Genomic DNA, 57,671 nt, shown 5'->3' on the forward strand with positions numbered 1-57,671 from the left:
CACAGGCCGGCCTCCAGGCGCAGGGAATCGCGGGCGCCAAGGCCAATGGCCTCCACTTCCGGTTCGGACAGCAGGGCGCGCGCCAAGGCTTCTGCGTTGGCCGCCGGCACGGAAATTTCGAAACCGTCTTCGCCGGTATATCCCGAGCGGCTGATGAAGCAATCCGCGCCCAGCAAGTTGACGCGGGCGAACTGCATGAACGTCATCTTCGCAACGGTAGGTGCCAGACGTGCCAGTACTGTTACGGCAGCAGGACCTTGAAGGGCCAGCAGGGCTCGTTCTTCGAACAAGGGTTCGATCGTGCACTGTTCGCCGATGTGCTTGCGCAGATGCGCCAGGTCCTGATCCTTGCAGGCGGCGTTGACCACCAGGAACAGTTCGTCGTTACCCAGATTGGCAACCATCAGGTCGTCGAGGATGCCGCCGGTCTCGTTGGTAAACATGGCGTAGCGCTGCATGCCCACCGGCAGGTCGATGATGTCCACCGGCACCAGGGTTTCCAGGGCCTTGGCGGCGTCAGCGCCTGTCAGGCGGATCTGGCCCATGTGCGAGACATCGAACAGCCCGGCCTGATCGCGAGTGTGCTGGTGTTCTTTCATCACGCCCAACGGGTATTGCACGGGCATGTCATAACCGGCGAACGGCACCATGCGCGCGCCGAGTTCGATGTGCAGGGCGTGCAAGGGGGTTTTCAACAGTTGTTCGGTGGACATATTCAGCTCCTGAAAAGTTGTGCAGATGAGCGCACATCAGCACTCGATAATGTTGACCGCCAAACCGCCGCGGGCGGTTTCCTTGTATTTGCTTTTCATATCGGCGCCGGTCTGGCGCATGGTGCGGATGACCTTGTCGAGGGAGACGAAGTGTTGCCCGTCACCGCGCATGGCCATGCGCACGGCATTGATGGCCTTGACCGAGCCCATGGCGTTGCGCTCGATGCAAGGCACCTGTACCAGCCCGCCAATCGGGTCGCAGGTCAGGCCGAGGTTGTGTTCCATGCCGATCTCGGCGGCGTTTTCCACTTGCTGCACGGTGCCGCCAAGGACTTCGCACAAAGCGCCCGCAGCCATCGAACACGCCACGCCGACTTCGCCCTGGCAGCCGACTTCGGCGCCAGAGATCGAGGCGTTTTCTTTGTACAGAATGCCGATGGCCGCGGCCGTCAGCAGGAAACGCACGACGCCGTCGTCATTCGAACCCGGGATAAATCGCATGTAGTAATGCAGCACGGCGGGAATGATCCCGGCGGCGCCATTGGTCGGCGCGGTCACAACGCGCCCGCCATTAGCGTTTTCTTCGTTGACCGCCAGCGCGTAGAGGTTGACCCAGTCGAGCACTGACAGTGGGTCGCGCAATGATGATTCGGGGTTCTTGCACAGTTGCCGGTGCAGCGCGGCGGCCCGTCGCTTGACCTTCAGGCCGCCGGGCAGGATGCCTTCATTGCGGCAACCGGCGGCGACGCAGTCCTGCATCACCTGCCAGATTTTCAGCAGGCCGGCGCGGGTTTCCGCTTCCGGCCGCCAGGCGCTTTCATTGGTCAGCATCACCTGGCTGATCGACAGCCCATATTTGACGCAATGACCGAGCAAGTCCTTGGCGCTTTTAAACGGGAATGTCAGGGGGGTGGTGTCTTCGACGATGCGGTCGGCGCCGGCAGCGTCCTCATCGACCACAAATCCGCCGCCGACCGAGTAGTACTCGCGGCTGCGGATTTGCAGCCCAGCGGCGTCGAATGCGCGGAAGATCATGCCGTTGGGGTGATAGGCCAACGGTTTGCGAATCATCGCCAGGTGTTCTTTCTCGTTGAACGCAATGCTGTGTTCACCGAGCAGGTTCAAACGACCGTTGCTGCGAATCTCTTGCAGGCGCGCTACGACGGTTTCGGTGTCGACGGTGTCCGGGTGTTCGCCTTCCAGGCCCAGCAGCACAGCCTTGTCGCTGCCGTGCCCCTTGCCGGTAGCGCCGAGAGAACCATACAGCTCGACTTTGATGCTGGCGGTGGCTTCAAGCAGGTTTTCGCGGCGCAAACCTTCGACGAAGCGCGCAGCAGCGCGCATCGGGCCGACGGTGTGGGAGCTGGAGGGGCCGATGCCAATCTTGAACAGGTCGAACACGCTTAACGACATGAGTTGTTCTCCGGTTTCTTGTTATAGGAATTCGCGGATTGTCAGGCTTGATGCAATCCTTGTGGGAGCTGGCTTGCCAGCGATGACGGTGTGTCAGGCAACAGAAATGTAGGCTGATCCATCCTCATCGCTGGCAAGCCAGCTCCCACAGGGTTTTGTGATGTTCCTGGATAAGGGGGCGAGCAGACCCGCCCCCTTATCCGTTTAAGCGTAGCTTTCGATCGACGGGCAGGCGCACACCAGGTTGCGATCGCCAAACACGTTGTCGACACGACCGACCGGCGGCCAGTACTTGCCTTCGATCAGCGAGGCAACCGGGTAAACGGCCTGCTCGCGGCTGTAAGGGTGGGACCACTCACCGACCAGCTCTGCCGCCGTGTGCGGAGCGTTTTTCAGTGGGTTGTCTTCCTTGTCCAGGGTGCCGTTTTCCACTGCGCGGATTTCTTCGCGGATGCGGATCATGGCGTCGCAGAAGCGGTCCAGCTCTTCCTTGGATTCGCTCTCGGTCGGCTCGATCATCAGCGTTCCAGCGACCGGGAACGACATGGTCGGGGCGTGGAAACCAAAGTCGATCAGGCGCTTGGCCACGTCATCGACGCTGATGCCGCTGCTGTCTTTGAGCGGACGCAGGTCGAGGATGCATTCGTGCGCGACCAGGCCGTTACTGCCGGTGTACAGCACTGGATAGTGCTCTTCGAGGCGACGGGAAATGTAGTTGGCATTGAGGATTGCCAGCTGCGAAGCGCGCTTGAGACCCGCGCCCCCCATCATACGAATGTACATCCAGGTGATCGGCAGAATGCTTGCGCTGCCGAACGGTGCTGCGCAGACCGCGCCTTCCTTGCGTTCCATCTGGGCGTGGCCCGGCAGGAATGGAGTCAGGTGCGATTTCACGCCAATCGGGCCGACACCCGGGCCGCCACCGCCGTGTGGAATGCAGAAGGTCTTGTGCAGGTTCAGGTGCGAGACGTCCCCGCCGAACTTGCCCGGGGCGCAGAGGCCGACCATTGCGTTCATGTTGGCGCCGTCGATGTACACCTGGCCGCCGTTGTCATGAATGATGCCGCAGATTTCGCGGATGCCTTCTTCGAACACACCGTGGGTCGACGGGTAGGTGATCATCAGCGCGGCGAGGTGTTCGCGGTGCTCGATGGCCTTGGCGCGCAGGTCTTCGATGTCAACGTTGCCACGGGCATCGCAAGCAGTCACGACAACGCGCATGCCAGCCATTTGGGCGGTGGCCGGGTTGGTGCCGTGGGCCGACGACGGGATCAGGCAGATGTCGCGACGGTCTTCGCCACGGCTCTGGTGATAGGCGCGAATAGCCAGCAGACCGGCGTATTCACCTTGGGAACCGGCGTTCGGTTGCAGCGAGATCGAGTCGTAACCGGTGGCGGCGCAGAGCATCGCTTCCAGTTCGTCGGTCAGTTGCTGGTAGCCGGCACTTTGCTCGGCTGGAGCGAACGGGTGCAGGGCGCCGAACTCGGCCCAGGTCACCGGGATCATTTCGCTGGCGGCGTTGAGTTTCATGGTGCACGAGCCCAGCGGGATCATGGTGCGGTCCAGTGCCAGGTCCTTGTCGGCGAGCTTGCGCAGGTAGCGCATCAGCTCGGTTTCCGAATGGTAGCGGTTGAACACCGGGTGGCTGAGGATCGGCGATTGACGCACCAGCGCGGCCGGGATAGTGCTGACCACCGAAGCGGCGAGAGCAGCGAAGTCCGGCAGTGCTTTACCCTCGGCGAAAATGCCCCACAGGGTTTCAACGTCGGCCTGGGTGGTGGTTTCGTCGAGGGACAGGCCCAGACGTTCGGCGTCGACCACGCGCAGGTTGATCTGCTGGGCGCGAGCCTGTTCGTGCAGTTTGGCGGTGTTGGCGCCAGTGGCTACGGTCAGAGTGTCGAAGAAGCTTTCCTGTTCAACGCCCAGGCCCAAAGCGTTCAAGCCCTTGGCCAGGATCGCGGTCAGGTGATGCACGCGATTGGCGATCTGCGTCAGGCCTTTTGGACCGTGGTACACGGCGTACATGCTGGCGATGTTGGCCAGCAGCACTTGTGCGGTGCAGATGTTGGACGTGGCTTTCTCGCGGCGGATGTGTTGTTCGCGGGTCTGCATCGCCAGGCGCAGGGCCGGCTTGCCGAAACGGTCCACGGATACGCCGACCAGACGGCCTGGCATATCACGCTTGAACGCATCTTTGGTGGAGAAGTAGGCCGCGTGCGGGCCACCGAAGCCCAGTGGTACGCCGAAGCGTTGGGCGCTACCGATGGCCACGTCGGCGCCGAATTCGCCTGGCGGGGTCAGCAGGGTCAGCGCCAACAGGTCAGCGGCTACGGCAACCAACGCGTGGGCGGCGTGGAAGCGTTCGGTCAGTTCGCTGTAGTCGAACACATCACCGTTGCTTGCCGGGTATTGCAGCAGGGCGCCGAAGAAAGCGCTGACGTCGGTCAGCTCACGCTCGTCGCCAACCACCACGTCGATGCCCAGTGGCTCGGCACGGGTGCGCAGTACGTCGAGGGTTTGCGGGTGGCAATGCGCGGAAGCGAAGAACTGGTGGCTGCCCTTGTTCTTGCTCAGGCGTTTGCAGAACGTCATGGCTTCGGCAGCGGCGGTGGCTTCGTCGAGCAGGGAAGCGTTGGCGATCGGCAGGCCGGTGAGGTCGCTGATCAGGGTCTGGAAGTTCAGCAACGCTTCGAGACGCCCCTGGGAAATTTCTGGCTGGTACGGGGTGTAAGCGGTGTACCAGGCCGGGTTTTCCAGCAGGTTGCGCAGGATCGGCGACGGCGTGTGGGTGCCGTAGTAGCCTTGGCCGATGTGAGTCTTGAAAAGCTGGTTCTTGCCGGCGATGGACTTGATCAGCGCCAGGGCATCGGCTTCGCTCAGACCGTCTTCCAGGCCGAGGACGCTGGTGCCCTTGATGCTGTCGGGAATAACGCTGGCGCTCAGGGCTTCCAGGCTGTCGAAGCCAAGGCTGTTGAGCATGGCTTGCTCGTCACCGGCACGAGGGCCGATGTGACGGGCGATGAATTCATTGGCGGTACTTACATTTACAACAGCAGGATTCACTTCAGTCATGTCTGTGCTCCTCAGGCTTCGGCTTGGGCTTTGATCAGGCGGTCGTAGGCGTCCTGATCCAGCAGTTGGGCGACTGCTTGAGCGTCGCTTGGCTGGAAACGGAAGAACCAGCCTTCGCCCAGCGGATCTTCGTTGACCAGCTCAGGGCTGCTGTCGAGCGCCGGATTCACTTCCAGCACTTCACCGTCCAATGGCATGTAGACACCGCTTGCAGCTTTTACCGATTCAACCGTGGCGGCTTCGGCGCCTTTTTCGTAGGACTGCAGCTCAGGCAGTTGTACGAAAACCACGTCGCCCAAGGCGTTTTGTGCGAAAGCGGTGATGCCGACCGTAACGCTGCCGTCAGCTTCGGTGCGCAGCCATTCGTGATCTTCAGTAAAACGCAATTCGCTCATGGAAACTCCTAAGGGGCCAGACTCGTCTGGTGGACGCGATTGAAAGCTGGGGCAATGCCCGGTTATGACGGACTACATAGCAAGAACGCGGCCAATGTTTATTTTTCTATTAAATTCAATGACTTATATTAATTTTTGGGTGGCTGGATTTCGATGGCTGTAGCGAAATCGCTACGCCGTATGTCGCTGATAAAAGGCGAGGTGGATCAAAGCCTTGCAGGGCCGTGATCGGGGAGGGGTGTAGCGATATCGTTCCGCTGTAGCGCTTTCAGTACAGGTGGGGGTCGTTTTTAGACGTGATTTTCCGATGCATGGACATTCACGACCTGTAGGAGCCGGCTTGCTGGCGATCGCGATTTTGCAGACGCCATCGTCAGCAAGCCGGCTCCTACAGGTCGGTGTTCATCAGACTTTTCAGGCCTTGCCGGGAATCCCGTACTTGCGCAACCGATGGGCAATCGCGGTGTGGGAGGTTTGCAGGCGGGTTGCGAGTTGGCGGGTCGAGGGGTAGCTGGCGTAAAGTTTTTCCAGCAGGGTTTTCTCGAATTCGTCCATGGCCTGTTCCAGGCTGTCGACCTCGTGGTCGCCCTGGCGAGCGACCGAGGTGCCGGCGATGTCGAGGTCGCCGATGTCCACCAGGCTACTCTCGCAAATCGCGGCGGCACGGAAAATCACGTTCTGCAGTTGCCGTACGTTGCCGGGCCAGCGGTTGCCCAGCAGTGCCGGATAAGTGCCCGGCGCCAGGCGGCAGACCGGGCGCTGGATCTGCGCGCAGGCCTGCTGCATGAAGTAGCGAGCTAGCAGCAGGATGTCCTGGCCGCGTTCGCGCAGGGGCGGGACTTCGACATTGAGGACGTTGAGGCGATAGAACAGGTCTTCGCGAAACAGGCCTTCGCTGACCATTTTCTCCAGGTCGCGGTGGGTCGCGCTGAGGATACGTACGTTGACCTTCACCTCACGATCACCGCCCACCCGGCGAAAGCTGCCGTCGTTGAGAAAGCGCAGCAACTTGGCCTGCAAGTACGGTGACATCTCACCGATTTCGTCGAGGAACACCGTGCCCTGGTTGGCCAGTTCCATCAGCCCCGGTTTGCCGCCCCGTTGCGCGCCGGTGAAGGCGCCGGGGGCATAACCGAACAACTCGCTTTCGGCGAGGTTCTCCGGCAATGCCGCACAGTTCAACGCGAGAAATGGTGCGCTGTGTCGGGCGCTGATGGCGTGGCAGGCTCTGGCCACCAGTTCTTTGCCGGTGCCGGTTTCGCCCTGGATCAGCAGCGGTGCATCAAGGGTCGCGACCCGCTGGGCGCGTGCCTTCAGGGTGCGGATCACCGGGGATTCACCGAGCAGCGCGTCAAATCCTTCGGCGTGATCGTGGTGCAGTGCGGACAGGCGTTCGCCGATGCGGTTGGGCTGATACAGGGTCAGCAGGGCGCCGGCATCGGTGATTGGCGTGGCGTCCAGCAGCAAAGTCTGGCCGTTGACCGTGATTTCCCGCAGCGGCAGGCGAAAGCCGTGTTCAAGCAGGGCATCAAGCAAGGCCGGGTCGGCAAACAGGTCGGCGACGCTTTCACCGGCCGGTTCGCGACCGTACAGGGCGATCAATGCCGGGTTGGCCAGCAGCACCTTGCCGTCACTGTCCAGCGCCAGTACCGGGTCGGTCATGGCCGCGAGCAATGCATCGAGCTGCAAGTGTCGGCGCTGGCCGGGCAATATGTCGACCACCGTCACCGCTTGCACGCCACGTACGCTGAACAATGCATCGCGCAACTCTTCGAGGACCTGCGGGCTCAGGGTCGGGGCGTCGATGTAGACGTTGGGTGGAACCATTTCCACCGCATCCAGGTTGAGATTGCGCCCGCCGAGCAGGGCCAGGACTTCCTGGGTAATGCCGACGCGGTCGATGAAGCTGACGTGGATACGCATGGGGCGGTTTCGGGTTCTGCAGTGCGGAGGGGGGCAAGTATGCCTTGGTGAAGGGGTAGAGGTGAAATCCGCAGTCAGGTACAGCACCTTTAGGAGCCGGCATGCTGGCGATTCGGACGGTGCGGTATGTCAGTAATACCGCGTTATCGTTCATCGCTGGCAAGCCAGCTCCTACAAGGGATAGGGGTTACTCGAATTTCTCGAGATCTATCGGGTCGCCCGATTTCATATTCAGTTGATCGCGGATGTCTTCGAACATCAGGTCGTAATGTTCATGTGACGAACCAATAGCGATTTTTTCTTTGGGAATGCCATATTTTTCGGCGATTTTCGTCACATTGCTCGCGAAGTTGTAGGCTTCTTCCTTGGGCAGGAAGAAGGGCTCCTTCAGTTCCTTGCCCTGAATGGTGCCATGCATGGTGAACTGAATGCCTTTTTCCCCTTTGGGGTTCTTGCTGACTTCATAGTCGAGGTGAATGTTGTAACTCACATCATCCTTGTTCAGCGCATGGCGCTCGATGTGCAAGTGACCAGGATCAAACGTTGCCATAAACACCTCTCCCTACAAGTAAGTAATGCCCGGTGTCGCCGTGCTGATGCGTGTGCCGGCGGTGCCCAGAATGATCGATTCAATGTCCGCCAGCGAGCCGATCACTGCGACTTTTCCAGTATGGCGTGCAAATTCGCAAGCTGCCTGCACCTTCGGTCCCATGGATCCGGCGGCGAAGCCGAGCTTTTCCAGTTCATCGGGGTGCGCCTGGGCGATGGCTTTCTGCGTCGGTTTGCCGAAGTCGATGAAGGCCGCGTTGACGTCGGTGGCGATCACCAGCAGATCGGCTTCAAGCTGTTCGGCCAGCAGCGCCGAGCACAAGTCCTTGTCGATGACGGCCTCGACGCCCTCCAGTTTGCCGGGGGACGTGTACATGGTTGGAATGCCGCCGCCACCGGCGCAGATCACGATGCTGTTTTTTTCCAGCAGCCACTTGATCGGACGGATTTCGAAGATGCGTTTCGGTCTTGGGCTGGCAACCACACGCCGATATTTGTCGCCGTCCGGGGCGATGGCCCAGCCTTTTTCGGCGGCCAGTGCCTCAGCCTCTGCTTTGGTATAGACCGGACCGATGGGTTTGGTTGGATTCTTGAACGCCGGGTCGTTGGCGTCGACTTCGACCTGGGTCAGCAAGGTAGCCAAGGGCACCTCGAAGTCCAGCAGGTTACCCAGTTCCTGTTCGATGATGTAGCCGATCATGCCTTCGGTCTCGGCACCGAGAACGTCCAGCGGATAGGGCGAAACCGAGGTGTAGGCCGCCGCCTGCAATGACAGCAGACCGACTTGCGGACCATTGCCGTGGGCGATGACCAGTTGGTTGCCGGGGTGGATCCTGGCGATCTGTTCGGTGGCGATCCGGATGTTGGCGCGCTGGTTGTCAGCGGTCATGGGTTCACCACGGCGGAGCAGGGCGTTGCCGCCCAGGGCTACGACGATACGCATGGTGCAGTCCTTCTAAACAGAGGAAAGGCAAACAACTCGATCCCCTGTAGGAGCAAGCTTGCTCGCGATAGGATCGCCGCGGTCGGTCAGAGATACCGAGGCGTGGCTATCGCAGGCAAGCCAGCTCCCACAGTGACCATGTCGTGTCAGTGGGAGCTGTATGGCTTACAGATCAGCCAGGGTCGACACCAGAATCGCCTTGATCGTGTGCATGCGGTTTTCCGCTTGCTCGAAGGCGATGCAGGCCGGCGACTCGAACACGTCATCGGTCACTTCGATGCCGTTGTTCAGGAACGGGTACTGCTCGGCAATCTGCTTGCCGATCTTGGTGTCGCAGTTGTGAAAGGCCGGCAGGCAGTGCATGAACTTGGTGCGCGGGTTGCCGGTGGCTTTCATCAACTCGGCGTTGACCTGATACGGCAGCAGTTGCTGGATGCGCTCAGCCCAGGCTTCGACCGGTTCACCCATCGACACCCAGACGTCGGTGTGGATGAAGTCCACGCCCTTGACCGCTTCTTTCGGGTCTTCGGTGAAGGTGATGCGCGCGCCGCTTTCTTCGCCATACTGTTTGCAGCGGGCCACCAGATCGTCCGCCGGCCACAGGGCTTTCGGCGCGCAGATGCGCACGTCCATGCCAAGCTTGGCGCCGATCAGCAGCAGCGAGTTACCCATGTTGTTGCGCGCATCGCCCAGGTAGGCGTAGCTGATCTCGTGGATCGGCTTGTCGGCGTGTTCGCGCATGGTCAGCACGTCGGCGATCATTTGGGTCGGGTGATATTCATCGGTCAGGCCGTTGAATACCGGGACGCCGGCAAACCTGGCCAGCTCTTCGACGATTTCCTGCTTGAAGCCACGGTACTCGATGGCGTCATACATGCGCCCGAGCACGCGGGCGGTGTCTTTCATGCTTTCCTTGTGACCGATCTGCGAAGAGTTTGGGTCAATGTAGGTGACGTTCGCGCCTTGGTCATAGGCCGCGACTTCGAAGGCGCAACGGGTGCGGGTCGAGGTCTTTTCGAAGATCAGGGCGATGTTGTTGCCCTTCAGGTGTTGCTGTTCGGTGCCGGTGTACTTGGCACGCTTGAGGTCGCGGGACAGGTCGAGCAGGTAGCGCAATTCGCGAGGGGTGTGGTGTTCCAGGCTCAGCAGATTGCGGTTGTGAATATTGAACGCCATTTTGGATCTCCTTGGGTTTGGGTAATCCCCTTGGCCGCGCGGGATACGCGTCGGCCAAGGTCAACAGGTTAGTAGTCGATCGGGTCGCGGATGATCGGGCAGGTCATGCAATGGCCGCCGCCCCGTCCACGGCCGAGTTCGCCGGCGCTGATGGTGATGACTTCCACGCCGGCCTTGCGCAGCAGGGTGTTGGTGTAGGTATTGCGGTCGTAACCGATGACCACGCCGGGTTCCAGGGCCACCACGTTGTTGCCGTCGTCCCATTGCTCGCGCTCGGCGGCGAAGCTGTTGCCGCCGGTTTCCACCACGCGCAGGGCCGTGAGGTTGAGGGCCTGGGCGACGGTATCGAGGAAGTTGGTTTGTTCACGGCGGATATCGATGCCGCCCGGTTTGCTGTCATCGGGACGCAGGGTGAAGGCGACAATCTGGTTTACCACTTCCGGAAAAATGGTCACCAGGTCGCGGTCGCAGAAGCTGAACACCGTGTCCAGGTGCATCGCCGCACGGGACTTCGGCAGGCCGGCGACGATCACTTTCTCGACGGCCTTGTTCTTGAACAGATTCACCGCCAGTTGGGCAATGGCCTGGCGCGACGAGCGCTCACCCATGCCGATCAGCACCACGCCGTTACCGATCGGCATTACATCACCGCCTTCGAGGGTGGAGTTGCCGTGCTCCAGGTCCGGATCGCCGTACCAGACTTGGAAATCGGCGCTGGTGAACTCGGGGTGGAATTTATAGATGGCAGTGGCCAGCAGGGTTTCCTGACGGCGCGCCGGCCAGTACATCGGGTTGAGCGTGACACCGCCGTAGATCCAGCAGGTGGTGTCGCGGGTGAACTGGGTGTTGGGCAGTGGCGGCAGAATGAAGCTGGAGTGGCCAACGAAATCGCGGAACATCTCGATGGCCTTGCCACCAAAACTGCTCGGCAAATCGTCGCCCGAAACGCCACCGATCAGGTACTCGGCAATCTTGCGCGGCTCCAGGCTGCGCAGCCACGAAGCGGTTTCGTTGATAAGACCCAGGCCCACCGAATTGGCGGTGATCTTGCGCTCCAGAATCCAGTCCAGGGCTTCGGGGATGGCGACGATGTCGGTCAGCAGGTTGTGCATTTCCAGCACGTCGATGTTGCGTTCGCGCATCTTGGTGACGAAGTCGAAGTGGTCACGCTTGGCTTGCGCCACCCACAACACGTCATCGAACAGCAGTTCGTCGCAGTTGTTCGGGGTCAGCCGCTGATGGGCCAGTCCTGGGGAGCAAACCATGACTTTGCGCAGTTTGCCGGCCTCGGAATGTACGCCGTACTTTTCCATGGACATTACAGTGATCCTCCAGATGACAAAAACGTGTGTTACAGAGTCAGGAAGCCGTCGTAGAGACCATAGGCTGCCACCAGGGCGCCCGCGACCACTGCGGCGAAAATCAGCTTCTCGACGTGAGTGAAAACCGGTTTGTTGATTTCAAACTTGGCCTTGGCGAACAGGATTACGCCGGGGGCGTAGAGCAGGGCCGAGAGCAGCAGGTATTTGATGCCGCCGGCGTAGATCAGCCAGACCGCGTAGATCAGGGCCACGGCGCTGATGAACAGGTCTTTCTTGCGTGCGGCCAGCGCACCTTCATAGGATTCGCCGCGCACCGCCAACAGGAGGGCGTAGGCCGCCGACCACAGGTAAGGCACCAGAATCATCGAGGTGGCGAGGTAGATCAGCGACAGGTAAGTACTGGCTGAAAACAGCGTGATCACCAGGAAAATCTGCACCATGGCGTTGGTCAGCCATAAGGCGTTGACCGGTACGTGGTTGGCGTTTTCCTTGCGCAGGAAAGCGGGCATGGTGTGGTCCTTGGCGGCGGCGAACATGATCTCCGCGCACAGCAACACCCACGACAGCAACGCACCGAGCAGCGAGATGATCAGGCCGACGCTGATCAGCACCGCGCCCCAGTGACCGACCACATGTTCCAGCACGGCAGCCATCGACGGGTTCTGCAACTCGGCCAGTTCCGGCTGCGTCATGATCCCCAGCGACAACACATTCACCAGCACCAGGAACAGCAGTACGGTGACGAAGCCGATGACCGTGGCTTTACCCACGTCGCTGCGTTTTTCCGCCCGGGCCGAGAAGATGCTCGCGCCTTCGATGCCGATGAACACCCACACGGTGACCAGCATCATCTTGCGCACCTGGTCCATCACGCTGCCAAGGTCCGGGTTCTTCAGGCCCCAGATGTCGGCGGTGAAGATGTCCAGTTTGAAGGCGAACAACGCGATCAGCATGAACAGCACCAGCGGCACGATCTTGGCGACCGTGGTCACCAGGTTGATGAACGCCGCTTCCTTGATCCCTCGCAACACGAGGAAGTGCACGGCCCAGAGCAGCACCGACGCACCGATCACCGCCGCCGGCGTATTGCCCTCGCCGAAAACCGGAAAGAAGTAGCCCAGGGTGCTGAACAGCAGCACGAAGTAGCCGACGTTGCCCAACCAGGCACTGATCCAGTACCCCCACGCCGACGAGAAGCCCATGTAGTCGCCGAACCCTGCCTTGGCGTAGGCATACACCCCGCCGTCGAGATCGGGCTTGCGGTTGGCCAGTGTCTGGAAAACAAAGGCGAGGGTGAGCATTCCGACCGCCGTAATCGCCCAGCCGATCAGAATGGCGCCGACATCGGCACTCGCCGCCATGTTTTGTGGCAGGGAAAAGATCCCGCCACCAATCATCGAGCCAACAACCAGCGCAACCAATGCGCCGAGTTTCAGTTTTCCGGGAGAGGCAGACATTGCGTGACACCAATGCAGTGGAAGAGCGGGCAGGCTAAGTCTGGTGGCAATTAAAATAACTGACTTGGATCAGTGCATGGGCATATTCAATAATTATCAGCAGAGTGCCATCATTCATATTCTGATTGTCTGTAATGCTTGATCCAGAGGCTTTCTGGCATTTAGTGGATAGTGTGGGTATTTGTTTCGAGTTATGACGCTAGTTGGCGTTCTAGAGTTCTAGAGTTCTAAAGTTTGTTGGTGATGTCGTTTGTGAAAAATGTGTTATTTAGAAAATATATAAATAAACGGATTGTCGTCGACGTTTATATAGCCGATTTGTGCAAGTAAGACGCCTTCGATTGGCGTTATTCAATAATCGTTATTACGCTTCACACGATCCCACGTCACCCTGATGCCTCCCGGAGACGCACAATGTCGCAAGCGCCGCAAAAACTTCGTCTGAACGCCCTGATCGCGCTGGTGGTGGGATCGATGATCGGCGGCGGGATCTTTTCTCTGCCGCAGAACATGGCGGTTCAGGCCGATGCCGGAGCAATCATGATCGGTTGGGCGATTACGGCGGTGGGCATGCTGACGCTGGCGTTCGTGTTCCAGACCCTGGCCAATCGCAAGCCCGAGCTGGAGTCCGGCGTGTACGCTTACGCCAAGGCCGGGTTCGGCGACTACATGGGTTTTTCCTCAGCCTGGGGCTACTGGATCAGTGCGTGGCTGGGCAACGTCGGCTATTTCGTCTTGCTGTTCAGTACCCTGGGCTATTTCTTTCCGGTGTTTGGTCAGGGCAACACACCCGTTGCCATCGGTTGCGCCTCGGTGCTGTTGTGGACCGTGCATTTTGTGGTGATGCGCGGCATCAAGGAGGCGGCGTTCATCAACCAGGTGACCACGGTGGCCAAAATCGTGCCGTTGATCATGTTTATCGTGATTGCCGCCGTGGCGTTCAAGGCTGACATCTTCACGCGGGATATCTGGGGGCATGGCAATCCGCAATTCGGCAGTGTGATGGATCAGGTGCGGCACATGATGCTGGTCACCGTGTTCGTGTTTATCGGCATCGAAGGCGCCAGTGTGTATTCGGCCCGCGCGGAGAAACGCTCGGACGTAGGCCGCGCGACGGTCATCGGGTTTCTCGGGGTGCTGGCGCTGTTGGTGTTGGTGAACGTGTTGTCGCTGGGGATCATGACCCAGCCCGAACTGGCGAAACTGCAGAACCCGTCGCTAGCCTCGGTGCTGGAACATATCGTCGGTCCGTGGGGTGCGGTGCTGATCAGCGTCGGCCTCGCGATCTCGTTGCTCGGTGCCTTGTTGTCCTGGGCGCTGTTGTGCGCCGAGATCCTTTTTGCCACGGCCAAAGACCAGACCATGCCGGCGTTTCTGACCAAGGAGAACGCCAACCATGTGCCGGTCAACGCGCTGTGGATGACCAATCTGATGATCCAGCTGTTTTTGCTGATCACGCTGTTTTCCGCTGGAACTTACACCAGCCTGATTTACCTCGCCTCATCAATGATTCTGGTGCCGTATTTGTGGTCGGCGGCGTATGCGGTGTTGTTGAGCGGGCGGGGCGAAACCTACGAGAACTCACCGGCCGAGCGTTCCAAGGATCTGCTGATAGGTGCCATCGCCCTGGGTTACGCGGTGTGGTTGCTGTACGCCGGTGGCCTGAAATATCTGCTGCTTTCGGCATTGCTGTATGCCCCTGGCGTGATCCTGTTTGCCAAAGCCCGGCATGAGCAGGGCAAGCCACTGTTCACGTTGGCGGAGAAGGGCGTTTTTACCTGCGTGATCAGCGGGGCCGGGCTGGCGGCGTATGGGTTGTACAGCGGGTTGCTGAGTCTATGAAGTTGTTGCTGGCGTACACGCCGCCTTATGACTGGGCGGCAATCTCGGGATTCCTGTCGGTGCGGGCGATTGCCGGCCTGGAGACGGTGGTCGATGGTGTCTACTCGCGCAGCATCGGCCTGAGCGGCGTGCACGGCATGTTTTCGATCCAGCCTGCAACGGCGGATTCACTTGAACTGACCCTGGATTTCCCCAACCCGGCCGCCACGCCTGAGATCGTCGCGCGGGTGCGCAGGATGTTCGATATGGATGCGGACTTGAAGGCAATCCATCGACGCCTGGCGGTTGATCCGCTAATGGCGCGATTGATCGCCGAGCGTCCGGGGTTGCGGGTGCCGGGTGCGTGGGATGGTTTGGAACTGGCGATCCGTGCGGTACTGGGGCAGCAGATTACGGTGGTGGCGGCGATCAAACTGGCTGGCAAATTGCTCGCGCAGTACGGCGTGCCGCTGCGTTCGTCGCTGCCGAGTGTGACTCATGTGTTCCCGACGGCCGAGGTGTTGGCCGGGGCGGATCTGGCCGCGTTGGGCATGCCGAAAAGTCGCGGCCGGACGTTGTCGGACGTGGCGCAGGCATTGCTCGATGATCCCCGATTGTTTGAGCCCGGGCGGGAAAGCGGCGTGGCGCGATTGCTGGCCCTGCACGGGATCGGGGACTGGACGTCGCAGTACATCGCCTTGCGCCAATTGCGGGACATGGATGGTTTTCCCAATGGCGATGTGGGGTTGATCAATGCGTTGGCGGCGCTGGAAGGTGGGCCGGTGACGGCTCGGCAACTGTTGTCGCGTGCCGAGGCGTGGCGGCCTTATCGAGGGTATGCGGCGCAGTTGTTGTGGACAGCGTTGAGTCGGGTGGACTGAGCTGATTCCGGATCTGTGGTGAACGGTCAGGCGCTTTCGCTGGCAAGCCAGCTCCTGCAAATAATCGCGGGACGTGTGCGGACAACTGTAGGAGCCGGCTTGCCGGCGAAGACAATTCGGGCATCACCACTGAGCGTGGTGAGAACCCAATTGCGTCGCCGGCAATGACCACTGCAACGGTGTTCCATTGATCTTCAGCGCAACCCGCAATCGATACGCCGGCCCCCATGGTGTCTGCTCGACCTCCATTCCCTGATCCTTTTGATCCTCCTCCCGCAATGGCTCATCGGACCCGGTCCCGGCCTCGATCAACAACTTTGCCGTTCGCGCCAAAGACAAACGCGCTGAACCACCATGGCCGCCACTCAAACGTTCAGCCAACAAGCGGATCACACTGGCCGCCATCAAATACCCGGTGGCGTGATCGAGGGCTTGCACCGGTAGTGGCGTCGGTTTGTCCGCCTGCTTCCAGCCCATACCCGCCTGCGCAATGCCACTGCTCATCTGCACCAGACTGTCGAAGCCGCGACGGTCTTGCCACGGGCCGCTCCAGCCGTAGGCATTGAGGCAGACGTCGATCAGGCCGGGGGTCAACTGCTGTCTGTAAGCCGCACCATACCCCAGGCGTTCCAGTGCATCGGCGCGGTAGCCATGGAGCAGAATGTCGGCGTCCATCAGCAAACCTTCGAACACGGCTCGATCCGTCTTGTCGTGAAGGTCGAGACGCGCACAGCGTTTGCCCAGGGTGACTTCGGGCACAACACCCGGCTCATCCCAGGTCGGTGGGTCGATGCGCAACACGTTGGCGCCGAGGCCGGCCAGAAACCGACTGGCGATGGGCCCTGCCAGCACTCGGGTCAAATCCAGCACCTTGATGCCAGCCAATGGTCGAGCAACCGAACCCTGCCACGGCTTGACGCGTTGGCTGTGGTTGCGGGTGAACTCAATCAACGGATCTGCGTTGACTGCGATGCCTTGCGGGTGTGCCTGCCATTGATCACGGCTGCGCATCTCGGCGGCACAGCCGCCGGCCTCGACAACAGCCTGCTCCAGATCGCTTTTGGCCCATTGCGCCACTTTGCCTGCCATCGTTGCACGGTCGGCGCAGGTGCCGAGCACGCGTTCAGCCGCGGCACGGTGATGGGGGGCGTTGGTGTGCAGGCGAATCCAGCCATCAAGTGCGGCGTAGTCACCGGCGACCGGATCCCACATCGGCGGAACACTCCAACCGGCTGGACGGATCGATGTCGAGAACCAGAAGGACGCCAAGCGCCGGTCGACTTCAAGGTCCGGCAAGCGTGCGGTTTGTTGGTGCAGCAATTCGCTGACCGCCTGACCGGCAGCGGCGATGCTGGCGCAGGCCAGTTCGGTGACGGCAAATGCCGAGGGCAGGGCGCCGCTGGAGGTGAACGGGATCGGGGTGTGGGGCAAGCCGAGTGCGGCTTGAATGGGCGTTAGCAGATCAGTCATCGAAGGCCCTCCGAAGCGAGAGCCAGATCTTAGATCAAAAACCTTCAGGCCAGATGAAATCCCCTGTAGGAGCGAGCTTGCTCGCGATAGCGGTGGATCAGGTGACATCTGCATTGCAGGTCAGTCAGCTATCGCGAGCAAGCTCGCTCCTACAAGGGGAATCTCGATTACACGCGGAACTGGTCCATCAATTTCATCTGCTGGGTAGTCAGGGCGTTGAGCTGGCTGCTGATCTGCGCCGACTCAGTGGCCTGGCCGGTCAGGGTTTCGGTGACGGTACGGATCGCCGAGACGTTACGGTTGACCTCTTCGGCCACAGCGCTTTGTTGCTCGGCGGCACTGGCGATTTGCAGGTTCATGTCGCTGATCACGGTCACGGCGTCGCTGATTTTGCCCAAGGCCTGCACCGCTTGCTGGATCTGCCCGGCGTTGCTGTGGGCCTGGGTCTGGCTCGAGTGCATGGTCGCGACAACACCGCGTGTGCCGCTCTGGATGCGCTCGATTACCAAGCGGATTTCCTCCACCGAGTCCTGGGTGCGCTTGGCCAGGTTGCGTACTTCATCGGCCACCACCGCAAAGCCGCGACCGCTTTCACCGGCGCGGGCGGCTTCAATCGCGGCGTTGAGCGCGAGCAGGTTGGTTTGCTCGGCGATGCTGCGGATCACTTCCAGCACCGAGCCGATCTGCTCGCTGTTCACCGCCAACGCTTCGACTTCGGTCACCGCCTTGCTGACTTCGTCGGCCAGTTGATTGATGTCGCGGGTGCTGCGCTCGATGATCTGCATGCCGTCGCGGGCCGACTGATCGGCACCTTTGGCGGCATTGGCCGCGTTCGAGGCGCTGTTGGCGACGTCGTGGGCGGTGGCACTCATTTCGTTGGACGCGGTGGCGACCTGGTCGATTTCGCGGAACTGCACCTGCATGCCTTCGCTGGTCTGGCGGGCGATCTCGGATGACTGATCGGCCGTGCCGCGGGCATCGGTGATGCTTTGCTTGATCTGCGCGATGGTCGGTTGCAGCTTGTCGAGGAAGCGGTTGAACCAGCTGACCAGTTCGCCCAGTTCATCCCTTTTGTTGTAGTGCAGGCGCTGAGTCAGGTCGCCGTCACCGCTGGCAATCGCCTTGAGCATTTGCGCCACGCTGTTGATCGGCCGGGTCACGCCCGAGGCGGTAAGCCACATCAGCAACAGGCCAACCACACCGGCAATCACCGCTACCAGCAGGGCTTTGATCGTACCGCTTTGCTGGGCGTTGTCGAGCACCGCTTGCAGCTTGACCGAGTCGGCCAGCAGCACTTGCCTTGGCAGGTCGATCACCACGGCCCAGGCCTTGGCATCGGCAATCGGGCTGACGGGGTACACCGCGCGGATCAGGTCGCCTTGCTGGAGCACTCTTGGCGCGCCACTGCCGAGCAATTGCAGGACGTCTTTGCCGTCCGCGCCGAGGGTATCGCCGATGCTCTTGCCGACCTTTGTCGCATCGACGCTGTAGGCGGCCATCACGCCCGTGCCGGAAACGATCAGCATGTGCCCGGCGCTGTTGAACAGCTCACGTTGAGAGTCGACTGCCGCCGCTTGCAATGCGTCCAGGGCGATGTCGACGCCGACCACGCCGATGGACTTGCCGTCTACCAGCAGCGGCACGGAAATGGTGGTCATCAACATTTCCTTGTTGCCGACGGTGTCGGCGTACGGGTCGAGCAAGCAAATGCGCTTGCTGTCCCGCGGGCAGGTGTACCAGACGTTGTACGGCGTACCGCTGAGGTTCAGGGTGGTTTTGGTCATGTCCTCTTCGACCATGATCGTGTTCAGCGTTTCACCACCGGCACGGCTGAAGTAGGTCGCGAAGCGACCGGACTCGTTGGACTGGCGCGCCGCGTCATCGACGAACTCGCTGTCTTTACCGTCCAGGCCGTTGGGTTCGAACGCCAGCCAGATCCCCAGGACTTTGCTGTTGCGCTCGAAGGCGGTCTTCAGACTGTGGTTCAACTCTTCACGCAGAGCGCCGGGTTCAAGTGAGCGCTTGGCGGCCAGGGTGCGCATGTCCATGATCTGATCGGCAAGGGCGGTCACCACCGTCAGGGTTTCACCGAACGTCTTCTGTACCCGCACCGCTTGCTCGGCCGCCTTGGCCTGAAGCAGGTCCTGCACGCTGGCGGTGAGCATTCTGCTGCTGGAATCGCTGACCAGATCATCGTTCTGATTGGTCTGGTAGATATTCATGCCGACTATCAAAGCGACTACACCTAGCAGGCACAGACCGGACAGCAGGACGATTTTCAGGCGGATGGACAGTGAGTCGAACATAGGGCGAGCTCGCGAATGGATGAAATGTTGGCTGTGAGCCCTTGCGGCTCGACACGCTAAATCCATTTAGCGCCATTCAATACACATCGGCGCGGCGAGGAGGTTGCATGAGGAGGCACCCGACGAACGGTATTGATTGAACGTTTGCGCGGAAGAATATCGCGAAGATCGGATGAAAAACGGGAGTAAATCGCGGGCAGGTTCAGGACGGTTGCGACGAGGATTCAGGGCGTGTCCAGATCCACAGGTTGCCCAGGGCCATCCCGGCAATCGCCAGGTAGATCGGCCAGCCTGGATCGAGCATCACCAGCATGAGACTTGCGCATAACAGCATGCTGACAGTGGCGCTGATTTTTGCCCGGCGAGCGATGATCTTGCCGTTGCGCCAATTGAAGAGGATGGGACCGAACAGTCGGTGGTTTTCCAGCCAGGCGCTCAAGCGCGGCGAACTGCGGGTGGCGGCCCAGGCGGCCAGCAGGATGAATTCAGTGGTGGGCAGGCCGGGGATGACGATGGCAATCAGGCCGATGCCCAGGCTGACGTAGGCCAGCAGGCCGAAGAGGAAGCGGGAGAGTTTGGAGGAGGCGGGCATGGGCTCAAGACAGCACGTGAGGCGGATCGAAATCTAACAGACTGGCGGCGTCCCCTGTAGGAGCGAGCTTGCTCGCGATGGCGGTCAAACATTCAACATTTGAATAGTCTGGCACTCCGCTTCGCGAGCAAGCTCGCTCCTACAGGGGATGGGTCAGGCTACTTCGGTAGCGTAAGCCTGTTCCAGCAACACAGTGAAGCGGTTGAACGCGTCGATGGCGCCTTTTTCCACGTCGGCTTCTTCCTGGGCAGAGAACGCCAGGCCGTCGAGGGTTTTGACGAAGCTCTTCCAGCCTTCAGCGCGACCACCGGCCGGTTCGCCCAGGTGACGGGCCCCGAAGGTTTCGCTCAGGCCCAGGCCCACGGCGCGCTTGATCAGGAACGCCGCGCCGAGCTTGGAACCTTCAGAGACGAAAATCCAGCCCAGGGCTTCGGCCTTGGTCGGGTTGCTCAACGCGCCGGCAACCGGCGTCGGAACTTCGGTGTCGAGGTCCGCCAGGTCAGCCTTGGCGGCGTCGGCGCGGCAGCGGGCCGGCAGGTCCGGGACAATGGCGGTCAGTTCGGCATCGTTGTACAGCGACACCAGTTCCGCCTGGAACAGGTACTGCGCCACCACGAAACGGGCGAAATTGGCCTGGGTTTCGAACGGTGCATGGGCTTTGACCAGAGCATCGAGCTTGGTATGCGGCTCGTGGGTGATCTGGTTCAAGCGTTGCGAACGCAGGTTGGGGCGTTGAGCAGTGTCCTGGGTATTCATGGCAAATCCTTGGAAAAGAAGAGGCGCTTGGTAACGAGACGAACAGAAAGGCACCTGACAGTAAAAATTCCTGCCGGGTGACTTCATGAAATCACCCGGCGAGGCGACCCGAATCAGATGTCCCAGATCAGGTTGACCGCGAAGTTGCGACCCGGCTGAGTCAGGCGATCAAGGTTGGCCGGTTGTGTTACCGAAGCTTCGCCGACGCTGTCGTAGCCGCGCACGTCATCCCACAGCCAGTATTTCTTGTCGGTCAGGTTGTAGACGCCGCCGCTGACGGTCACATCGTCGGTCACCTTGTAGAACGCGCTCAGGTCGAGAATGCCGAAGCCCGGTGTCTTGAACTGGGTGCTGGTGCCATCCGGGGTTTTGAAACTGGTGCTGTCGACGCGATCCTTCTTCTTCACCAGGGTCCAGTTGAGCACACCGCCATAGTTGTCCTGGTCATAACCCAGGCCGAACACGCCGGTCAGCGGATTGACACTGTTGAGCGGCTCGCCGCTGTCGTCGTTGCGGCCGTAGGCGTAGGCCACCGAGCCTTGGGTGTACAGGCCTTGTGGTGCACCGAAGGAGTCGAGGTTCAGACGGCCCTTGATCTCCGCTCCCTTGATGGTGGCGTGCTTGATGTTGTTGCTCTGGAACGTGGTCTCGCTGTAACCGGGCGTGATGGCGTTCTCGTCGATGAAGTCGCGGTACTTGTTGTAGAACACTGCCACATCAAACGAGCCCTGCTCGAAGTTGCCGCGCAGACCGGTCTCGTAGCTCTTGCTCTTTTCCGGCTCGAGGTCCGGATTGGGCGCGACCTGATAGCCGCCGGACAGGTTTTCGAAGCGACCGTACAAGGCCTTGGCGGTCGGGGTGCGGAAGCCTTCGGCGTATTGGCCGTACCAGGTGTAATGGTCGTTGAAGCTGTAGGTGGTGCCGAATTTCGGCGACAGGCGATGCCAGGTTTTGGTCTCGTCGCTCACCTCACCATTGCGGCTCTGGTCGGCGGTCGCGAGGAACTCGTCGGTGATGTGTGGCTTGAGTTCGGTGTAGTCATAGCGAGCACCGGGCAGGAACGTCCAGTTGCCCCAGCTGATCTGATCCTGGGCGAACAGGGCGTAGCTGTTGATGGTTGGGTCCGGAAAGTCACTGGCCGGTGTGAGGGTGTCGGCGGCGCTCGGGGCACCGATGACACGACAGGCGCCGGCCACGGTCAGACAGGTGCCGGAACCGGTGCGCAGGCCAGTGACTTTGTCCTGCTTGATGGTGGTGCCATAGGTGACGAAGTGCTCGGTGTCGGCGACGGCAAACGACTTGTCAGCCTGGGCGTCGAATACCCATTGGCGATCCTTGTAGGTGGTGTCGCGGTTACGCAGCACAGTGCGCGACGGCGCATAGATTTCCTCGGTGCTCTGGTCGGTCTTGGCGATCTGGTAGTTCAACGACCACTTGATGTTGTCAGCCAGTGCGCTGTCCAGGCCGAAGCTGTGCTCGATGCCAAAACGTTCGCGGGTGATCGTATCGTTGCCGGTGCGGGACTTGTAGAAACCGAAACCGCGTCCGGCGTTGAACGGGCCGCCCACCGCGCTCAATTGATTGGTGTCGCGGTCGTCCTTGTAATGCTCGTAGGTCAAGCCCAGGCGAGCGTCGTCGGCATAGTTCCAGCCCAGTTTGGCCAGCACGTTGGTGGTGCGCACATCTTCCGGGTTGGCCTCGGTGCGGTTCAGGCCAGTACCGCCGGTTTCGCCGTAGGATTCTGTTTCATGACCATTGCGCTGGCTGAGGTGCAACAGGCCATCGAACTCGCCAGTGCGGCCGGCGACGGTGCCGGATGTCAGCCAGCTGTCATCGGCAGAGCTGTAGCCGGTCTTCAGGCGTGCGCCGACATCCTTGCCGGGTTTGATGATGTCATCCGGGTCCAGCGTGTAGTAGCTGACAGCACCGCCAATCGCGTTGCTGCCGTACAGCACCGAGGCCGGACCGCGGAGGATTTCCACGCGCTTGACGATTTCCGGGTCGACGTAGTTGCGGTTGGTCTGGGCGTACGGGCCGTTGAAGAAGCCGTCGGGTACTTGCACACCGTCGATCTGGGTCAGGACGCGGTCGCCATCGATGCCGCGAATGTTGTAGCCGCTGATGCCGGAACGCTGACCAGCGCCACCGACCGAAACACCGGGCTCGTAGCGCACCAGTTCCTTGATCGTATTGACGTTGTTGCGGTCCAGATCTTCGCGCGTGTAGACCGAGACCGTGCTCGGCACGCTGTTGACGTCCTGTTCGTTACGGGTGGCGCTGATGGTCACCTGATCAAGATTGAGCGCGCTGTTGGTGGTGCGTTTTTCCAGGACGATGCTGTTGTTGCCCAGTTTGCGATAGCTCAGGTTGGTTCCCACCAACAGGCGATCCAGCGCTTTCTCCGGCGGCAACGACCCGCGCACACCCGGCGAGGACACACCTTGTGCCAGCTCCGACGACACGCCGACCTGCCAGCCGGTCACAGCGGTAAAGGCATTGAGCGCCGATACCAACGACTGCTGGGGAATGGCGAACGCGTAATCGCCCATTTTGCGGCTTGACTGTTCGGCGGCGGTGGCGGCCATCAGCGGTGCAGCGCCGGCCATCAGGATGGCCGCAGTCAGCAACGACAGCACGCGGGAAGGTGAAGAGGCTGGGCGGGTAAGGCGAGAGGACATCGATAGCGCTCCGTGTCGCACGAATCTTTATAGGTGCTGATCGGCATGGTGAGATGCGAATCAATTGCATTGGCTATAACGAGACGTACGGGATTTGGCTATCGAGTAAAAATAATTCTCATTCAGTTGAGGATGACCAGTGCCGGGAATTCCTGGAGCCGTGCCGAGGTGATGTGGGCCAGGGAGCGAACCACGTCCAGCGGTTGATCAAGGCGATAGTTGCCGGTTACGGCGACATCGGCCAGTTGCTCGTTGTTGTTGATGATCCAGCCCGGGTAATACCGACGAAGCTCGGCCAGCACCTGGTTCAACGGGCAGTTTTCAAACACCAGCCGGCCCTGGACCCACGCCAGGTCAGTGGCGGCATCGAGTTTGGCCGTCCGGTCGAAGCCGTTGGGGCCGATGCGGATACTTTCCCCGGCGGACAAACGCACCCGCGCGTCATCACGGGTGGCGCGCAAGTCGACATTGCCGCGCTGCACCCGCACCTGTGCCACACCGTCGAGGTAACGCACGGCAAACGCCGTGTCGCGGACACTGGCCTTGACCGGGCCGGCGTCGATTTCCAGCGGTTGGCCGAGATTGGCCTGCACTTCGAAAAACGCCTCGCCCTGATACAGGCGGGCCACGCGCTGTTGGTCGTTGATGGTGCTGGAAAACGCCGAGTTGGTATTGAGCAGGACTTTCGAGCCGTCCTCCAGTTGCAGGCGCTGGCGCTCGCCAACAACGGTCAGGTGATCAGCTTGCAGGCGCATCGGCAGGTTGCTGAAGCTGAGCAGTCCGAGGATCAGCACGGCGGCAGTGGCCAGCGGTTTCCAGTGCGGACGCAAGCGCGTGAGGACGGTGACTTTCGGCGCACGCGCCGCCAGGCTTTGCGCACACTGCGCCACTTGCGGGCCGTCCCAGATCGCCTGGGCCTTGGCGAACGCCTGGGCATTTAGCGGGTCGGCATCGAGCCATGCGTGGAACTGACGGGTCTGCTCCTCGTCAGGACAACCGAGCACGATGAGCCAGTCCAGGGCCTGGTCCATTGCAGTGGCGGCGTCCTGTGCCGGTGAAGGCGCAGGGGAGCGGTGGTTGTCCGTCACGGTGTTTCCTCGGCGTGTCAGTGCACGGCTGTTTTTTTTAGTGAAGCGTAAAAAGTGGGCCAAGGGTATCAAAGCCCGGTAATCAGTGCAGTCGGAGAGGGTGTGAGCGGCAGCCTCAATCCGCATTCAAGCGGTCAGCGACACCGATGCAGATCGACATGATCAGTTTGAGTTCTTTTTGCACGGTGCTGAGGGACACGCCCAATTCGTCAGCGATTTCCTGATAGCTGTGCCCGTGCAGGCGGCTGAGGATGAAAATCCGCTGCTGCCGGCTGCTGAGTTCTCCGAGACTCACGTTCAGGCGCTCCAGCAGTTGTTCGGCATGGGCAGCGTCTTCGGCGCTGCTGGTAGGGGCGGCGACGCTGTGCATAACCTCTTCAGGGACGTCGTCGACCATCGTGCGCGAATGAATGCGCCGCGCACGCAAATGGTCCAGCGCCAGGTTGCGGGCCGTCTGGAACACGAAGGGTTCGAGATGATCGATGGTCCGCTCACTGAGCGCCCGGGTCACCCGCAGGTAGGTTTCCTGCAGGAGGTCTTCGGCGGTGCTGTGATTGTTGACCATTCGCTCCAGCGTACGCAGCAGAGAGACCCGCTGGGTGATGAAGACGTCGTTGAAACGCGATTGACTCACGGGAGGACCTGATCCATTTCGAGCGAATGATAATGCTTATCATCTACTCGAATGGTCAAGTACTGATTTGTGAAGGTTTACACGCGGGCTTGCAAATAAGTCGCGTAATCCGGAATTCGATGGGTGTGCGACTGCTTCATCATCGGGCTGCTGAGCAGATAATCGGCGCTGCATTCATTGCAGGCCACCGGGATGTTCCAGACCGCAGCAACCCGCAACAACGCCTTGATGTCCGGGTCGTGTGGTTGCGGTTCGAAGGGGTCCCAGAAAAACACCAGCATGTCGACCCGTTGCTCGGCGATTTGCGCGCCGAGTTGTTGGTCACCGCCCAATGGGCCGCTGATCATGCTTTGCACTGGCAGGTCGAGACGTTGTTGCAACAACAACCCTGTGGTTCCGGTGGCGACCAGCTCGTGTTGCGCCAGTGTGTCTTTGTGCCGTGCGGCCCAGTCGAGCAAAAACACCTTGCAGTGGTCGTGGGCGACCAAGGCGATACGCTTGCGCGCAGCCAGGGTCTTTTGCGTAAAGCTGATGCCGATCATGGATGGTTCCACAGGCGATTTGCGAGGGTGATTCTGAGGACGCTATCGCCAGCAAGCCGGCTCCTACAAGGTTGAGTCGTATACGATTGTTGTAGGAGCCGGCTTGCTGGCGATAGCAATTTTGCAGACGCAGAATTATTCCGCGTTGCACAGCGCCAGGCAGTTATCGAGCATGCGGTTGGAGAAGCCCCATTCGTTGTCGTACCAGGCCAGCACCTTGAGCAGCTTGCCGCTGGACTTGGTGTGGTTGGCGTCGAAGATCGATGACAGCGGGTTATGGTTGAAGTCGCTGGAGACCAGCGGCAGGGTGTTGTAGCCGAGGATTTTCGAATGCTGGCTGGCTTCTTTCATCAGCGCGTTGACTTCCTCGGCCGACGCTTCGCGCTTGAGCTGCACAGTCAGATCCACCAGCGACACATTGATCACCGGAACGCGCACCGCCATGCCAGTGAGCTTGCCCGCCAGTTCCGGCAGCACCAGGCCGACGGCTTCGGCAGCACCGGTCTTGCTCGGGATCATGTTCTGGGTGGCCGAACGGGCACGGTACGGATCGGTGTGGTAAACGTCAGTCAGATTCTGGTCGTTGGTGTAGGCGTGGATCGTGGTCATCAGACCGCTTTCGATGCCCAGCTCGCGGTGCAGCACCTGGGCTACCGGGGCCAGGCAGTTGGTGGTGCACGAAGCGTTGGAAATAATCTGGTGCGACTGGCGCAGAATGTCGTGGTTCACGCCGTACACCACCGTGGCGTCGGCGCCTTTGGCGGGCGCCGAGATGATCACTTTGCGTGCGCCGGCCGTAATATGCGCCGCGGCCTTGGCGCGGTCGGTGAACAGGCCGGTACATTCGAACACGACATCAATTTTTTCCGCGGCCCAGGGCAAGTCGGCCGGGTTGCGAATCGCGCTGACGGCAATGCGGTCGCCGTTGACCGTCAGGCTTTCCTCGTCGTGCTGTACATCGGCGTCGAACGTGCCATGAACAGTGTCGAATTTGAGTAAGTGTGCGTTCATTGCGCTGTCGCCCAAGTCGTTGATGGCGACAATCTGCAAATCCTGACGGTAGCCCTGGGTATAGAGTGCGCGCAGAACGTTACGGCCGATGCGGCCAAAGCCATTGATTGCGATTCGAAGAGTCATTTGTCTGCGCTACCGTCGTTTTGTTGTTGGAATTACAAGATTATTCGCAAAAAAATAGAAAACAAGCCTTTTTAATGGCAATATTTTGTTCAATCTACAACGAGTGACCTGAATCAACTGGTCCGACCGATCAAGAAAACCGTCTGTCATTCCATCGACACCGGCCTTTGATCAGCATAGACAATCAGGTCGCCACATCCGTTAGCCTGGAGTTCTACACATGCATCCCCGCGTCCTTGAGGTCACCGAACGGCTTATCGCCCGCAGCCGCGCCACGCGTGAGGCTTACCTTGCATTGATTCGCGGTGCGGCCAGCGACGGTCCGATGCGCGGCAAACTGCAATGCGCCAACTTCGCCCACGGCGTGGCCGGGTGCGGCAGCGACGACAAGAACAGCCTGCGGATGATGAACTCCGCGAACATTGCGATTGTTTCGTCATATAACGACATGCTCTCGGCGCACCAGCCGTACGAAGTCTTCCCTGAACAGATCAAAAAAGCCCTGCGTGAAATCGGCTCCGTCGGCCAGTTCGCCGGTGGCACGCCAGCCATGTGCGATGGCGTGACTCAAGGCGAGCCGGGCATGGAACTGAGCCTGCCGAGCCGTGAAGTGATCGCGTTGTCCACAGCGGTGGCGCTGTCCCACAACATGTTTGACGGGGCGCTGATGCTCGGCATCTGCGACAAGATCGTGCCGGGCCTGATGATGGGCGCGTTGCGTTTCGGTCACCTGCCGATGATCTTTGTGCCAGGCGGTCCGATGGTTTCGGGCATTTCCAACAAGCAGAAAGCTGACGTGCGCCAGCGCTACGCCGAAGGCAAGGCCAGCCGCGAAGAGTTGCTGGAATCGGAAATGAACTCCTATCACAGCCCCGGCACCTGCACCTTCTATGGCACCGCCAACACCAACCAGTTGCTGATGGAAGTCATGGGCCTGCATTTGCCGGGCGCCTCTTTCGTCAACCCGAACACACCGTTGCGCGATGCCCTGACCCGCGAAGCGGCGCATCAGGTCACGCGCCTGACCAAGCAAAATGGCGACTACATGCCAATCGGCGAAATCGTCGACGAGCGTTCGCTGGTCAACTCCATCGTGGCCCTGCATGCCACTGGCGGCTCGACCAACCACACCCTGCACATGCCGGCGATTGCCATGGCGGCGGGCATTCAGCTGACCTGGCAGGACATGGCCGACCTCTCCGAAGTCGTGCCGACCCTGAGCCACGTCTACCCGAACGGCAAGGCTGATATCAACCACTTCCAGGCGGCGGGCGGCATGTCGTTCCTGATTCGCGAATTGTTGGATGCCGGGCTGCTCCACGAAAACGTCAACACCGTGCTCGGCCATGGCCTGAGCCGTTACACCATGGAACCGTTCCTCGATAACGGCGAACTGGTCTGGCGTGAAGGCGTGACCGAAAGCCTCGATGAAAGCATCCTGCGTCCGGTTGCTCGTGCGTTCTCGCCTGAGGGCGGCCTGCGGGTGATGGAAGGTAACCTCGGTCGCGGTGTCATGAAAGTTTCGGCCGTGGCCCTGGAAAACCAGATCGTCGAAGCACCGGCCATGGTGTTCCAGGATCAGCAGGATCTGGCTGATGCGTTCAAGGCAGGTTTGCTGGAGAAGGATTTTGTCGCAGTGATGCGCTTCCAGGGCCCGCGCTCGAATGGCATGCCGGAATTGCACAAAATGACGCCTTTCCTCGGTGTGTTGCAGGATCGCGGCTTCAAGGTCGCACTGGTGACTGACGGGCGCATGTCCGGCGCCTCGGGCAAAATCCCGGCGGCGATTCACGTCAGCCCCGAAGCTTATGTCGGTGGCGCTTTGGCGCGGGTGCAAGAGGGCGATATCATCCGCGTCGATGGCGTCAAAGGCACCCTGGAGCTTAAGGTGGACGCCGAAGAATTCGCAGCGCGCACGCCGGCCAAGGGCCTGTTGGGTAACAACATCGGCACCGGTCGCGAGCTGTTTGGTTTCATGCGCATGGCCTTCAGCTCGGCGGAGCAGGGCGCCAGCGCCTTCACTTCTGCCCTGGAGACGCTTAATTGAAACTGGCTTTGGTCGGTGACATCGGTGGGACCAACGCACGTTTCGCGTTGTGGAAAAACCAGCAGCTGGAATCGGTCCAGGTGCTGGCAACGGCCGATTTTTCCAGCCCGGAAGAGGCAATCAGCCTCTATCTGAATGGGCTGGGCCTTGCGCCGGGTTCAATCGGTTCGGTCTGCCTGTCGGTGGCCGGCCCCGTGAGCGGCGACGAATTCAAGTTCACCAACAATCACTGGCGTCTGAGCCGCAAGGGGTTCTGCCAGACCTTGCAGGTCGATCAGCTGTTGCTGGTCAACGACTTCTCGGCCATGGCGTTGGGCATGACCCGTTTGCAGCCCGGCGAATTCCGCATGGTCTGCGAAGGCACGCCGGAGCCGTTGCGCCCGGCGGTGGTGATCGGACCGGGCACTGGCTTGGGCGTTGGCACCTTGCTCGATCTCGGCGAAGGGCGTTTTGCCGCGCTGCCGGGTGAGGGTGGTCATGTTGATCTGCCCTTGAGCAGCCCGCGTGAAACCCAGCTATGGCAGCACATCTCCAATGAAATCGGACACGTCAGTGCTGAAACCGCACTGAGCGGCGGCGGCTTGCCACGTGTTTATCGGGCGATCTGTGCGGTGGATGGGCACACGCCCGTGCTCGACACACCGCAAGCCATTACCGCTGCCGGGTTGGCGGGTGACCCTATTGCTGTGGAAGTGCTTGAGCAGTTCTGCTGCTGGCTCGGTCGCGTGGCCGGCAACAACGTACTGACCAGCGGTGGACGCGGTGGTGTGTACATTGTTGGCGGAGTGATTCCGCGGTTTGCCGATTTCTTCCTCGAAAGCGGTTTCGCCCGCTGCTTCGCCGACAAGGGTTGTATGAGCGATTACTTCAAGGGGATTCCGGTGTGGCTGGTGACAGCGCCGTACTCGGGTCTTGTTGGTGCCGGTGTAGCGCTCGAACAGGCTTGAGATCGAGTTGCCTTCATCGCTGGCAAGCCAGCTCCTACAGGTTTGTGGTGTTCTTGCGTTTGGTACGAACTCTGTAGGAGCTGGCTTGCCAGCGATGGGGCCAGGACAGGCAACAACTATTCAAGGTGCTTAAGGCATAATCCGCCCAATTCAAAAAACAAGGACGCCGCCCCGTGAGCTCAGTCAACAAGTCGATTTTGTTGGTCGATGACGATCAAGAGATACGCGAGTTGCTGGACACCTACCTGACCCGCGCCGGTTTCCAGGTGCGCACCACGCCCGATGGCGCCGGCTTTCGCCAGGCCCTGAACGAGGCGCCGAGCGATCTGGTGATCCTTGATGTGATGCTGCCCGACGAAGACGGCTTCAGCTTGTGTCGCTGGATTCGTCAACATCCCCGTCGGGCGCAAGTGCCAATCATCATGCTCACCGCCAGTTCCGATGAAGCCGACCGGGTGATCGGTCTTGAGCTTGGGGCCGACGACTACCTCGGCAAACCGTTCAGCCCGCGTGAGTTGCAGGCGCGGATCAAGGCGTTGCTGCGTCGCGCGCAGTTCGGTCAGGAACGCAGCGGCGGTGAAGTGCTGGCCTTCGATGACTGGCGCCTGGACATGGTCAGCCATCGGCTGTTCCACACCGATGGTGAAGAGGTGATTCTCTCCGGCGCCGATTTCGCCCTGCTCAAACTCTTTCTCGATCACCCGCAGCAAATCCTCGACCGCGACACCATCGGCAACGCCACCCGTGGGCGGGACCTGATGCCGCTCGACCGCATCGTCGACATGGCGGTCAGCCGTTTGCGCCAACGTCTGCGCGACACCGAGAAACCACCTCGGCTGATCCGCACCGTACGCGGCAGTGGCTACCAACTGGCAGCCAGTGTGGTTGCCAGCAATGGTCACTGAGTCCTTGCGCAAGCTTGCGGCGAGGGTGCCGGTGCCACGTTCGCTGCTGGGGCGAATGTTGCTGCTGACGCTGCTTGCGGTGCTGTTCGCGCAGGCGTTATCGAGCGTGATCTGGGTCTCGCAACTGCGCGCCACGCAACTGGAAGGCCTGGTCACCAGTGCCCGCAGCCTGGCCCATTCGATGACCGCCAGCGTCAGTTATTTCCGATCGTTACCGGTGGCTTATCGGCCTTTGGTGCTCGATCAGTTGCGCAGCATGGGCGGCACCCGGTTCGTGGTGACGCTGAACGACAAGCCCCTGGGCATGGAAGTGTTGCCCGTGACCCCGCGAAAAGCGGCGGTCATCAAAGCGGTGGATGAAGTGCTGCGTGCGTCCCTGGGGCATGACACGGATATTTCGGTCACCTTCGTCAGCCCCGAAGACCTGCGAATCTTCAACGGCGGTCTCAAACTCGATGAGCTGCCACGTTCGTGGGCGCACTATGCATTGACCCTGGAGCCGGTGAACCCGCCGGTGCTGGTCACGCAGATCCAGATGGCCCCGGGTGAGTGGTTGTACATCGCGTCGCTGTTGCCCGAGCCCTACACCAGCCTTGAAGAGCAAGGCCTGCCTGCGCAGCAGGTGTGGTTCATCGTACTCACCAGCGGTTTCCTGTTGTTGTTCATTGGCCTGTTGGTGCATTGGCAGAGTCGACCACTCAAGCGTCTGGCGCGGGCTGCACGAGATTTGTCACTGGGTGCCGACGTCGAACCGGTGGCCGAAGGCGGTGGCAGTGAAGTGGTCGAAGTCGGTCGCGCCTTCAACACCATGCGTGAACGCATCAGCCGCTACCTGACCGAGCGCAGCCAGTTATTCAGCGCGATTTCTCACGATCTGCGAACGCCGATCACCCGGCTGCGATTGCGTGTCGAATTGCTTGAAGACGAACAACTGCAAACCAAGTTCGGCCGCGATCTGGATGAGCTGGAGTTGTTGGTCAAAGGCGCGCTGCAATGCGTGAAAGACACTGACATCCATGAAAACATCGAGCCGGTGGATCTCAATCACGTACTCGACTGTCTGGTGGAACCGTACCTGGCGCCGAACGGCAACGGCCGCGTGACCCAGCAGGGACGTGCACTGGCCGCGTATCCCGGCAAGCCGCTGGCGCTCAAGCGTTGCATCGGCAACCTGATCGACAATGCGCTGAAGTACGGGCAGAACGCGCATCTGCATATCGATGATGATGACAGCGCCTTTGTGCTGCATGTCGACGACGAAGGACCGGGGGTTCCGGAGCAGCGGCTGGAGCAGGTGTTCGAGCCGCACTTCCGCCTGGCCGGGCAGCAGCAGGGTTATGGGTTGGGGCTGGGGATTGCGCGCAACATTGCCCATAGCCATGGTGGTGAGGTCACTTTGCAGAATTTGCGTGAAGGTGGGCTGCGGGTGACGTTGCAGCTGCCGCGCTCGGCGGATTAAAAGTCAAAAGATCGCAGCCTTCGGCAGCTCCTACGCCGACAAATGTAGGAGCTGCCGAAGGCTGCGATCTTTTGATCTTGCTTTGTCACCGAACGGTGACAAACCATGCCCCCTTCGTTACAAGCCCGCCACCGCCCGTTGTTTAGACTGCCCCTCAGTCATAACAACAAAAAAGGCACCCCATGGACTCCTCTCAACCCGCCTTCAGCAGTTGGCTGAACGCACCCGCCCATCAGCAATGGCTCGCCGCTGAAGGCCTGCGACTACTGGCATTTGCCAAGGCTTCAAAGCTGCCTGAAGGTTTCGGAAATCTCGACGAGCGCGGTCATCTGCCCCCCGACGCCCAAGCCGAAACCATGAACACCGCACGCATGACCCACAGCTTTGCCATGGCTCACATTCAAGGGCTGCCGGGTTTTGCCGAACTGGTCGATCACGGTATCCATGCCTTGCGCGGACCACTGCGCGATGCCGTGCACGGTGGCTGGTTCGCGAGCGCCGAGCATCGCGATGGCAACACCGGCAAGAACGCCTATCTGCACGCTTTCGTCGCGCTGGCCGCCAGTTCTGCGGTGGTCGCGCAACGCCCCGGCGCGCAGGCCTTGCTCGATGATGCGCTTGACATAATCGACACGTATTTCTGGAGCGAGGAGGAGGGCGCCATGCGCGAATCCTTCAACCGCGACTGGAGTTGCGAAGAAGCCTATCGCGGCGCCAACAGCAACATGCACGCCACCGAAGCCTTCCTCGCCCTGGCCGATGTCACCGACGACAACCGCTGGTTGGGTCGCGCCCAACGCATCGTCGAGCGGGTGATCCACAATCACGCCGCCGCCAACGACTACCTGGTGATCGAGCATTTTGACCGCGATTGGCAGCCGCTGCGCGAGTACAACCACGACAACCCGGCTGACGGTTTCCGTCCTTATGGCACCACACCAGGCCATGGTTTCGAATGGGCACGGCTGGTGCTGCACCTCGAAGCGGCACGGGTACGAGCCGGCATGCTCACGCCGGGCTGGCTGGTCACCGACGCGCAAAAACTCTTCGAGCACAATTGCCTCCATGGTTGGGATGTCGACGGCGCGCCGGGCATTGTCTACACCCTCGATTGGGACAATCGCGCGGTGGTTCGCCATCGTCTGCACTGGACTCATTGCGAAGCCAGCGCCGCCGCCAGCGCCTTGCTCAAGCGAACCGGCGACGCGCAGTACGAACATTGGTACCGGCTATTCTGGGAATTCTGTGACAGTCATTTCATCGACCGTTGCGAGGGCAGTTGGCACCATGAACTCGATCCCTTGAACCGCCCGAGCGCCGACATCTGGGCCGGAAAACCGGACCTTTACCACGCCTGGCAAGCCGTGCTGATTCCGCGCCTGCCCCTGGCGCCGAGTATGGCCAGCGCGCTGGCGCAGTCGTCCCAGAGCGCTTCTATGTAACCATGCGGTGACATTCGCGCATCCCTTCGTTACCTGCGAGGGGATATCCCCTGTTTAAAATCCTATGCAGCGCAAGCACCAGACTTGCAACGCATAACAACAAGAAAGGTACTCCTAGATGAATGCGATTTCTCGCCTCGCTACTGTCATTTCTCTCGCTTCCCTGTCTGCGCTCCCTCTCAGTGTCCTGGCTGCCGAACCCAAAGGTTCCGTGGAAGTTGTGCATTGGTGGACCTCCGGTGGCGAGAAAGCAGCGGTTGATGTCCTCAAGGCCCAAGTCGAAAAAGACGGCTTCACCTGGAAGGATGGCGCAGTCGCCGGTGGTGGCGGTTCCACGGCCATGACCGTGCTCAAGAGCCGCGCCGTGGCCGGTAACCCGCCGGGCGTTGCACAAATCAAAGGGCCGGACATCCAGGAGTGGGGCAGCACTGGCCTGCTCAGCACCGATGCGTTGAAAGACGTTTCCAAAGCGGAAAACTGGGACGGCCTGCTGTCGAAGAAAGTCTCCGACACCGTGAAGTACGAAGGTGATTACGTGGCCGTGCCGGTGAACATTCACCGCGTCAACTGGCTGTGGATCAACCCGCAAGTGTTCAAGAAAGCCGGGATCGAAAAAGCCCCGACCACCCTCGAAGAATTCTATGCCGCCGGCGACAAGCTCAAAGCCGCCGGCTTCATCGCGCTCGCCCACGGCGGTCAGCCTTGGCAGGACAGCACCGTGTTTGAAGACATCGTGTTGTCGGTCATGGGTGCTGACGGCTACAAGAAAGCCCTGGTCGATCTGGACCAGAAAACCCTGTCCGGCCCGCAAATGACCCAGTCGTTCACCGAGCTGAAAAAAATCACCGGCTACATGGACCCGAACCGCGCCGGTCGTGACTGGAACATCGCCGCTGCCGACGTCATCAGCGGCAAGGCCGGCATGCAGATGATGGGCGACTGGGCGAAAAGCGAGTGGACCGCCGCGAAAAAAGTCCCGGGCAAGGACTACCAGTGCGTGCCGTTCCCAGGCACCGAAAAAGCCTTCACTTACAACATCGACTCCCTGGCGGTGTTCAAGCTCAAGGCTGATCGCAAGGGCGACATCGCTGCCCAGCAGGACCTGGCCAAGGTCGCATTGGGCACCGACTTCCAGAAAGTCTTCAGCATGAACAAGGGCTCGATCCCGGTACGTAACGACATGCTGAAGGAAATGGACAAGCTCGGCTTCGACGAGTGCGCCCAGAAGTCGGCGAACGACTTCATCGCGGACGACAAGTCCGGTGGTCTGCAACCGAGCATGGCGCACAACATGGCCACTTCGCTGGCGGTGCAGGGCGCGATTTTCGACGTGGTCACCAACTTCATGAACGACAAGGACGCAGACCCGGCCAAGGCCAGCGCCCAACTGGCGTCGGCTGTCAAAGCTGCCCAGTAAAACCACGGCCGCCGCAGGCCAGGCCTGCGGCATCTATCGATGATCTGCCAATTGTAGGAGCCGGCTTGCTGGCGATAGCGGTGTACCTGACACACCGTGTCGCCCGTGTCGCCCGTGTCGCCAGCAAGCCGGCTCCTACAGGTTTGATCTTCATTTCTAACACTGGATTATCCCGATGAGCTCTGTGGCGGTTTTCAGCAAAGCCTCACCGTTCGATGCGCTGCAACGCTGGCTACCCAAGTTGGTACTGGCGCCGAGCATGCTGATCGTGTTGGTTGGTTTCTACGGTTACATCATCTGGACGTTCATTCTGTCCTTCACCAATTCCAGCTTCATGCCGAGCTACAAGTGGGTCGGCCTGCAGCAATACATGCGCCTGATGGACAACGACCGCTGGTGGGTCGCGAGCAAGAATCTCGCGCTGTTCGGCGGCATGTTCATCGGCATCAGTTTGGTGCTGGGCGTCTTCCTCGCGGTGCTGCTCGACCAGCGCATTCGCAAGGAAGGCTTCATCCGCACCGTCTACCTGTACCCGATGGCGCTGTCGATGATCGTCACCGGTACGGCGTGGAAGTGGCTGCTCAACCCTGGCCTGGGTCTGGACAAGATGCTGCGTGACTGGGGCTGGGAAGGCTTCCGTCTCGACTGGCTGGTGGATCAGGATCGCGTTGTCTACTGTCTGGTGATTGCTGCCGTGTGGCAAGCCTCCGGGTTTGTCATGGCGATGTTCCTTGCCGGTCTGCGCGGTGTCGATCAGTCGATCATTCGTGCCGCGCAGGTCGATGGCGCGAGCTTGCCGACCATCTACCTGAAGATCGTGTTACCGAGCCTGCGCCCGGTGTTCTTCAGTGCCTTCATGATCCTGGCGCACATTGCGATCAAGAGCTTCGACCTGGTCGCGGCGATGACCGCAGGCGGTCCCGGCTACTCGTCCGATCTGCCGGCGATGTTCATGTATTCCTTCACCTTCAGCCGTGGCCAAATGGGCATCGGTTCGGCCAGCGCCATGCTCATGCTCGGTGCCGTGCTGACCATCCTCGTGCCGTATCTGTACTCCGAGCTGCGAGGCAAACGCCATGACTGATCAATTCGCAAAGCGTGGTGTCAGCTTCAGCCGCATCGCCATTTACGCCACGTTGCTGCTGGCCGCTGCGGTGTACCTGATCCCGCTGATCGTGATGCTGCTGACCAGCTTCAAATCCCCGGAAGACATCCGCACCGGCAACCTGCTGAGCTGGCCGACCGTGATTGACGGCATCGGCTGGATCAAGGCCTGGGACGTGGTCGGCGGCTACTTCTGGAACTCGGTGAAAATCACCGTACCGGCGGTGCTGATTTCAACCTTCGTCGGCGCCATGAACGGCTACGTATTGTCGATGTGGCGCTTCCGTGGTTCGCAACTGTTCTTCGGTTTGCTGCTGTTCGGTTGCTTCCTGCCGTTCCAGACCGTGCTGCTGCCGGCCTCGTTCACCCTCGGCAAGTTCGGCCTGGCCAACACCACCACCGGCCTGGTGCTGGTGCACGTGGTCTACGGGCTGGCGTTCACCACGCTGTTCTTCCGCAACTACTACGTGAGCATTCCGGATGCGCTGGTCAAGGCCGCAAGGCTAGATGGCGCGGGCTTCTTCACGATCTTCTGGAAAATCCTGCTGCCGATGTCGATCCCGATCGTGATGGTCTGCCTGATCTGGCAGTTCACCCAGATCTGGAATGACTTCCTGTTCGGCGTGGTCTTCGCCAGTGGCGACGCCCAGCCGATTACCGTGGCCCTGAACAACCTGGTCAACACCAGCACCGGGGCCAAGGAATACAACGTTGATATGGCCGCCGCGATGATCGCCGGGCTGCCGACACTGCTGGTCTACATATTCGCTGGCAAGTATTTCCTGCGTGGGCTGACGTCCGGCGCGGTCAAGGGGTAGAACATGGCAACTCTCGAATTACGCAACGTCAACAAGACCTACGGCGCCGGTTTGCCGGACACCCTCAAAAACATCGAACTGAAGATCAATGACGGGGAATTCCTGATCCTGGTCGGCCCGTCGGGCTGCGGTAAATCGACGTTGATGAATTGCATTGCCGGCCTGGAAACCATCAGCGGCGGCGCGATTCTGGTGGACGACGCCGACATCAGCGGCATGAGCCCGAAAGATCGCGACATCGCCATGGTGTTCCAGTCCTACGCGCTGTACCCGACCATGAGCGTGCGCGACAACATCGCCTTCGGCCTGAAGATTCGCAAAATGCCGACCGCGGACATCGACGAAGAAGTCGCTCGGGTTTCCAAACTGTTGCAGATCGAACACCTGCTCAGCCGCAAGCCGGGCCAACTCTCCGGTGGACAGCAACAGCGTGTGGCGATGGGCCGTGCCCTGGCGCGTCGGCCAAAGATTTATCTGTTCGACGAACCGCTGTCCAACCTCGACGCCAAGCTGCGGGTCGAGATGCGCACCGAAATGAAACTGATGCACCAGCGCCTGAAAACCACCACGGTCTACGTGACCCACGACCAGATCGAAGCCATGACCCTGGGCGACAAAGTGGCGGTGATGAAGGACGGGATCATCCAGCAGTTCGGCACGCCGAAAGACATCTACAACAACCCGGCGAACCTGTTCGTGGCGAGCTTCATCGGCTCGCCGCCGATGAACTTCATCCCCCTGCGTTTGCAGCGCAAGGACGGTCGTCTGCTGGCGTTGCTCGACAGCGGCCAGGCCCGTTGCGAGTTGCCGCTGGGCATGCAGGACGCCGGTCTCGAAGACCGCGAAGTGATACTCGGCATGCGCCCGGAGCAGATCGTGCTGGCAAACGGTGAAGCCAATGGTTTGCCGACTATTCGCGCCGAAGTCCAGGTCACCGAACCGACCGGTCCCGACACGCTGGTGTTCGTCAACCTCAACGGCACCAAGGTTTGCTGTCGTCTGGCGCCCGATGTGGCGCCGCAGGTGGGCGAGACCCTGACGTTGCAATTCGATCCGGCAAAAGTGCTGCTGTTCGATGCCAAAACGGGTGAGCGTCTGGGGGTTGCTGGCGTAGCGAAAACCGAATTGCACGCTGACAACGTCGCCCAATTCAAAGGCCGCTGAAGAACAAAACTGTAGGAGCGAGCCTGCTCGCGATGGACGTCAACGATGACACTGGAAACCTGACACCCCACGGTGTTCTCAGGTTTCTCGCGAGCGGGCTCGCTTCTACAGGGGGGACATGTGGCGGATGGATTGTTATCCGTCGCAACTGATGTAACCGCGTTAAAGAAGAAAAGTTAATAACAATAAAACGAGGAAGTAGGGATGAAGATGAAGAACAAGGCCCGGTTGATCTGCCAAGTGTCAGCAGCGGCAGCACTGGTTCTGGCCGGCAATGCCATGGCCGATGAAGCGTTCAGCTCCGATTCCAAGTGGATGACGGGCGACTGGGGTGGCGAGCGCACCAAACTGATCGAGCAAGGCATCGACATCAAAATGGATTACGTCGGTGAAGTCGGCGGCAACCTCCATGGCGGTTTCAACGATGACAAGACCGCACGCTACGCTGACCAGTTTGGCCTGGGCGCGGCGTTGGACCTGGAAAAACTGTTCGGCTGGGACAACACCCAGGCCAAGATCCAGCTCACCAATCGTAACGGCGAGAACATCTCCAACGACCGCATCGGCGACCCGCGTGCCGGCACCTTGAGTTCGTCCCAGGAAGTCTACGGCCGTGGTCATATGGTCCGTTTGACCCAGTTGTGGATCCAGCACCAGTTCTTCGACAACAAGCTGGACGTCAAGGCCGGTTACTTCGGTGAGGGTGAAGACTTCAACACCTTCCCGTGCGAGTTCCAGAACCTGGCGTTCTGCGGTTCCCAGGTGGGTAACTGGGCCACCAACATCTGGTACAACTGGCCGGTCAGCCAGGCGGCGATTCGCGTGAAGTACAACATCAACGACGAGCTCTACGCTCAGATCGGTGCGTACAACCAGAACCCGTCGCAACTGGAACACGGTAATGGCTTCAAGCTCAGCGGTAGCGGCACCGAAGGCACCGTCCTGCCGGTTGAGCTGGTCTGGTCGCCGAAGGTCAACACCTTGCCGGGCGAATACCGTGTCGGTTACTACAAAAGCACGGCCAGCGCCGATGACGTCCGCGAAGACGACAATGGCGATGATGCCGCCACCAGCGGTAATGCGTATCGCAGCCACAGCAGCAAGCACGGTTACTGGTTCGTTGCGCAGCAGCAACTCACCAGCCATAACGGCGACGCCAGCCGCGGTCTGAACATTGCCGCCAACGCCACGTTCCACGACAAGGACACCAACATCGTCGATAACTACCAGTCGCTGATGTTTGTGTACAAGGGCCCGTTCGATGCACGTCCAAAAGATGACGTCGGTATCGGTTTTGCCCGTATCCATGTCAACGAAGACGTGAAGAAAAATGCCGAGCTGACCAACGCTGCCAACGGTGTCAGCGACTACAACGATCCGTTGTTCTCGCCGCTGCGCGAGACCGAATACAACTACGAGCTCAACTACGGTTTCCACGTGACCAACTGGCTGACCGTGCGTCCCAATCTGCAATACGTCACTCACCCTGGTGGTGTGCATGAAGTCGACGATGCTCTGGTCGCTGGCCTGAAAATTCAGTCGGTGTTCTGACGCGTCTGCGATAAGCTCCTCCTCTATGTGCGCATATTTGCGGACAGCCAAGGCTGTCCGCTTTTTTTTGAGGGGCGCGCCCCCCGCTGACAGTTGATTTCAGGACCGTGGCACATGCTTGAGCATCCGCTACAACGCTTCTTCAAATCCTTGCGCGAACGACCGGTGTTCGCGTGGGAGCGCTATCAGATGCGCGATGTGCTGGTGATCGATCATCCGCGCTGTCAGGCGGTGTTCAGTCGGCAGGGGGCGCAGTTGCTGCACTTCCAGCCTCAAGGTCAGAAACCGTGGCTGTGGTGTGCGGCGAAGTGGCCGCAGGTCGGTGCGATTCGCGGCGGTGTGCCCGTGTGTTGGCCGTGGTATGGCCGACATCCGAGCGAGAACGCCTGGCCGTCCCATGGCTGGGCACGGTTGCTCGACTGGAAACTGCTCGACAGCAGCCATGACGACGATGGCGTGCGTTTGCACTGGCAATTGAAGTTGTGTGACTGGCAGGTGGACCTGCACGCGCACCTGGGCGAGCGCATGGACTTGCGCCTGAGCACCGAGCATCAGGACGACATGCCATGCCAATTGAGTCAGGCGTTGCACGCTTACTGGCGTATTGGTGACGTTGGTGAGGTAGCGCTGTCTGGGCTCGAAGGCGCCCAGGGCTACGACCATCTGAGTCGGCAGGTTTGTCAGCAGGAGGGTGAGCTACGCGTCAATGGTGGGTGTCAGCGAGTGTTTCAGCATGACGGCGAATTGCAGCTCAACGATCACGCTTGGGATCGGGCGTTGTGCATCGATACCGGCGATACGGCAGACACTGTGGTCTGGCATCCGGGGTCGCGACCGCTGCTCGGCGTGACCTGGAACGAGATATCCGAATTCGTTTGCGTTGAGGCGGCAAGCGGCGGCACTGACAGCCTGTGTCTGCAGCCGGGGGAGCGGGCGCATTTGAGTTTGCAGGCGTGGGTGGGGGTGTAAAGAAAGATCAAAAGATCGCAGCCTACGGCAGCTCCTGCAAAGGCGCGTGTACACCTGTAGGAGCTGTCGAGTGAAACGAGGCGGCGATCTTTTAATTAATTGAACTCATCCCCAACCGGATACCGGCTGGCATTCAAGCTCTCTTTGATCTTGCGCAGATGTGGCTGGAAATCCACCCCGCGACGTAAGGTCATGCCGGTCGCCAGTACATCGAGGACCGTCAACTGGATGATCCGCGAAGTCATCGGCATGTAGATGTCGGTGTCTTCCGGCAGCGGAATGTTCAGGCTCAGGGTGCTGGCCTTTGCCAGTGGCGAGTTCTCGGCTGTCAGGCCCAATACCGACGCGCCGTTCTCCCGAGCGATGCGAGCCACTTCGACCAGTTCGCGGGTGCGGCCGGTGTAGGAAATGATCACGAACAGTTCGCCTGTGTGTGCCACCGAAGCAATCATGCGCTGCATCAGCACGTCGGCATGGGCGGTGACGGCGAGGTTGAAACGGAAAAACTTGTGCTGTGCATCCAGCGCCACCGGGGCCGAAGCGCCTAGGCCGAAAAAGTGGATCTGTCGCGCCTGGATCAGAAGGTCGACGGCGCGGCTGATCAGGTTCGGGTCCAGGGCCTGCAAGGCACTGTCCAGGGACGCAATGGCGCTGCCGAAAATCTTCTTGGTGTACGCCTCCGGATTGTCGTCAGCTTCAACCGCTCGGCTGACATAGGCGGCTCCGCTGGCCAGGCTCTGGGCCAACTGAAGCTTTAGCTCGGGGTAGCCGCTGACACCGAACGAGCGACAGAAACGATTGACCGTCGGCTCGCTGACCGAAGCGGCCTGGGCGAGGGCGGCAATGCTGAAACGAGTGGCCTGCTGCGGGTTGAGCAGGATCACCTCGGCGACTTTGCGTTCGGCCTTGTTCAGCTCTTCAAGGCGATTCTGGATCTGCTCCAGTAAATTTCGCACGCGGTCCATATGATTTTCCTTGATTCACCGGCGCCGATAAGCGCGCGGCTAATGCAAAAAGGGCCTTTGGTGAGGCCCGTAACGGTGGCCTATCCTACTGATGGCTCCGACCGACCACCACTCGGAATCTGTATTTTGCGAAAATGTTGTGGTTATTACTACATTTTCCCTTGAGTGATGCCTTGAAAAAAGGTATTTGTAGCTTAACTTGATAAAAGAACAAACATCATGCCTTCGATTACGGTTGAACCGTGCACCTTTGCCTTGTTCGGCGCCCTGGGCGATCTCGCCCTGCGCAAGCTGTTTCCTGCCCTCTATCAACTCGATGGGGCGGGTCTCTTGCACGAGGACACGCGAATCATCGCCCTGGCCCGTGAGGCGGGCAGCGAGCAGGAGCACCTGGCGTTCATCGCTGGCGAGTTGCGCCGCTATGTGGCTGCCAAAGAGCTGGATGAAGCCGTTGTCGAGCGCTTTCTCGCACGCCTGAGTTATTTGCATGTCGACTTCCTCAATGCGGATGACTATGTCGCCCTGGCAGAGGCGGCAGGCAGGGCGCAACGGGTCATCGCGTATTTCGCCACGCCCGCAGCGGTCTACGGCGCAATCTGCGAGAACCTGGCAAAAGTCGGCCTGGTGGAAAACACCCGCGTAGTGCTGGAAAAACCGATCGGTTCCGATCTGGAGTCCTCGCGCAAGGTCAACGACGCCGTGGCGCAGTTCTTCCCGGAGAATCGCACCTATCGCATCGACCATTATCTGGGTAAGGAAACTGTCCAGAATCTGATCGCGTTGCGTTTCGCCAACAGCCTGTTCGAAACCCAGTGGAATCAGAACTACATCTCCCACGTGGAAATCACCGTGGCCGAGAAGGTCGGCATCGAAGGCCGCTGGGGTTACTTCGACAAGGCCGGCCAGCTGCGGGACATGATCCAGAATCACCTGCTGCAACTGCTCTGCCTGATCGCCATGGACCCGCCGGCCGACCTGTCCGCCGACAGCATCCGCGACGAGAAAGTCAAAGTGCTCAAGGCCCTGGCGCCGATCAGCCCGGAAGGGCTGACCACACAGGTGGTGCGCGGCCAGTACATCGCTGGTTACAGCGAAGGAAAACCGGTACCGGGCTACCTGGATGAACCGAATTCCAACACCCAAAGCGACACCGAAACCTTCGTCGCCTTGCGTGCCGACATCCGCAACTGGCGCTGGGCAGGCGTGCCGTTTTACCTGCGGACCGGCAAGCGCATGCCGCAGAAGCTGTCGCAGATCGTCATCCACTTCAAGGAACCGTCGCACTACATCTTCGCCCCCGAGCAGCGCCTGCAAATCAGCAACAAGCTGATTATCCGCCTGCAACCGGACGAAGGCATTTCCTTGCGCGTTATGACCAAAGAACAAGGCCTGGACAAGGGCATGCAGCTGCGCAGCGGTCCGTTGCAGCTGAATTTTTCCGACACCTGGAGCAGCGCACGGATTCCCGATGCCTACGAACGGTTGTTGCTGGAAGTGATGCACGGCAATCAGAACCTGTTTGTCCGTAAAGATGAAATCGAAGCCGCGTGGAAGTGGTGTGACCAGTTGATCGCCGGGTGGAAAAAATCCGGCGATGCGCCCAAGCCGTACGCGGCCGGGTCCTGGGGGCCGATGAGTTCCATTGCTCTGATCACGCGGGATGGGAGGTCATGGTATGGCGATATCTGATTTGAAACTGCCGCAGGGCGTCAGCGCCCATGCGTTCAAGAGCGCGGTGCTGCTGGCCGAAGGTTTGGCGCTGAACGTGGCCAAGCAACTGAGCGATGCCATTGAGGACCAAGGCACTGCCACCCTGGTGGTGTCCGGTGGTCGCAGCCCGGTGGCGTTTTTCCAGCACCTGGCCAAGCAGAAGCTGGACTGGTCGAACGTGGTGATCAGCCTGGCTGATGAGCGCTGGGTGCCGGTTGAACATGCCGACAGCAATGCCGGCTTGATCAAGCGCTACCTATTGCAAGGCCCGGCGGCCAAGGCTCAGTTTTTGAGTCTGTACAGCGCTAGCGCCAACCTGGAACAGGCGGCCGATCAGGCTGACCGTTTGCTCTCCGAGTTGCCGGTGATCGACGTACTGGTGCTGGGCATGGGCGATGACGGTCACACCGCTTCGCTATTTCCCAATAGCCCGAATCTTGCCGAGGCATTGCAGGCCGATGGCATACGTCGCTGCTGGCCGATGCTGGCGCCGACCGTGCCGCATCAGCGCCTGACCATGAGTCGCGCGCTGCTGGCTTCGGCCAAACACAAAGTTCTATCGATTTGCGGTCAGTCCAAGCTGACCACCCTGAACATCGCACTGGCCGGTGACGATGTCGCCGCAATGCCGATTCGCGCGTTTTTGCAACCCACGTTAGAGATTTACTGGTGCCCATGAGCCAAGGAACAGCCGCTATGACAAACCCATCCCCGACCGTTTCCATGGCGGATAAAGTTGCCCTGATCGACAGCCTCTGCGCCAAGGCGCGGATCCTGCCGGTGATCACTATTGCCCGCGAGCAGGACGTTCTGCCGCTGGCCGATGCCCTCGCGGCCGGTGGCCTGACCGCCCTGGAAGTGACCCTGCGCTCGCAGTTCGGCCTCAAGGCCATCCAGATCCTGCGCGAACAGCGCCCGGAGCTGATGACCGGTGCCGGCACCGTGCTCGACCGCACCATGCTGGCCGCGGCTGAAGCGGCAGGCTCGCAGTTCATCGTCACGCCAGGCATCACGCGCGACTTGCTGGAAGCCAGCGTTGCCAGCCCGATTCCGCTGTTGCCGGGGATCAGCAATGCCTCGGGCATCATGGAAGGCTACGGTCTCGGCTATCGCCGCTTCAAGCTGTTTCCGGCTGAAGTCAGCGGCGGTGTCGCGGCCATCAAGGCGCTGGGCGGCCCGTTCGGCGAAGTGAAATTCTGCCCGACCGGCGGCGTCGGTCCTGCCAACATCAAGAGCTACATGGCGTTGAAGAACGTCATGTGCGTGGGCGGTAGCTGGATGCTTGATCCGCAGTGGATCAAGAACGGCGACTGGGCCCGCATTCAGGAATGCACCGCCGAGGCTTTGGCGTTGCTGGACTGATTCGTCACCCTACACTTCGTTGTGTGTTCTACGGCTTTACGGTGCGCTTGGTCGGTGCACCGTTTTTTTTTGCCTGAAGAACAACGTGCAGGAGCTGCCGCATGAAATCATCGACATCATGCGATACATAGTTACCGCATGCCCAAAATCGACCGATGCTAGCCTGCGTTCATCTTATGGAAGAGAGAACGTCATGGACGCCAACACCCCAGTTACTTCTTTTTTTTTGTTGTCCCCGGAACAAATTGCCGGCCCCTATTTCCGCAACTCGAAACTGATTCGTCGAAACATCAGCGAAGGTGCCGACGGCATTCCACTCGTGCTGCGACTGTCGATCATCGATGCCATGACCGGTGAACCGGTCCCGGATGCGCTGGTGGACATCTGGCACTGCAATGCGCGGGGCGCCTATTCGGGTTGGAGCAAGATCAATCCGGATGTTGAGGTTGACTCCGGTGACATCGGCGCGATTGCGCGGACCGACGACGATACCTACCTGCGTGGCGCGCAGTTCAGCGACAAATCGGGCATCGTCCGCTTCACCACTATCTATCCGGGTTTCTATGCCGGACGTGCCGTGCATATTCACCTCGCCGTGCGCATTGCCGCAGGCAACAATTATCTGGAGGAAAGGCATGTCGCCTGGGTCGGACAGCTTTACCTGCCTGAGGTCGCCTCGCGTTCAGCACTGTGTGCCCGTCAATACGATGGGCGTGCTTCAACTCGTCTGACCAACGCTGAAGACTTCTACTATTCGACCATGGGCGGCGATGCCTCGATCCTGAACGTACACACGTTGGGGCGGGATTCGAATGAAGACGGCTTTTTCGGGCAGATGACCATCGGCATCGACACCTTCTCGGTGTCGACACAGATCAAACCAGAAGACTTCGACAAATACACCGTCTGACGTCAACGCAGTTGGGTCAGTGCGCTGCTCAGTGCATCCATGTCGTCAGCGGTGCTGATGAGTCCAGGCGTGATGCGGATGCAGGGACCACACGCCGCACCGCTGCGCGTTACAGTGAACAGGTTGAACTCCTTTAACAGGCGCTCGACCATCACTTGCTGGTCGGCATGGCGGGTAAAGCGCATCGAGGTGATGCCACAGTACAGCCGCGGATCATCCGGGGTCATGACTTCGATGCCCGGCAACTGGCGTACCGCGCCAACCCAACGGTTGCGCAAGTAATTGAGGCGTGCGCCTTTGGCGGCGGCACCGCCCATGGCCCAATGTTCTTCGAGCACCAGCGGCAAGGTCAGCAGCGCAGGGATATTAGGCGTGCTGTAGGAGGTGCGGGCACGGATGTCGGTGACTGGAAAATGCATTTCGCCCATGTCCGGGTCGATATCGGCCAGACGTTCGGGGGCGATGTAGAGAAAGCCCAGCGTCAGCGGTGCGCCGATCCACTTGTGCAGGTTGAAACCGGCGAAAGCGATGCCCAGTTCGGTCAGATCAAACTCGATCTGACCGAGGGCGTGGGCGCCGTCGAGGATCACATCGATCCCGTGTTCCTTGGCTGCGGCTGCAATCGCCTGCACCGGCATCACCAGGCCAGTGCGATGAGTGACGTGCGTCAGGGCCATCAATTTGAGCCGCGGATGACGTGCGAAGGCGTCACGGTAGGTGACCAGCAAACTGTCGTAGCTTGCCGGATGCGAATGTTCGATTTCGATCACTTCAACGCCGCGATTGCGTGCCAGCCAGCGTATCGCGCCTTTGACCGTGTCGTATTCCAGGTCGCTGACCAGCACCTGATCACCGGGCTGAAGGAGGTTGTAGTTGCGGATCAGCGACTGCAAACCCTCCGATGCATTGCGGGTGAGGGCAATGCTGTCAGCGCAGACGCCAATCAGTCTGGACAACGGTGCGCGGATTTTCAGGCTGTCACCTTGTTCGAAGCGCTGGCGCACATAGACCGAGTTGCTGCGGTTGATGAACTCGATGTTGCGCTGATATTCCTCGACCACCGTGCGCGACATGCGCCCGAAGTAACCGTTTTCAAGGTTGATCGGGCCGGGTTCGACCTCGTATCGGTCGGCGAAGGTTTGCCAGAACGCTTCATCACGGGCACGCAGGGTGTTGTCAGGCATGGAGTTACTCAATCTGGGGGCGGATAAGCCAGTCAGTGACGTGGGGCAGGTTTGCCGTGCTTGGCGCGCAGCGGTTCGAGCAAGTCTGACAAACCGTTGTGATCGATTTCCTGCATCAGGGCCAACAGACCGCCGAGTTCGCCATGGGGGAAACCTTCCCGGGCGAACCAGTTCAGGTAGGGGCCGGGCAGGTCGGCAATGATTCGACCCTTGTACTTGCCGAAGGGCATTTTGCGTGTGATCAGCAGTTCAAGCTTTTCGGGGTTCATCGATCAGTCGTCTGGAGTCAGTCAGGAAGGAAAATACAGGCATTCTGCATGCAGGCCAATTGACAGATCATGCAAAAAAAACGGATACAGATTTCTATGTTGTTGCTAAGTATCTGATAAATAACGATTTAATTAACGGTTCCGGAGTGGCATGCAGGGTGCACTACTTATTGCATCTTTCATCAACCGCAAGGAATTGAAAAATGACCGACATTAATAAAGAATCCATTTCTGTACTCAACGACCTTATTGAAACCTGCAAGGACGGACAGGAAGGGTTCAAGACTTGCGCTGAAGACATCAAACACCCTGAACTCAAAACCCTCTTTGTTCAACGTTCCGCTGATTGTGGTAGCGCAGCGGCTGAGTTGCAGAGCGCGGTTCGTTCGATGGGTGGCGACCCGGAAACTTCCACCAGTGTCAGCGGCGACCTTCATCGTCGTTGGGTCGATGTGAAGTCAATGTTCACCGGCAAGGACGAGGAGGCTGTTCTGAACGAAGCAGAGCGTGGTGAAGACCATGCAATGAAGGCGTATCGGGACGCCATGGAAAAAATCAACAAACACAACCTGGTCGGTATTCGTGATCTGGTTGAGCGTCAATACCACGGTGTGCAGCGTAACCACGATCAAGTAAAAGCCCTGCGTAACCAGGCCCGTGCCCGCTCGTAACACCTATTAAAAACGCCAGTAAAACTGGCGTTTTTTTGGATCAAAAGATCGCAGCCTGCGGCGGCTCCTACACGCGAAATTCCGTAGGAGCTGCCGCAGGCTGCGATCTTTTTAGCGATCAACCAATGCTGATGGCCGGCAGCTCGGTCAATGTCACGCTCTGTTGTTTGCGGGGTGCCAGAATCTCCGCCTCGCCATCCACCACCAACTCATCGCGCTGGTTGAATACGCGGGTGGCAATGCGCACGCGGAATTTCGGCAGTTTTTCGAGGATTTCCAGACGCACGGTCAGGGTGTCGCCAATTTTCACCGGCTTCTGAAAGCTCATTTGCTGACCGATGTAAATGGTCCCGGGCCCAGGCAATTCACAGGCAACTGCCGCACTGATCAGCGCACCGCTGAACATGCCGTGAGCGATGCGCTCCTTGAACATGGTGCTGGCGGCGTATTCGGCATCCAGGTGCACAGGGTTGTGATCGCCCGACATCGCGGCGAACAGCTGAATGTCTCGCTCTTCGACCGTCTTGCTGAAGCTGGCCGTCTGGCCGACTTCCAGTGATTCGTATGGCGTGTTGGTAACCTGGGTCATCTGTCTCAATTCCTGTGACGAATAAGAAAATTCACAAAAGCTATTCCGATCTGGGTGGCCGAGGGCTGCTCAAGGCCTGTGCGATCCAGTTCAAAACATCGGCGATGACTTCATCGCGATTGCTTTCGTTGAACAGTTCGTGCCGTGCCTGTGGGTAAATCGTCAGTTGCACGTGTTGGTTGCCGGCCGCGCGCAAGGCGCTGGCCAGATCATTCAGACGCTTGCCTTCACTCACCGGATCACATTCACCGCCAATTACCAGCAGCGGGAGGCCCGGATCGATCTGCGCGAGATTGGACGCTTTGCTGATTTGCTGCAACCCACCCAGCAAGTCGATCCACAGTTGATTGGTGCAGCGAAAGCCGCACAGTGGATCGTTGGCGTACAAGTCGACTTGCGCCGGATCGCGGCTGAGCCAGTCGAACCGGGTGCGCACCGGTTTGAATTTGTTGTTGAACGAACCGAATGACAACCATTCGATCAACGCACTGCGTCCCTTCGGTCCTTGGCGCAGGCGCTCGAGGCGAGCGATTTGCCGGGCCGCGCGATAGAGCGCCACAGGCTGGAAGTTCGAACCGCTGAGAACCGCCCCGTGCAGGCTGGCGCTATGGTGCAGCAGATAAGCCTGGGCGATGTAACTGCCCATGCTGTGACCGAGCAGCATGATCGCCACGCCGGGATGCTGCAGGCCGATGTGCTGGTTAAGGCTGGCGAGGTCACTGACAACCTTGCACCAACCATCGTTGTCGGCGAAGTGGCCAAGAGTCCCGTTTTCGGCAGTTCTGCCATGTCCACGCAAGTCCGGTGCACAGACGCCATAGCCCTGTTCACAGAGTTTTTCCGCCAGGTCGGCATATCGGCCACTGTGTTCGGCCATGCCGTGGGCCAGCAGAATCACTGCCTTCAGGCCGCCCGCAGGCAGCCACTGATTGATGAAAAGGCGGCTGTGGTCACTCGTGGTCAGCCAGAAAGTGTCATGAATCATGGCGGTTCCTTTGCATGAGGCTGTTCGGTTGGAAACAGCTCGTTGCAGTTTATAGCGCATCCTTGGTTGGGCGTCTGATCAGCCTGCGCCACGGCTGAAAGATTCATACGGTCAATGACGACTGCGGGCATATTTGCCTGCTACGCCATAACTGCTAGTGTCCGTGAAGTTCCGCTTTTCGAAGTTTTTGTTTTTGAAATGACAGAAAAGTGGCCCGGATAGGCGCAGGCAAAGAGGACAACAACAATGCAATCTGATTTCTGGAATGACAAACGCCCGGCCGGCGTGCCACTTGATATCGATGTAGGGGCTTACAAGTCGGTGCTTGAGGTGTTCGAGCGTTCCTGCAAGAAATTTGCTGACAGACCCGCGTTCAGCAACATGGGCGTGACCCTGACCTACGCCGAACTCGAACGCCAGAGCGCTGCCTTCGCCGGCTTCCTGCAAGCCCACACCGACCTGGTGCCGGGTGACCGCATCGCGGTGCAGATGCCCAACGTCCTGCATTACCCGATTGCCGTGTTCGGTGCATTGCGCGCCGGGCTTATCGTAGTCAACACCAACCCGTTGTACACCGCGCGGGAAATGCGTCATCAGTTCAAGGACTCCGGTGCCCGCGCGCTGGTGTACCTGAACATGTTCGGCCAGAAAGTCCAGGAAGTACTCCCCGACACCGATATCCAGTACCTGATCGAAGCGAAAATGGGTGACCTGATGCCAACCGCCAAGGGCTGGCTGGTCAACACAATGGTCAGCAAGGTCAAGAAAATGGTCCCGGACTACAACTTGCCTCAGGCCATCTCCTTCAAGAGTGCGTTGCTTCAGGGCCGGGGCGTGGGTATCAAACCGCTGAGCGTCGGCCTTGACGATATCGCCGTGCTGCAATACACCGGCGGTACCACCGGCCTGGCCAAGGGTGCGATGCTGACCCACGGCAACCTGGTGGCGAATATGCAACAGGCACGGGCCTGTCTGGGGCAGTTCGGCAGTGACGGGCAACCGTTGTTGCGCGAAGGCCAGGAGGTCATGATCGCGCCGCTTCCGCTGTACCACATCTATGCATTCACCGCGAACTGCATGTGCATGATGGTGACGGGCAACCACAACGTGCTGATCACCAATCCACGGGACATCGGCGGTTTCATCAAGGAGCTTAAGAACTGGCGGTTCTCGGCATTGCTGGGGCTCAACACCCTGTTCGTTGCACTGATGGATCATCCGGACTTCAAGACCCTGGATTTCTCGACGCTCAAGCTCACCAACTCCGGCGGCACCGCGCTGGTCAAGGCAACCGCTGAGCGTTGGGAGCAGTTGACCGGTTGCCGCATTACCGAAGGCTACGGCCTGACCGAAACCTCGCCCGTGGCCTGCACCAATCCCTACGGCAAACAGTCGCGGATCGGCACCGTCGGCCTGCCGGTGCCGGGTACAACCTTGAAGGTGATCAGTGATGAGGGCGTCGAACAGCCCTTGGGTGAGCGCGGCGAACTGTGTATCAAGGGCCCGCAGATCATGAAGGGCTATTGGCAGAAACCCGAGGCCACCGCTGAAGTTCTGGATGCCGAGGGCTGGTTCAAGTCCGGGGACATCGCGGTGATCGATCCGGACGGTTTTGTGCGCATCGTAGATCGCAAGAAAGACATGATCATCGTCTCTGGTTTCAACGTGTACCCGAACGAAATCGAAGATGTGGTGATGGCTCACCCGAGAGTCGCGAACTGTGCCGTCATCGGCGTGCCAGACGAACGGTCGGGGGAGGCGGTGAAGTTGTTTGTGGTGGCCCGTGAAGCGGGTGTCAGCCTTGAGGAACTGAAGGCCTACTGCAAGGAAAACTTCACGGCATACAAAGTACCCAAGCACATTGTGCTGCGTGAGTCGTTGCCGATGACGCCTGTGGGCAAGATCCTGCGCCGGGAGTTGCGTGATATCGCTTGATGGGTGAATGGCCGCGCGTCGCGCGGATCGCGGGCAAGCCACGCTCCCACAGGTATCTACGTAGATCCTGGGGGAGCGCGCTTGCCCGCGATGCTTTTGGTCGGACGCTAAAGCCCCGGTATTCGTGGCTTTCAGGGCTTTATAGGTTTTTTGCTCTAAAATGACTGCTTGCTATTCTTTGGTCACAATTGTGACTGTAGAGGCCGCTTTTGGCTCTAGGCGACCCTTGGCAAAGCTGCTACTCTCGGCGCGCTTTGTGACTTCTCGGCCTTCTGTCAGCCAGATTCACCAATGACCAAACACCAATAATAATCGCATCAAATGCGGTGCTGAATTCGCGTTGCTGAGGAGTGGGCTTCCATGAACGAAGACTTTTGGAAGGATAAGTACCCAGCTGGGGTTGCTGCCGACATCAATCCAGACGAGTACCCGAATATTCAGGCAGTGTTGAAGCAATCCTGCCAACGCTTCGCCAACAAACCGGCTTTCAGCAACCTGGGCAAGACAATCACCTACGGTGAGCTGTACGAACTATCCGGTGCCTTTGCCGCTTATCTGCAACAGCATACCGATTTGCAGCCGGGCGATCGAATCGCCGTGCAACTGCCCAATGTGTTGCAATATCCGGTTGCCGTCTTCGGTGCCATCCGCGCCGGCATGATCGTGGTCAATACCAACCCGCTGTATACCGCGCGGGAAATGGAACATCAGTTCAACGACTCTGGTGCCAAGGCCCTGGTCTGCCTGGCCAACATGGCGCACCTGGCCGAAATCGTCGTGCCGAAGACCGGTGTCAAACACGTCATCGTCACCGAAGTTGCCGACCTGCTGCCGCCACTCAAGCGCCTGCTGGTCAACAGCGTTATCAAATACGTTAAAAAGATGGTGCCGGCGTATCACTTGCCTAAGGCCGTCAAGTTCAACGACGTACTGAGCAAAGGCATGGGCCAGCCAGTGGCGGAAGCCAGCCCCGCCAGCAGTGATGTCGCGGTGCTGCAATACACCGGCGGTACGACCGGCGTGGCCAAGGGCGCAATGCTGACCCATCGCAACCTCGTCGCCAACATGTTGCAATGCAAGGCACTGATGGGCTCCAACCTCAATGAGGGTTGCGAGATCCTGATCACGCCGCTGCCGCTGTACCACATCTATGCATTTACCTTTCATTGCATGGCGATGATGCTGATCGGCAACCACAACATCCTGATCAGCAACCCGCGCGACCTGCCGGCGATGGTCAAGGAGCTGTCGAAGTGGAAGTTCAGCGGCTTCGTCGGACTGAACACCTTGTTCGTGGCCCTGTGCAACAACGAAGGTTTCCGCAAGCTGGATTTCTCGGCGCTGAAAGTCACGTTGTCGGGCGGTATGGCCTTGCAACTGGCTGCGGCCGAACGCTGGAAAGCGGTGACCGGCTGCGCCATCTGCGAAGGCTACGGCATGACCGAAACCAGCCCGGTGGCAACGGTCAACCCGATCCAGAACATCCAGATCGGCACCATCGGCATTCCGGTGCCGTCGACCCTGTGCAAAGTTATCGACGATTCCGGTGTTGAACAGCCAATGGGCGAGATCGGCGAACTGTGCGTGAAGGGCCCGCAAGTCATGAAAGGTTACTGGCAGCGCCAGGATGCCACCGACGAAATGCTCGACAGCGAAGGCTGGCTGAAAACCGGTGATATCGCGCTGATCCAGGCGGACGGTTACCTGCGCATTGTTGATCGCAAGAAAGACATGATCCTGGTCTCGGGCTTCAACGTGTACCCGAACGAGCTCGAAGACGTACTGGCCGTGTTGCCGGGCGTGCTGCAGTGCGCAGCCATTGGCGTGCCGGATGAAAAGTCGGGCGAGGCGATCAAGATTTTCATCGTTGCCAAGCCGGGTGTGACCCTGACCAAGGAACAGGTGATGGAGCACATGCGCGCCAATGTCACCGGCTACAAGGTCCCGCGCGCCGTGGAATTTCGCGATGCGTTGCCGACCACCAACGTCGGCAAGATCCTGCGTCGTGAATTGCGCGATGAAGAGCTGAAAAAGATCAACGCGAAGAAAACCACCGCGTAACCAAAAAAAGCCCCGCAGATGCGGGGCTTTTTTATGGGCTTTTGCAATTCAAAAGATCGCAGCCTGCGGCAGCTCCTACGGGTGTACGCCTCCCCTGTAGGAGCTGCCGCAGGCTGCGATCTTTTCGGTGTTATTGGCGAAACGGCGCGAAATTGACGTTAGTCCCTGTCGGCCGCATGTCCTGCAGGTACGAGTCCTTGTCCGCACTCAGTTCCAGGCTCAGGGCGGCCTTGCGCTTGCCTTCGTTACGTATCACCAGGCCTTCAAGCTTCTCACGCAGGAACACTGTCGGCACTTTCAGGTGCAGCAGTTCGTCGGTGTCCGGCGTGTGCATCAGCAGGTGAATCCACTCGTACTGACCAATGGCCAGGCGCGCTACCGGGATGTCGAACCACCAGATATTGCGGTTGCGGTTCAATTCGGTGAAGTGGCAGTTGTTGACGCCAAGCACAGCACCGCCAAGTTCCTGGTTTCTGCGGGCAATGGCCTGCTTTTTATCGAGTTTCATAACATTCCTACGGGATTGGATCTTCAGCGCCATGGCCTGAATGTGTTGCGCATTCTCGGGGGTTGCCGGGCAAACATAAAGCGCAACCTGCATCGAGCGATAAAATGACACTGTGAAAATAAATGAAACTCCGTGCAAACGCTCCCGGTCAACCTTGTGTAACCACTTTTCCATCCAGATGTTCACAGGAGAAATACCATGAGCAGTACAGGCGATAAAGTGAAAGGCATGGCCAACGAAGCCGCGGGCAACGTCAAGCAAGGTATTGGCAAGGCGACCGGTAACGACAAAATGCGCGCCGAAGGCGTGGTGCAGGAGAAGAAAGGCGAAGCCCAACAAGCCGTAGGCAAAGCCAAGGACGCGGTCAAGAAAGGTGTCGACGAAGCCTGATTCGGCTTCGACGACGGTTAGGAACGGCCATCCGCGGATGGCCGTTTTCGTGTCAGGCTGAACTTGATTGCGGAAATTGTTTCAAAGCCGCCAAGTGCGCTACTTTGATGCAACAAAAGGGCCCCTGAGTCGCCACGACTTGACCTCTGAATCTGTTTGCGGCGAATGGAGACGCTAATGATTTTCCCGGACATGAAAGGCATGCCCCTGCACCGTGTGATGGTGCGCACGGTCACCGAATTCGTCGACGACGAAATGTCGACCTATGCCTCGGCGCTCGCCTATCAAATGCTGTTTTCGCTGTTTCCGTTCATTTTGTTTCTGATTGCGTTGATCGGTTTCCTGCACCTGCCTGATTTTTTTTCGTGGCTGCGCCTGCAATCGGAACTTGTGCTGCCACCCCAGGCCCTCGAGCAGGTCAACCCGGTGATCGACCAGCTTCAGCAATCCAAGGGCGGTTTGCTGTCGGTAGGTATCGTAATCGCTCTGTATACCGCCTCGGCGGGTGTGCGATTGATGATGAGCGCAATGAATGCGGCCTACGACGTAGTGGAAGGTCGTCCGCTGTGGAAACGCTTTCCGTTGTCGATTATCTATACCGTCGGGATAGCCGGCATGCTGCTGATCGCTGCTGCACTGATGGTGCTCGGGCCGCAGGTGATGAGCTGGATCGCCTCGCAAGTCGGCCTCGAGTATTTCATCGTCACGCTCTGGACCATCGCTCGCTGGCCGGTGATCGTGATTCTGTTGATGGTCGCAGTGGCCTTGATCTACTACGTGATGCCCGACGTCAAACAGGAGTTTCGCTTCATCACGCCCGGCTCCGTGCTGGCAGTGGTGGTATGGATCATCGCCTCGTTGGGCTTTGGCTTCTACGTCAAGGAGTTCGCCAACTACAACGCCATGTATGGCAGTATCGGCGCGATCATCGTGCTGTTGCTGTACTTCTATATTTCCGCCGCCGTGTTGTTGCTCGGCGCGGAAATGAATGCGGTGATCGAGCACATGTCGCGAGAGGGCAAGGACCCTGGCGAAAAGGTTCCCGGCGAACACGGTCCGGGCCATGAGGAAAAACACCATGTGTCGGGGCTGGGCCGGGATCACTCGCTCAAGCCGACCACTGACGAAGCCCAATCATGATTCGTGACATTCTCAAAATGGGCGATGAGCGCCTGCTGCGCATTGCCCCGCCCGTACCCGCCGAAATGTTCGACAGCCCTGAGCTGTGGCAACTCATCGACGACATGTTCCAGACCATGGAAAGTGTTGGCGGTGTGGGCCTGGCTGCGCCGCAGATTGGTGTCGATCTGCAATTGGTGATCTTCGGATTCGAGCACAGCGAGCGTTATCCGGACGCCGAAGCCGTTCCGCAGACGATTCTGATCAACCCGTTGATCACGCCGCTCGACCCGACGCTTGAGGAAGGCTTTGAAGGTTGTTTGTCAGTGCCGGGACTGCGCGGTGCGGTGCAGCGTTACCAGCATGTTCGTTACGAAGGGGTCGATCCGAAGGGCGAAACCATCGTGCGCGTTGCTTCAGGGTTCCATGCGCGGGTGGTGCAGCATGAGTGCGATCATCTGATCGGGCGCCTGTACCCATCGCGTATTACCGACTTCAGCAAGTTCGGGTTTACCGAAGTAATGTTCCCGGATCTTGATCCCAGCGCGGACGACTGACCATCGGTACAAAACCCTGTGGGAGCCTGCTCGCGATGACGTCGTGTCAATCAACATCAATGAATCTGACATATGGCTATCGCGAGCAGGCTCGCTCCCACAATTGTTTACGGCGCCAGCCCCATCGCAATCATCGGCTTGCTGCGCGCATAGCGAGTCAAGCGTTCAACCATTGCATAAGGCATCTGCGGGTCGAACGTAAAACCGCGACGCTCATAAAACCCCCGCAAATCCGGATGACAGAACAACCATACCGGGTGTTCGCAATCCTTTACTGCGGCCTCGATCAACCCTGCCGCAATCCCTTGTTCGCGACAGCCCGGATCGACAAACAGTCCTGTCAGCCAGTGGCCGCCCGATACTGGACGCAAACACAGCGCGGCAACGATTTCATTGCGCCGGGCCACCCACAACTGAGCATCACGGACCGCTTTCATCGACGATTGGTGGGCGCGGTAAAACTTGTTCATCAACGGCCATAACGGCTCGTCGAGTTGACTGTATTGAGTGCTGGGCATGTCTTCGACTGTCGGCGTACAAAGCGGGCGATTATAAAAGAACACGCGAGCGGGGATAGGTGTATACCTGATCTCACATCCCAATGTGTGGAGTACGCATCATGTCCAAAGGTATGGATTCAAAGAAATCGGCGAAAAAGAAACCGGCGAAAACCGCCATTGAAAAACGCGCAGACAAGAAAGCCAAAAAAGTGGGCGTGTTCGGTCACTGATCCCGCGTTGAATGCTCGCTCCCATGCAATGTGGGGGCGATGCTCTTGCAGGTTTTTTTGCTGCAAACCTGCATAAAATCTCCCGGTCCGAATCCCTGATGCACCGTCCGTCGGCGTCACCCTCCTTTTTATCCAGAGCCTGCGGACGCTGAACCGATTTTGTCCTGGTGATGGCCAATTAGTGGCCTTGCAAGACGACTGCTGCTGGCTATGCTCACGCGTAACTAACGATATCGAACAAAGCGATGTTGGCAGTCAGAGTGCGCAAATCAAGGCACCTACACTTGACCAAAGGGAGCCGTCGATTAAATGGAGTTTGTTGATAAGTCTGTTAGGTCTGGCCCGAGTGAGGGCTATCAAGAGAAGGATGTTTTGATGAGAGTGCCGGTATAGGGACCCTCCGATTGATCATCATTTATCACCTGACAAATCCTTCTTATTGGAGGAACGCGTGTGCCTGTTCCGTGGAACGTAGTGGTGGATTTGAAAGAACTGCAGCTTTCATTAATCAAAAGAACGCGCCGAAGGTGATACGAACATGTTTAACCTACATCACAAGGCTGACCTGCTGGAAATCGAGCGATTCAGTTGTGCCCTGACCGAAGCCAATGGCAAGTTGGCGGCAATCAGTCGTTCGATGGCAATGATTGAGTTCACCCCGGATGGCTTCGTGATTGAGGCAAATGAGAACTTCTGTAGCGCCATGGGCTACAGCGCCGATGAAGTGCGTGGCAAGCATCACCGGGTTTTTTGTGAGGAACGGTATTACCGCAGCGACGCTTATACCAAATTGTGGCGTGACCTGAGCCGTGGCGAGCCGCTGAGCGGGACGTTTATGCGGCTGGACAAGGGTGGCAGCGAAATCTGGCTCGAAGCCAGTTACATGCCGGTTCCGGGCCCCGACCGCCAGGTCAGGAGCGTGATCAAAGTCGCGACCGACGTCACCGCCAGGGTCAACAAGGAACATGAAAACGCAAGCATGCTTGCAGCGATCGGACGTTCGATGGCGGTGATTGAGTTCACCCCCGAAGGCCG

49 protein-coding genes and 2 pseudogenes (2 of these 51 cut by a window edge) are annotated in these 57,671 nt (G+C 59.4%); 24 read left to right on the forward strand and 27 right to left on the reverse strand.

The features are described 5' to 3' along the window. The 10 genes from gcvT to arcD (AD668_RS05165) all read right to left on the reverse strand — a co-directional run. On the reverse strand, positions 1-713 hold the 5' portion of the coding sequence (gene gcvT, locus AD668_RS05120) for a glycine cleavage system aminomethyltransferase GcvT (RefSeq protein WP_053155350.1). Its footprint begins 412 nt before the window's first position; only the first 713 of its 1,125 coding nucleotides appear in the window; the start codon lies at positions 711-713; the stop codon falls past the left edge of the window. Between the two features lie 36 nt (positions 714-749). Further along, positions 750-2,126, reverse strand: coding sequence for an L-serine ammonia-lyase (locus AD668_RS05125; RefSeq protein ID WP_053155352.1), 1,377 nt, complete (start codon positions 2,124-2,126; stop codon positions 750-752). A gap of 204 nt (positions 2,127-2,330) precedes the next feature. Continuing rightward, on the reverse strand, positions 2,331-5,198 hold the full coding sequence (gcvP, locus tag AD668_RS05130) for an aminomethyl-transferring glycine dehydrogenase (RefSeq protein WP_053155354.1): 2,868 nt from the start codon (positions 5,196-5,198) through the stop codon (positions 2,331-2,333). Positions 5,199-5,209: 11 nt separating this feature from the next. Continuing rightward, positions 5,210-5,593: a glycine cleavage system protein GcvH gene (gcvH, locus tag AD668_RS05135; protein ID WP_053155356.1), complete on the reverse strand. Its 384-nt coding sequence runs from the start codon at positions 5,591-5,593 to the stop codon at positions 5,210-5,212. A 414-nt stretch (positions 5,594-6,007) separates the two neighbouring features. Then, positions 6,008-7,516 carry a sigma-54-dependent transcriptional regulator gene (locus AD668_RS05140; RefSeq protein ID WP_053155357.1) on the reverse strand — a complete coding sequence of 503 codons (1,509 nt, stop codon included), beginning with the start codon at positions 7,514-7,516 and terminating at the stop codon, positions 6,008-6,010. A gap of 187 nt (positions 7,517-7,703) precedes the next feature. Beyond that, positions 7,704-8,066: a DUF5064 family protein gene (locus tag AD668_RS05145; protein ID WP_053155359.1), complete on the reverse strand. Its 363-nt coding sequence runs from the start codon at positions 8,064-8,066 to the stop codon at positions 7,704-7,706. Positions 8,067-8,078: 12 nt separating this feature from the next. Then, a complete protein-coding gene (arcC, locus tag AD668_RS05150) occupies positions 8,079-9,008 on the reverse strand; it encodes a carbamate kinase (RefSeq protein ID WP_053155361.1) in 930 nt (309 codons plus the stop codon). 165 nt (positions 9,009-9,173) lie between these two features. Beyond that, complete coding sequence (locus AD668_RS05155) at positions 9,174-10,184, reverse strand: ornithine carbamoyltransferase (RefSeq protein WP_053155362.1); 1,011 nt, start codon at positions 10,182-10,184, stop codon at positions 9,174-9,176. Positions 10,185-10,252: 68 nt separating this feature from the next. Next, positions 10,253-11,503 carry an arginine deiminase gene (gene arcA / locus AD668_RS05160; RefSeq protein WP_053155364.1) on the reverse strand — a complete coding sequence of 417 codons (1,251 nt, stop codon included), beginning with the start codon at positions 11,501-11,503 and terminating at the stop codon, positions 10,253-10,255. Between the two features lie 32 nt (positions 11,504-11,535). Next, complete coding sequence (gene arcD / locus AD668_RS05165; RefSeq protein ID WP_053155366.1) at positions 11,536-12,963, reverse strand: arginine-ornithine antiporter; 1,428 nt, start codon at positions 12,961-12,963, stop codon at positions 11,536-11,538. A 414-nt stretch (positions 12,964-13,377) separates the two neighbouring features. Here arcD (AD668_RS05165) and arcD (AD668_RS05170) point away from each other — a divergent pair, with 414 nt between their 5' ends. Both arcD (AD668_RS05170) and AD668_RS05175 read left to right on the forward strand, forming a co-directional pair. Then, a complete protein-coding gene (arcD, locus tag AD668_RS05170) occupies positions 13,378-14,805 on the forward strand; it encodes an arginine-ornithine antiporter (protein WP_053155368.1) in 1,428 nt (475 codons plus the stop codon). Beyond that, positions 14,802-15,665, forward strand: a complete 864-nt coding sequence (locus AD668_RS05175; protein ID WP_053155370.1) for a DNA-3-methyladenine glycosylase — start codon at positions 14,802-14,804, stop codon at positions 15,663-15,665. The genes arcD (AD668_RS05170) and AD668_RS05175 overlap by 4 nt, the downstream gene beginning before the upstream one ends. A gap of 123 nt (positions 15,666-15,788) precedes the next feature. Here AD668_RS05175 and AD668_RS05180 read toward each other — a convergent pair whose 3' ends face one another. The 10 genes and pseudogenes from AD668_RS05180 to gap all read right to left on the reverse strand — a co-directional run bounded on the left by AD668_RS05180 (position 15,789) and on the right by gap (position 26,868). Beyond that, positions 15,789-17,135 (reverse strand): CoA transferase, encoded by a 1,347-nt coding sequence (locus AD668_RS05180; protein WP_053155372.1) that lies wholly within the window; start codon positions 17,133-17,135, stop codon positions 15,789-15,791. Positions 17,136-17,302: 167 nt separating this feature from the next. Then, the gene (locus AD668_RS30270) at positions 17,303-18,058 is read right to left on the reverse strand and encodes a methyl-accepting chemotaxis protein (protein ID WP_371259762.1); all 756 of its coding nucleotides are present in this window, start codon (positions 18,056-18,058) and stop codon (positions 17,303-17,305) included. A gap of 150 nt (positions 18,059-18,208) precedes the next feature. Then, positions 18,209-19,507 (reverse strand): annotated as a pseudogene (locus AD668_RS30275) (chemotaxis protein); the annotation flags it as partial. A gap of 136 nt (positions 19,508-19,643) precedes the next feature. Further along, positions 19,644-20,033 carry a YbaN family protein gene (locus AD668_RS05190; protein ID WP_053155376.1) on the reverse strand — a complete coding sequence of 130 codons (390 nt, stop codon included), beginning with the start codon at positions 20,031-20,033 and terminating at the stop codon, positions 19,644-19,646. Between the two features lie 153 nt (positions 20,034-20,186). Then, complete coding sequence (locus tag AD668_RS05195) at positions 20,187-20,789, reverse strand: biliverdin-producing heme oxygenase (protein ID WP_053155378.1); 603 nt, start codon at positions 20,787-20,789, stop codon at positions 20,187-20,189. Positions 20,790-20,902: 113 nt separating this feature from the next. Continuing rightward, a complete protein-coding gene (locus AD668_RS05200; protein WP_053155380.1) occupies positions 20,903-23,467 on the reverse strand; it encodes a TonB-dependent receptor in 2,565 nt (854 codons plus the stop codon). A 122-nt stretch (positions 23,468-23,589) separates the two neighbouring features. Beyond that, positions 23,590-24,555 (reverse strand): FecR domain-containing protein, encoded by a 966-nt coding sequence (locus AD668_RS05205; RefSeq protein ID WP_053155382.1) that lies wholly within the window; start codon positions 24,553-24,555, stop codon positions 23,590-23,592. 115 nt (positions 24,556-24,670) lie between these two features. After that, a complete protein-coding gene (locus AD668_RS05210; RefSeq protein WP_053155383.1) occupies positions 24,671-25,189 on the reverse strand; it encodes an RNA polymerase sigma factor in 519 nt (172 codons plus the stop codon). Between the two features lie 77 nt (positions 25,190-25,266). Beyond that, positions 25,267-25,731, reverse strand: a complete 465-nt coding sequence (locus AD668_RS05215) for a methylglyoxal synthase (protein ID WP_053155385.1) — start codon at positions 25,729-25,731, stop codon at positions 25,267-25,269. Between the two features lie 135 nt (positions 25,732-25,866). Then, entirely contained in the window at positions 25,867-26,868 is a 1,002-nt protein-coding gene (gap, locus tag AD668_RS05220; RefSeq protein ID WP_053155386.1) for a type I glyceraldehyde-3-phosphate dehydrogenase, read from the reverse strand. Positions 26,869-27,088: 220 nt separating this feature from the next. On the opposite strand from gap, the gene edd reads away from it, so the two are divergent. The 11 genes from edd (at position 27,089) to AD668_RS05275 (ending at position 40,691) form a co-directional block, all read left to right on the forward strand. Then, positions 27,089-28,915: a phosphogluconate dehydratase gene (gene edd / locus AD668_RS05225; protein ID WP_053155388.1), complete on the forward strand. Its 1,827-nt coding sequence runs from the start codon at positions 27,089-27,091 to the stop codon at positions 28,913-28,915. After that, positions 28,912-29,862, forward strand: a complete 951-nt coding sequence (locus AD668_RS05230) for a glucokinase (protein ID WP_053155389.1) — start codon at positions 28,912-28,914, stop codon at positions 29,860-29,862. The genes edd and AD668_RS05230 overlap by 4 nt, the downstream gene beginning before the upstream one ends. Before the next feature lie 173 nt (positions 29,863-30,035). After that, positions 30,036-30,767 (forward strand): response regulator, encoded by a 732-nt coding sequence (locus AD668_RS05235; protein WP_053155390.1) that lies wholly within the window; start codon positions 30,036-30,038, stop codon positions 30,765-30,767. Then, complete coding sequence (locus AD668_RS05240; protein ID WP_053155393.1) at positions 30,757-32,226, forward strand: ATP-binding protein; 1,470 nt, start codon at positions 30,757-30,759, stop codon at positions 32,224-32,226. Before AD668_RS05235 ends, AD668_RS05240 begins: the two co-directional genes overlap by 11 nt. A 182-nt stretch (positions 32,227-32,408) precedes the next feature. Beyond that, positions 32,409-33,668 carry an AGE family epimerase/isomerase gene (locus AD668_RS05245; RefSeq protein ID WP_053155396.1) on the forward strand — a complete coding sequence of 420 codons (1,260 nt, stop codon included), beginning with the start codon at positions 32,409-32,411 and terminating at the stop codon, positions 33,666-33,668. A 118-nt stretch (positions 33,669-33,786) separates the two neighbouring features. Then, entirely contained in the window at positions 33,787-35,085 is a 1,299-nt protein-coding gene (locus AD668_RS05250) for an ABC transporter substrate-binding protein (protein WP_053155398.1), read from the forward strand. A gap of 175 nt (positions 35,086-35,260) precedes the next feature. After that, positions 35,261-36,169, forward strand: coding sequence for a carbohydrate ABC transporter permease (locus AD668_RS05255; RefSeq protein WP_008032969.1), 909 nt, complete (start codon positions 35,261-35,263; stop codon positions 36,167-36,169). After that, entirely contained in the window at positions 36,162-37,007 is an 846-nt protein-coding gene (locus AD668_RS05260; protein WP_053155400.1) for a carbohydrate ABC transporter permease, read from the forward strand. The genes AD668_RS05255 and AD668_RS05260 overlap by 8 nt, the downstream gene beginning before the upstream one ends. Positions 37,008-37,010: 3 nt before the next feature. Further along, the gene (locus AD668_RS05265) at positions 37,011-38,171 is read left to right on the forward strand and encodes an ABC transporter ATP-binding protein (protein WP_053155401.1); all 1,161 of its coding nucleotides are present in this window, start codon (positions 37,011-37,013) and stop codon (positions 38,169-38,171) included. A gap of 204 nt (positions 38,172-38,375) precedes the next feature. Continuing rightward, positions 38,376-39,722: a carbohydrate porin gene (locus AD668_RS05270; protein WP_053155404.1), complete on the forward strand. Its 1,347-nt coding sequence runs from the start codon at positions 38,376-38,378 to the stop codon at positions 39,720-39,722. A gap of 114 nt (positions 39,723-39,836) precedes the next feature. Then, positions 39,837-40,691, forward strand: coding sequence for a D-hexose-6-phosphate mutarotase (locus tag AD668_RS05275; protein ID WP_053155406.1), 855 nt, complete (start codon positions 39,837-39,839; stop codon positions 40,689-40,691). A 95-nt stretch (positions 40,692-40,786) separates the two neighbouring features. On the opposite strand, the gene AD668_RS05280 is transcribed toward AD668_RS05275, so the two are convergent. Further along, positions 40,787-41,647, reverse strand: a complete 861-nt coding sequence (locus tag AD668_RS05280) for a MurR/RpiR family transcriptional regulator (protein ID WP_172681795.1) — start codon at positions 41,645-41,647, stop codon at positions 40,787-40,789. Positions 41,648-41,875: 228 nt separating this feature from the next. Here AD668_RS05280 and zwf point away from each other — a divergent pair, with 228 nt between their 5' ends. From zwf to AD668_RS05300, 4 genes are all read left to right on the forward strand, one after another. After that, entirely contained in the window at positions 41,876-43,345 is a 1,470-nt protein-coding gene (zwf, locus tag AD668_RS05285; RefSeq protein ID WP_053155410.1) for a glucose-6-phosphate dehydrogenase, read from the forward strand. Continuing rightward, positions 43,332-44,045 (forward strand): 6-phosphogluconolactonase, encoded by a 714-nt coding sequence (pgl, locus tag AD668_RS05290; protein WP_053155412.1) that lies wholly within the window; start codon positions 43,332-43,334, stop codon positions 44,043-44,045. The genes zwf and pgl overlap by 14 nt, the downstream gene beginning before the upstream one ends. A gap of 17 nt (positions 44,046-44,062) precedes the next feature. Continuing rightward, entirely contained in the window at positions 44,063-44,728 is a 666-nt protein-coding gene (locus tag AD668_RS05295) for a bifunctional 4-hydroxy-2-oxoglutarate aldolase/2-dehydro-3-deoxy-phosphogluconate aldolase (protein WP_053155415.1), read from the forward strand. A 193-nt stretch (positions 44,729-44,921) separates the two neighbouring features. Next, positions 44,922-45,638 (forward strand): intradiol ring-cleavage dioxygenase, encoded by a 717-nt coding sequence (locus tag AD668_RS05300; RefSeq protein ID WP_053155416.1) that lies wholly within the window; start codon positions 44,922-44,924, stop codon positions 45,636-45,638. A 2-nt stretch (positions 45,639-45,640) separates the two neighbouring features. On the opposite strand, the gene AD668_RS05305 is transcribed toward AD668_RS05300, so the two are convergent. Both AD668_RS05305 and AD668_RS05310 read right to left on the reverse strand, forming a co-directional pair. Then, positions 45,641-46,822 carry an aminotransferase class V-fold PLP-dependent enzyme gene (locus AD668_RS05305; RefSeq protein WP_053155420.1) on the reverse strand — a complete coding sequence of 394 codons (1,182 nt, stop codon included), beginning with the start codon at positions 46,820-46,822 and terminating at the stop codon, positions 45,641-45,643. Positions 46,823-46,854: 32 nt separating this feature from the next. Continuing rightward, positions 46,855-47,091 (reverse strand): DUF3820 family protein, encoded by a 237-nt coding sequence (locus AD668_RS05310; RefSeq protein WP_053155422.1) that lies wholly within the window; start codon positions 47,089-47,091, stop codon positions 46,855-46,857. A 203-nt stretch (positions 47,092-47,294) separates the two neighbouring features. Between AD668_RS05310 and AD668_RS05315 the strand changes: the two genes are divergently transcribed. Next, positions 47,295-47,762 (forward strand): PA2169 family four-helix-bundle protein, encoded by a 468-nt coding sequence (locus AD668_RS05315; RefSeq protein ID WP_053155425.1) that lies wholly within the window; start codon positions 47,295-47,297, stop codon positions 47,760-47,762. A gap of 118 nt (positions 47,763-47,880) precedes the next feature. Here the strand turns inward: AD668_RS05315 and AD668_RS05320 are convergent, their stop codons facing one another. Then, positions 47,881-48,351 (reverse strand): MaoC family dehydratase, encoded by a 471-nt coding sequence (locus tag AD668_RS05320; protein WP_053155426.1) that lies wholly within the window; start codon positions 48,349-48,351, stop codon positions 47,881-47,883. A gap of 40 nt (positions 48,352-48,391) precedes the next feature. Beyond that, a complete protein-coding gene (locus tag AD668_RS05325) occupies positions 48,392-49,336 on the reverse strand; it encodes an alpha/beta hydrolase (RefSeq protein WP_053155429.1) in 945 nt (314 codons plus the stop codon). Positions 49,337-49,582: 246 nt separating this feature from the next. Here AD668_RS05325 and fadD2 point away from each other — a divergent pair, with 246 nt between their 5' ends. Both fadD2 and fadD1 read left to right on the forward strand, forming a co-directional pair. Continuing rightward, positions 49,583-51,271 (forward strand): long-chain-fatty-acid--CoA ligase FadD2, encoded by a 1,689-nt coding sequence (gene fadD2, locus AD668_RS05330; protein ID WP_053155432.1) that lies wholly within the window; start codon positions 49,583-49,585, stop codon positions 51,269-51,271. 360 nt (positions 51,272-51,631) lie between these two features. Next, complete coding sequence (gene fadD1, locus AD668_RS05335; RefSeq protein WP_053155434.1) at positions 51,632-53,332, forward strand: long-chain-fatty-acid--CoA ligase FadD1; 1,701 nt, start codon at positions 51,632-51,634, stop codon at positions 53,330-53,332. A 130-nt stretch (positions 53,333-53,462) separates the two neighbouring features. Here fadD1 and AD668_RS05340 read toward each other — a convergent pair whose 3' ends face one another. Continuing rightward, positions 53,463-53,840, reverse strand: coding sequence for a hypothetical protein (locus tag AD668_RS05340; RefSeq protein ID WP_053155436.1), 378 nt, complete (start codon positions 53,838-53,840; stop codon positions 53,463-53,465). Between the two features lie 198 nt (positions 53,841-54,038). Between AD668_RS05340 and AD668_RS05345 the strand changes: the two genes are divergently transcribed. The 3 genes from AD668_RS05345 to def all read left to right on the forward strand — a co-directional run bounded on the left by AD668_RS05345 (position 54,039) and on the right by def (position 55,906). Continuing rightward, entirely contained in the window at positions 54,039-54,230 is a 192-nt protein-coding gene (locus AD668_RS05345; protein ID WP_053155439.1) for a CsbD family protein, read from the forward strand. A gap of 177 nt (positions 54,231-54,407) precedes the next feature. Then, complete coding sequence (locus tag AD668_RS05350; protein WP_053155441.1) at positions 54,408-55,370, forward strand: YihY/virulence factor BrkB family protein; 963 nt, start codon at positions 54,408-54,410, stop codon at positions 55,368-55,370. Further along, positions 55,367-55,906: a peptide deformylase gene (gene def / locus AD668_RS05355; protein WP_053155443.1), complete on the forward strand. Its 540-nt coding sequence runs from the start codon at positions 55,367-55,369 to the stop codon at positions 55,904-55,906. The genes AD668_RS05350 and def overlap by 4 nt, the downstream gene beginning before the upstream one ends. A gap of 107 nt (positions 55,907-56,013) precedes the next feature. On the opposite strand, the gene AD668_RS05360 is transcribed toward def, so the two are convergent. Beyond that, the gene (locus tag AD668_RS05360) at positions 56,014-56,424 is read right to left on the reverse strand and encodes a GNAT family N-acetyltransferase (protein WP_053155445.1); all 411 of its coding nucleotides are present in this window, start codon (positions 56,422-56,424) and stop codon (positions 56,014-56,016) included. A gap of 855 nt (positions 56,425-57,279) precedes the next feature. Between AD668_RS05360 and AD668_RS30280 the strand changes: the two are divergent. Beyond that, positions 57,280-57,671: pseudogene (locus tag AD668_RS30280) on the forward strand (PAS domain-containing protein); its annotated part runs 277 nt beyond the window's last position; the annotation flags it as partial.

Source organism: Pseudomonas sp. P1.8 (assembly GCF_001269805.1).
GTDB lineage: Bacteria > Pseudomonadota > Gammaproteobacteria > Pseudomonadales > Pseudomonadaceae > Aquipseudomonas.

What these genes read in the sequence shown, in the direction of transcription:
- AD668_RS05125 (WP_053155352.1), bottom strand. Translation starts at nt 2,126, where the DNA reads ATGTCGTTAAGCGTGTTCGACCTGTTCAAGATTGGCATCGGCCCCTCC.
- gcvP (WP_053155354.1), bottom strand. Translation starts at nt 5,198, where the DNA reads ATGACTGAAGTGAATCCTGCTGTTGTAAATGTAAGTACCGCCAATGAA.
- gcvH (WP_053155356.1), bottom strand. Translation starts at nt 5,593, where the DNA reads ATGAGCGAATTGCGTTTTACTGAAGATCACGAATGGCTGCGCACCGAA.
- AD668_RS05140 (WP_053155357.1), bottom strand. Translation starts at nt 7,516, where the DNA reads ATGCGTATCCACGTCAGCTTCATCGACCGCGTCGGCATTACCCAGGAA.
- AD668_RS05145 (WP_053155359.1), bottom strand. Translation starts at nt 8,066, where the DNA reads ATGGCAACGTTTGATCCTGGTCACTTGCACATCGAGCGCCATGCGCTG.
- arcC (WP_053155361.1), bottom strand. Translation starts at nt 9,008, where the DNA reads ATGCGTATCGTCGTAGCCCTGGGCGGCAACGCCCTGCTCCGCCGTGGT.
- AD668_RS05155 (WP_053155362.1), bottom strand. Translation starts at nt 10,184, where the DNA reads ATGGCGTTCAATATTCACAACCGCAATCTGCTGAGCCTGGAACACCAC.
- arcA (WP_053155364.1), bottom strand. Translation starts at nt 11,503, where the DNA reads ATGTCCATGGAAAAGTACGGCGTACATTCCGAGGCCGGCAAACTGCGC.
- arcD (WP_053155366.1), bottom strand. Translation starts at nt 12,963, where the DNA reads ATGTCTGCCTCTCCCGGAAAACTGAAACTCGGCGCATTGGTTGCGCTG.
- arcD (WP_053155368.1), top strand. Translation starts at nt 13,378, where the DNA reads ATGTCGCAAGCGCCGCAAAAACTTCGTCTGAACGCCCTGATCGCGCTG.
- AD668_RS05175 (WP_053155370.1), top strand. Translation starts at nt 14,802, where the DNA reads ATGAAGTTGTTGCTGGCGTACACGCCGCCTTATGACTGGGCGGCAATC.
- AD668_RS05180 (WP_053155372.1), bottom strand. Translation starts at nt 17,135, where the DNA reads ATGACTGATCTGCTAACGCCCATTCAAGCCGCACTCGGCTTGCCCCAC.
- AD668_RS30270 (WP_371259762.1), bottom strand. Translation starts at nt 18,058, where the DNA reads ATGCAGGTGCAGTTCCGCGAAATCGACCAGGTCGCCACCGCGTCCAAC.
- AD668_RS05190 (WP_053155376.1), bottom strand. Translation starts at nt 20,033, where the DNA reads ATGCCCGCCTCCTCCAAACTCTCCCGCTTCCTCTTCGGCCTGCTGGCC.
- AD668_RS05195 (WP_053155378.1), bottom strand. Translation starts at nt 20,789, where the DNA reads ATGAATACCCAGGACACTGCTCAACGCCCCAACCTGCGTTCGCAACGC.
- AD668_RS05200 (WP_053155380.1), bottom strand. Translation starts at nt 23,467, where the DNA reads ATGTCCTCTCGCCTTACCCGCCCAGCCTCTTCACCTTCCCGCGTGCTG.
- AD668_RS05215 (WP_053155385.1), bottom strand. Translation starts at nt 25,731, where the DNA reads ATGATCGGCATCAGCTTTACGCAAAAGACCCTGGCTGCGCGCAAGCGT.
- gap (WP_053155386.1), bottom strand. Translation starts at nt 26,868, where the DNA reads ATGACTCTTCGAATCGCAATCAATGGCTTTGGCCGCATCGGCCGTAAC.
- edd (WP_053155388.1), top strand. Translation starts at nt 27,089, where the DNA reads ATGCATCCCCGCGTCCTTGAGGTCACCGAACGGCTTATCGCCCGCAGC.
- AD668_RS05240 (WP_053155393.1), top strand. Translation starts at nt 30,757, where the DNA reads ATGGTCACTGAGTCCTTGCGCAAGCTTGCGGCGAGGGTGCCGGTGCCA.
- AD668_RS05245 (WP_053155396.1), top strand. Translation starts at nt 32,409, where the DNA reads ATGGACTCCTCTCAACCCGCCTTCAGCAGTTGGCTGAACGCACCCGCC.
- AD668_RS05250 (WP_053155398.1), top strand. Translation starts at nt 33,787, where the DNA reads ATGAATGCGATTTCTCGCCTCGCTACTGTCATTTCTCTCGCTTCCCTG.
- AD668_RS05255 (WP_008032969.1), top strand. Translation starts at nt 35,261, where the DNA reads ATGAGCTCTGTGGCGGTTTTCAGCAAAGCCTCACCGTTCGATGCGCTG.
- AD668_RS05260 (WP_053155400.1), top strand. Translation starts at nt 36,162, where the DNA reads ATGACTGATCAATTCGCAAAGCGTGGTGTCAGCTTCAGCCGCATCGCC.
- AD668_RS05265 (WP_053155401.1), top strand. Translation starts at nt 37,011, where the DNA reads ATGGCAACTCTCGAATTACGCAACGTCAACAAGACCTACGGCGCCGGT.
- AD668_RS05270 (WP_053155404.1), top strand. Translation starts at nt 38,376, where the DNA reads ATGAAGATGAAGAACAAGGCCCGGTTGATCTGCCAAGTGTCAGCAGCG.
- AD668_RS05275 (WP_053155406.1), top strand. Translation starts at nt 39,837, where the DNA reads ATGCTTGAGCATCCGCTACAACGCTTCTTCAAATCCTTGCGCGAACGA.
- zwf (WP_053155410.1), top strand. Translation starts at nt 41,876, where the DNA reads ATGCCTTCGATTACGGTTGAACCGTGCACCTTTGCCTTGTTCGGCGCC.
- pgl (WP_053155412.1), top strand. Translation starts at nt 43,332, where the DNA reads ATGGCGATATCTGATTTGAAACTGCCGCAGGGCGTCAGCGCCCATGCG.
- AD668_RS05295 (WP_053155415.1), top strand. Translation starts at nt 44,063, where the DNA reads ATGACAAACCCATCCCCGACCGTTTCCATGGCGGATAAAGTTGCCCTG.
- AD668_RS05300 (WP_053155416.1), top strand. Translation starts at nt 44,922, where the DNA reads ATGGACGCCAACACCCCAGTTACTTCTTTTTTTTTGTTGTCCCCGGAA.
- AD668_RS05305 (WP_053155420.1), bottom strand. Translation starts at nt 46,822, where the DNA reads ATGCCTGACAACACCCTGCGTGCCCGTGATGAAGCGTTCTGGCAAACC.
- AD668_RS05310 (WP_053155422.1), bottom strand. Translation starts at nt 47,091, where the DNA reads ATGAACCCCGAAAAGCTTGAACTGCTGATCACACGCAAAATGCCCTTC.
- AD668_RS05315 (WP_053155425.1), top strand. Translation starts at nt 47,295, where the DNA reads ATGACCGACATTAATAAAGAATCCATTTCTGTACTCAACGACCTTATT.
- AD668_RS05320 (WP_053155426.1), bottom strand. Translation starts at nt 48,351, where the DNA reads ATGACCCAGGTTACCAACACGCCATACGAATCACTGGAAGTCGGCCAG.
- AD668_RS05325 (WP_053155429.1), bottom strand. Translation starts at nt 49,336, where the DNA reads ATGATTCATGACACTTTCTGGCTGACCACGAGTGACCACAGCCGCCTT.
- fadD2 (WP_053155432.1), top strand. Translation starts at nt 49,583, where the DNA reads ATGCAATCTGATTTCTGGAATGACAAACGCCCGGCCGGCGTGCCACTT.
- fadD1 (WP_053155434.1), top strand. Translation starts at nt 51,632, where the DNA reads ATGAACGAAGACTTTTGGAAGGATAAGTACCCAGCTGGGGTTGCTGCC.
- AD668_RS05340 (WP_053155436.1), bottom strand. Translation starts at nt 53,840, where the DNA reads ATGAAACTCGATAAAAAGCAGGCCATTGCCCGCAGAAACCAGGAACTT.
- AD668_RS05345 (WP_053155439.1), top strand. Translation starts at nt 54,039, where the DNA reads ATGAGCAGTACAGGCGATAAAGTGAAAGGCATGGCCAACGAAGCCGCG.
- AD668_RS05350 (WP_053155441.1), top strand. Translation starts at nt 54,408, where the DNA reads ATGATTTTCCCGGACATGAAAGGCATGCCCCTGCACCGTGTGATGGTG.
- def (WP_053155443.1), top strand. Translation starts at nt 55,367, where the DNA reads ATGATTCGTGACATTCTCAAAATGGGCGATGAGCGCCTGCTGCGCATT.
- AD668_RS05360 (WP_053155445.1), bottom strand. Translation starts at nt 56,424, where the DNA reads ATGCCCAGCACTCAATACAGTCAACTCGACGAGCCGTTATGGCCGTTG.